The 54,727-nt window shown below is 72.3% G+C and carries 52 protein-coding genes, 1 tRNA gene and 2 pseudogenes (1 of these 55 cut by a window edge); 28 read left to right on the top strand and 27 right to left on the bottom strand.

Going from position 1 to position 54,727, the window contains the following annotated elements:
* A protein-coding gene (locus OO68_RS27635; protein ID WP_033311881.1) for a DUF3090 domain-containing protein crosses the window boundary here: on the bottom strand, nucleotides 1–304 show its 5' portion. It extends 284 nt beyond the left edge of the window; 304 of the gene's 588 nt are visible here — the first part of the coding sequence; the start codon lies at nucleotides 302–304; its stop codon lies beyond the left edge, outside the window.
* Between the two features lie 78 nt (nucleotides 305–382).
* Entirely contained in the window at nucleotides 383–1,069 is a 687-nt protein-coding gene (locus OO68_RS27630; RefSeq protein ID WP_033311880.1) for a histidine phosphatase family protein, read from the bottom strand.
* 61 nt (nucleotides 1,070–1,130) lie between these two features.
* Here OO68_RS27630 and OO68_RS27625 point away from each other — a divergent pair, with 61 nt between their 5' ends.
* Nucleotides 1,131–2,126 (top strand): magnesium and cobalt transport protein CorA, encoded by a 996-nt coding sequence (locus tag OO68_RS27625; RefSeq protein ID WP_033311879.1) that lies wholly within the window; start codon nucleotides 1,131–1,133, stop codon nucleotides 2,124–2,126.
* A 10-nt stretch (nucleotides 2,127–2,136) separates the two neighbouring features.
* Here OO68_RS27625 and OO68_RS27620 read toward each other — a convergent pair whose 3' ends face one another.
* Nucleotides 2,137–2,925: a hypothetical protein gene (locus OO68_RS27620; protein ID WP_033311878.1), complete on the bottom strand. Its 789-nt coding sequence runs from the start codon at nucleotides 2,923–2,925 to the stop codon at nucleotides 2,137–2,139.
* A gap of 253 nt (nucleotides 2,926–3,178) precedes the next feature.
* Nucleotides 3,179–4,234: an LLM class F420-dependent oxidoreductase gene (locus OO68_RS27615; protein WP_033311877.1), complete on the bottom strand. Its 1,056-nt coding sequence runs from the start codon at nucleotides 4,232–4,234 to the stop codon at nucleotides 3,179–3,181.
* A 210-nt stretch (nucleotides 4,235–4,444) separates the two neighbouring features.
* Here OO68_RS27615 and OO68_RS27610 point away from each other — a divergent pair.
* From OO68_RS27610 to OO68_RS27600, 3 genes and pseudogenes are all read left to right on the top strand, one after another.
* Nucleotides 4,445–5,545: pseudogene (locus OO68_RS27610) on the top strand (pectate lyase family protein); the annotation flags it as partial.
* 112 nt (nucleotides 5,546–5,657) lie between these two features.
* Nucleotides 5,658–6,644 carry an aldo/keto reductase gene (locus OO68_RS27605; protein ID WP_033311875.1) on the top strand — a complete coding sequence of 329 codons (987 nt, stop codon included), beginning with the start codon at nucleotides 5,658–5,660 and terminating at the stop codon, nucleotides 6,642–6,644.
* Nucleotides 6,641–8,977, top strand: a complete 2,337-nt coding sequence (locus OO68_RS27600) for a helix-hairpin-helix domain-containing protein (RefSeq protein WP_033311874.1) — start codon at nucleotides 6,641–6,643, stop codon at nucleotides 8,975–8,977. The genes OO68_RS27605 and OO68_RS27600 overlap by 4 nt, the downstream gene beginning before the upstream one ends.
* Before the next feature lie 63 nt (nucleotides 8,978–9,040).
* On the opposite strand, the gene OO68_RS27595 is transcribed toward OO68_RS27600, so the two are convergent.
* Nucleotides 9,041–9,751: a hypothetical protein gene (locus OO68_RS27595; RefSeq protein WP_033311873.1), complete on the bottom strand. Its 711-nt coding sequence runs from the start codon at nucleotides 9,749–9,751 to the stop codon at nucleotides 9,041–9,043.
* 47 nt (nucleotides 9,752–9,798) lie between these two features.
* Here OO68_RS27595 and OO68_RS27590 point away from each other — a divergent pair, with 47 nt between their 5' ends.
* A complete protein-coding gene (locus OO68_RS27590) occupies nucleotides 9,799–9,987 on the top strand; it encodes a DUF5703 family protein (protein WP_033311872.1) in 189 nt (62 codons plus the stop codon).
* A 78-nt stretch (nucleotides 9,988–10,065) separates the two neighbouring features.
* Here the strand turns inward: OO68_RS27590 and OO68_RS47195 are convergent, their stop codons facing one another.
* The 3 genes from OO68_RS47195 to OO68_RS27575 form a co-directional block, all read right to left on the bottom strand.
* A complete protein-coding gene (locus OO68_RS47195) occupies nucleotides 10,066–10,938 on the bottom strand; it encodes a chaplin (RefSeq protein ID WP_033311871.1) in 873 nt (290 codons plus the stop codon).
* A 131-nt stretch (nucleotides 10,939–11,069) separates the two neighbouring features.
* Nucleotides 11,070–11,303, bottom strand: a complete 234-nt coding sequence (chpH, locus tag OO68_RS27580) for a chaplin ChpH (RefSeq protein ID WP_033311870.1) — start codon at nucleotides 11,301–11,303, stop codon at nucleotides 11,070–11,072.
* Between the two features lie 149 nt (nucleotides 11,304–11,452).
* Nucleotides 11,453–12,778 (bottom strand): M20/M25/M40 family metallo-hydrolase, encoded by a 1,326-nt coding sequence (locus OO68_RS27575; protein WP_033311869.1) that lies wholly within the window; start codon nucleotides 12,776–12,778, stop codon nucleotides 11,453–11,455.
* A gap of 196 nt (nucleotides 12,779–12,974) precedes the next feature.
* Between OO68_RS27575 and OO68_RS27570 the strand changes: the two genes are divergently transcribed.
* Together OO68_RS27570 and OO68_RS27565 are read left to right on the top strand one after the other, a co-directional pair.
* Nucleotides 12,975–13,059 (top strand) — tRNA-Leu (locus OO68_RS27570).
* A gap of 63 nt (nucleotides 13,060–13,122) precedes the next feature.
* On the top strand, nucleotides 13,123–13,497 hold the full coding sequence (locus tag OO68_RS27565; RefSeq protein ID WP_033311868.1) for a YchJ family protein: 375 nt from the start codon (nucleotides 13,123–13,125) through the stop codon (nucleotides 13,495–13,497).
* On the opposite strand, the gene OO68_RS27560 is transcribed toward OO68_RS27565, so the two are convergent.
* Complete coding sequence (locus OO68_RS27560) at nucleotides 13,494–14,195, bottom strand: FadR/GntR family transcriptional regulator (protein ID WP_033311867.1); 702 nt, start codon at nucleotides 14,193–14,195, stop codon at nucleotides 13,494–13,496. The two genes, OO68_RS27565 and OO68_RS27560, sit on opposite strands and share 4 nt — an antisense overlap.
* Before the next feature lie 138 nt (nucleotides 14,196–14,333).
* Here OO68_RS27560 and OO68_RS27555 point away from each other — a divergent pair, with 138 nt between their 5' ends.
* From OO68_RS27555 to OO68_RS27540, 4 genes are read left to right on the top strand one after another with little or no spacing between them, the layout of a single operon-like run.
* Nucleotides 14,334–14,852 (top strand): gluconokinase, encoded by a 519-nt coding sequence (locus OO68_RS27555; RefSeq protein WP_033311866.1) that lies wholly within the window; start codon nucleotides 14,334–14,336, stop codon nucleotides 14,850–14,852.
* 54 nt (nucleotides 14,853–14,906) lie between these two features.
* Nucleotides 14,907–16,304, top strand: a complete 1,398-nt coding sequence (locus tag OO68_RS27550) for a GntP family permease (RefSeq protein ID WP_033311865.1) — start codon at nucleotides 14,907–14,909, stop codon at nucleotides 16,302–16,304.
* A 13-nt stretch (nucleotides 16,305–16,317) separates the two neighbouring features.
* On the top strand, nucleotides 16,318–17,082 hold the full coding sequence (locus tag OO68_RS27545; protein ID WP_033311864.1) for an SDR family oxidoreductase: 765 nt from the start codon (nucleotides 16,318–16,320) through the stop codon (nucleotides 17,080–17,082).
* Nucleotides 17,083–17,101: 19 nt separating this feature from the next.
* Complete coding sequence (locus OO68_RS27540; protein WP_033311863.1) at nucleotides 17,102–18,133, top strand: L-idonate 5-dehydrogenase; 1,032 nt, start codon at nucleotides 17,102–17,104, stop codon at nucleotides 18,131–18,133.
* Nucleotides 18,134–18,202: 69 nt separating this feature from the next.
* Here OO68_RS27540 and OO68_RS27535 read toward each other — a convergent pair whose 3' ends face one another.
* The 4 genes from OO68_RS27535 to OO68_RS27520 all read right to left on the bottom strand — a co-directional run bounded on the left by OO68_RS27535 (nucleotide 18,203) and on the right by OO68_RS27520 (nucleotide 22,166).
* The gene (locus OO68_RS27535) at nucleotides 18,203–18,826 is read right to left on the bottom strand and encodes a cytochrome b/b6 domain-containing protein (RefSeq protein WP_033311862.1); all 624 of its coding nucleotides are present in this window, start codon (nucleotides 18,824–18,826) and stop codon (nucleotides 18,203–18,205) included.
* Nucleotides 18,810–19,535, bottom strand: a complete 726-nt coding sequence (locus tag OO68_RS27530; protein WP_051814838.1) for a molybdopterin-dependent oxidoreductase — start codon at nucleotides 19,533–19,535, stop codon at nucleotides 18,810–18,812. Before OO68_RS27530 ends, OO68_RS27535 begins: the two co-directional genes overlap by 17 nt.
* Before the next feature lie 111 nt (nucleotides 19,536–19,646).
* Nucleotides 19,647–21,182, bottom strand: a complete 1,536-nt coding sequence (locus OO68_RS27525) for an APC family permease (protein WP_033311860.1) — start codon at nucleotides 21,180–21,182, stop codon at nucleotides 19,647–19,649.
* A gap of 33 nt (nucleotides 21,183–21,215) precedes the next feature.
* Nucleotides 21,216–22,166 (bottom strand): hypothetical protein, encoded by a 951-nt coding sequence (locus tag OO68_RS27520; protein ID WP_033311859.1) that lies wholly within the window; start codon nucleotides 22,164–22,166, stop codon nucleotides 21,216–21,218.
* A gap of 364 nt (nucleotides 22,167–22,530) precedes the next feature.
* Between OO68_RS27520 and OO68_RS27515 the strand changes: the two genes are divergently transcribed.
* Genes OO68_RS27515 through OO68_RS27500 form a run of 4 tightly spaced genes read left to right on the top strand, consistent with a single transcriptional unit; the run spans nucleotide 22,531 to nucleotide 24,763 of the window.
* Nucleotides 22,531–23,436 carry a DMT family transporter gene (locus OO68_RS27515; protein WP_033311858.1) on the top strand — a complete coding sequence of 302 codons (906 nt, stop codon included), beginning with the start codon at nucleotides 22,531–22,533 and terminating at the stop codon, nucleotides 23,434–23,436.
* A 46-nt stretch (nucleotides 23,437–23,482) separates the two neighbouring features.
* The gene (locus OO68_RS27510; RefSeq protein WP_033311857.1) at nucleotides 23,483–24,025 is read left to right on the top strand and encodes an NUDIX hydrolase; all 543 of its coding nucleotides are present in this window, start codon (nucleotides 23,483–23,485) and stop codon (nucleotides 24,023–24,025) included.
* A 10-nt stretch (nucleotides 24,026–24,035) separates the two neighbouring features.
* Nucleotides 24,036–24,428, top strand: coding sequence for a YidH family protein (locus tag OO68_RS27505; protein ID WP_033311856.1), 393 nt, complete (start codon nucleotides 24,036–24,038; stop codon nucleotides 24,426–24,428).
* Entirely contained in the window at nucleotides 24,425–24,763 is a 339-nt protein-coding gene (locus OO68_RS27500; RefSeq protein WP_106974432.1) for a DUF202 domain-containing protein, read from the top strand. The genes OO68_RS27505 and OO68_RS27500 overlap by 4 nt, the downstream gene beginning before the upstream one ends.
* A 10-nt stretch (nucleotides 24,764–24,773) precedes the next feature.
* Here OO68_RS27500 and OO68_RS27495 read toward each other — a convergent pair whose 3' ends face one another.
* Nucleotides 24,774–25,718: an NADP-dependent oxidoreductase gene (locus OO68_RS27495; RefSeq protein ID WP_033311854.1), complete on the bottom strand. Its 945-nt coding sequence runs from the start codon at nucleotides 25,716–25,718 to the stop codon at nucleotides 24,774–24,776.
* Nucleotides 25,719–25,916: 198 nt separating this feature from the next.
* On the opposite strand from OO68_RS27495, the gene OO68_RS27490 reads away from it, so the two are divergent.
* The 5 genes from OO68_RS27490 to OO68_RS27470 all read left to right on the top strand — a co-directional run bounded on the left by OO68_RS27490 (nucleotide 25,917) and on the right by OO68_RS27470 (nucleotide 31,663).
* On the top strand, nucleotides 25,917–26,951 hold the full coding sequence (locus tag OO68_RS27490; RefSeq protein ID WP_033311853.1) for a phosphotransferase family protein: 1,035 nt from the start codon (nucleotides 25,917–25,919) through the stop codon (nucleotides 26,949–26,951).
* Between the two features lie 5 nt (nucleotides 26,952–26,956).
* Nucleotides 26,957–28,171, top strand: coding sequence for an acyl-CoA dehydrogenase family protein (locus tag OO68_RS27485; RefSeq protein WP_033311852.1), 1,215 nt, complete (start codon nucleotides 26,957–26,959; stop codon nucleotides 28,169–28,171).
* A 324-nt stretch (nucleotides 28,172–28,495) separates the two neighbouring features.
* The gene (locus tag OO68_RS27480; protein WP_078625479.1) at nucleotides 28,496–30,112 is read left to right on the top strand and encodes a PP2C family protein-serine/threonine phosphatase; all 1,617 of its coding nucleotides are present in this window, start codon (nucleotides 28,496–28,498) and stop codon (nucleotides 30,110–30,112) included.
* Complete coding sequence (locus OO68_RS27475) at nucleotides 30,109–31,215, top strand: cobalamin B12-binding domain-containing protein (RefSeq protein ID WP_033311851.1); 1,107 nt, start codon at nucleotides 30,109–30,111, stop codon at nucleotides 31,213–31,215. The genes OO68_RS27480 and OO68_RS27475 overlap by 4 nt, the downstream gene beginning before the upstream one ends.
* 22 nt (nucleotides 31,216–31,237) lie before the next feature.
* Nucleotides 31,238–31,663: an STAS domain-containing protein gene (locus OO68_RS27470; protein WP_033311850.1), complete on the top strand. Its 426-nt coding sequence runs from the start codon at nucleotides 31,238–31,240 to the stop codon at nucleotides 31,661–31,663.
* Here the strand turns inward: OO68_RS27470 and OO68_RS27465 are convergent.
* The 3 genes and pseudogenes from OO68_RS27465 to OO68_RS27455 all read right to left on the bottom strand — a co-directional run bounded on the left by OO68_RS27465 (nucleotide 31,602) and on the right by OO68_RS27455 (nucleotide 34,657).
* Entirely contained in the window at nucleotides 31,602–32,195 is a 594-nt protein-coding gene (locus OO68_RS27465) for a TetR/AcrR family transcriptional regulator (protein ID WP_033311849.1), read from the bottom strand. The two genes, OO68_RS27470 and OO68_RS27465, sit on opposite strands and share 62 nt — an antisense overlap.
* A gap of 28 nt (nucleotides 32,196–32,223) precedes the next feature.
* A pseudogene (locus tag OO68_RS42470) lies at nucleotides 32,224–33,887 on the bottom strand (class I adenylate-forming enzyme family protein).
* Nucleotides 33,884–34,657, bottom strand: a complete 774-nt coding sequence (locus OO68_RS27455) for an SDR family oxidoreductase (RefSeq protein WP_033311848.1) — start codon at nucleotides 34,655–34,657, stop codon at nucleotides 33,884–33,886. Before OO68_RS27455 ends, OO68_RS42470 begins: the two are co-directional and overlap by 4 nt.
* Before the next feature lie 196 nt (nucleotides 34,658–34,853).
* On the opposite strand from OO68_RS27455, the gene OO68_RS27450 reads away from it, so the two are divergent.
* Together OO68_RS27450 and OO68_RS27445 are read left to right on the top strand one after the other, a co-directional pair.
* Nucleotides 34,854–36,083 (top strand): exo-beta-N-acetylmuramidase NamZ family protein, encoded by a 1,230-nt coding sequence (locus tag OO68_RS27450; protein ID WP_033311847.1) that lies wholly within the window; start codon nucleotides 34,854–34,856, stop codon nucleotides 36,081–36,083.
* Nucleotides 36,084–36,175: 92 nt separating this feature from the next.
* Nucleotides 36,176–37,492, top strand: a complete 1,317-nt coding sequence (locus OO68_RS27445; RefSeq protein ID WP_033311846.1) for a serine/threonine protein kinase — start codon at nucleotides 36,176–36,178, stop codon at nucleotides 37,490–37,492.
* Nucleotides 37,493–37,511: 19 nt separating this feature from the next.
* On the opposite strand, the gene OO68_RS27440 is transcribed toward OO68_RS27445, so the two are convergent.
* On the bottom strand, nucleotides 37,512–40,310 hold the full coding sequence (locus OO68_RS27440) for a penicillin acylase family protein (RefSeq protein WP_033311845.1): 2,799 nt from the start codon (nucleotides 40,308–40,310) through the stop codon (nucleotides 37,512–37,514).
* 264 nt (nucleotides 40,311–40,574) lie between these two features.
* Between OO68_RS27440 and OO68_RS27435 the strand changes: the two genes are divergently transcribed.
* Together OO68_RS27435 and OO68_RS27430 are read left to right on the top strand one after the other, a co-directional pair.
* On the top strand, nucleotides 40,575–41,177 hold the full coding sequence (locus OO68_RS27435) for a hypothetical protein (RefSeq protein WP_033311844.1): 603 nt from the start codon (nucleotides 40,575–40,577) through the stop codon (nucleotides 41,175–41,177).
* Between the two features lie 74 nt (nucleotides 41,178–41,251).
* Entirely contained in the window at nucleotides 41,252–42,001 is a 750-nt protein-coding gene (locus OO68_RS27430) for a 3-keto-5-aminohexanoate cleavage protein (protein ID WP_033311966.1), read from the top strand.
* A gap of 64 nt (nucleotides 42,002–42,065) precedes the next feature.
* On the opposite strand, the gene soxR is transcribed toward OO68_RS27430, so the two are convergent.
* Entirely contained in the window at nucleotides 42,066–42,533 is a 468-nt protein-coding gene (soxR, locus tag OO68_RS27425) for a redox-sensitive transcriptional activator SoxR (protein WP_033311843.1), read from the bottom strand.
* A gap of 109 nt (nucleotides 42,534–42,642) precedes the next feature.
* Between soxR and OO68_RS27420 the strand changes: the two genes are divergently transcribed.
* Nucleotides 42,643–43,104: a MaoC family dehydratase gene (locus OO68_RS27420; protein WP_033311842.1), complete on the top strand. Its 462-nt coding sequence runs from the start codon at nucleotides 42,643–42,645 to the stop codon at nucleotides 43,102–43,104.
* 7 nt (nucleotides 43,105–43,111) lie between these two features.
* Here the strand turns inward: OO68_RS27420 and OO68_RS27415 are convergent, their stop codons facing one another.
* The 3 genes from OO68_RS27415 to OO68_RS27405 all read right to left on the bottom strand — a co-directional run bounded on the left by OO68_RS27415 (nucleotide 43,112) and on the right by OO68_RS27405 (nucleotide 45,298).
* Complete coding sequence (locus OO68_RS27415; protein WP_033311841.1) at nucleotides 43,112–43,747, bottom strand: TetR/AcrR family transcriptional regulator; 636 nt, start codon at nucleotides 43,745–43,747, stop codon at nucleotides 43,112–43,114.
* Nucleotides 43,748–43,840: 93 nt separating this feature from the next.
* Nucleotides 43,841–44,086, bottom strand: coding sequence for a YiaA/YiaB family inner membrane protein (locus OO68_RS27410; protein WP_033311965.1), 246 nt, complete (start codon nucleotides 44,084–44,086; stop codon nucleotides 43,841–43,843).
* Between the two features lie 60 nt (nucleotides 44,087–44,146).
* A complete protein-coding gene (locus tag OO68_RS27405) occupies nucleotides 44,147–45,298 on the bottom strand; it encodes an acyl-CoA dehydrogenase family protein (protein WP_033311964.1) in 1,152 nt (383 codons plus the stop codon).
* Between the two features lie 67 nt (nucleotides 45,299–45,365).
* On the opposite strand from OO68_RS27405, the gene OO68_RS27400 reads away from it, so the two are divergent.
* From OO68_RS27400 to OO68_RS27390, 3 genes are all read left to right on the top strand, one after another.
* The gene (locus OO68_RS27400; RefSeq protein WP_209442624.1) at nucleotides 45,366–46,019 is read left to right on the top strand and encodes a TetR/AcrR family transcriptional regulator; all 654 of its coding nucleotides are present in this window, start codon (nucleotides 45,366–45,368) and stop codon (nucleotides 46,017–46,019) included.
* Nucleotides 46,020–46,062: 43 nt separating this feature from the next.
* Nucleotides 46,063–46,773 (top strand): ArsR/SmtB family transcription factor, encoded by a 711-nt coding sequence (locus OO68_RS27395; protein ID WP_033311839.1) that lies wholly within the window; start codon nucleotides 46,063–46,065, stop codon nucleotides 46,771–46,773.
* A 63-nt stretch (nucleotides 46,774–46,836) separates the two neighbouring features.
* A complete protein-coding gene (locus OO68_RS27390; RefSeq protein WP_033311838.1) occupies nucleotides 46,837–47,805 on the top strand; it encodes a DMT family transporter in 969 nt (322 codons plus the stop codon).
* Here the strand turns inward: OO68_RS27390 and OO68_RS27385 are convergent.
* The 5 genes from OO68_RS27385 to OO68_RS48810 form a co-directional block, all read right to left on the bottom strand.
* On the bottom strand, nucleotides 47,794–49,155 hold the full coding sequence (locus OO68_RS27385) for an MFS transporter (RefSeq protein WP_033311837.1): 1,362 nt from the start codon (nucleotides 49,153–49,155) through the stop codon (nucleotides 47,794–47,796). The genes OO68_RS27390 and OO68_RS27385 overlap by 12 nt on opposite strands.
* 193 nt (nucleotides 49,156–49,348) lie before the next feature.
* Nucleotides 49,349–50,431, bottom strand: coding sequence for a Zn-dependent alcohol dehydrogenase (locus OO68_RS27380; protein ID WP_033311836.1), 1,083 nt, complete (start codon nucleotides 50,429–50,431; stop codon nucleotides 49,349–49,351).
* Between the two features lie 22 nt (nucleotides 50,432–50,453).
* Nucleotides 50,454–51,842: an aldehyde dehydrogenase family protein gene (locus OO68_RS27375; RefSeq protein ID WP_033311835.1), complete on the bottom strand. Its 1,389-nt coding sequence runs from the start codon at nucleotides 51,840–51,842 to the stop codon at nucleotides 50,454–50,456.
* A 121-nt stretch (nucleotides 51,843–51,963) separates the two neighbouring features.
* Nucleotides 51,964–53,298, bottom strand: coding sequence for an ABC transporter ATP-binding protein (locus OO68_RS27370; protein ID WP_033311834.1), 1,335 nt, complete (start codon nucleotides 53,296–53,298; stop codon nucleotides 51,964–51,966).
* 170 nt (nucleotides 53,299–53,468) lie between these two features.
* Complete coding sequence (locus tag OO68_RS48810) at nucleotides 53,469–54,284, bottom strand: class F sortase (protein WP_500691365.1); 816 nt, start codon at nucleotides 54,282–54,284, stop codon at nucleotides 53,469–53,471.
* Nucleotides 54,285–54,727 lie beyond the last annotated feature (443 nt).

The following is a 54,727-nucleotide window of genomic DNA, read 5'->3' as shown; positions in this document are numbered from 1 at the left end:
CCCAGGCAAGGGCCATGGTGCCGACCCGGAACTCCTCCTCGATGGGGGTGTCCAGCGGGGCGGTGTCGGTGTCCGAGGGGGCGACGGCGGGGACGTGGGCACTGCCGCCGCTACGGCGTACGACCTCGTCGAGCAGCTCGTCCATGCGCTCGGCGAGGGCGGCGACCTGGGTCTTCTCCAAGGCCACGCTGGTCACCCGGGAGCCGGCGGAAGCCTGGAGGAAGAACGAACGGCGCCCGGGCAGTCCGACCGTACCGGCCACGAAACGCTCCGGATGGTCGTAGAGGAACACCTGACGGGACACGTCCTGTCTCCATTGGAATCGTGGGAACCGTGTGACCACGGCACTGCTGCGACCGCTTCACCCTACTGCGGCGAACGATCACGGTGCGCCCGCACCACCCCCGACTTCGGCCTCACCGGCCGGCGGCTCCTCGCGCGGCACGAGGGAGGTGAAGTCGCCGGTGTCACCGAGCCGGACGAGAAACGGCCGCAGTCGGGTGTAACGGATCGCGGTGATGGAACACGGTTCGACGGAAATCCGCTGGAAGAGGTCCAGGTGAAGTCCGAGGGCGTCCGCGATGAGCGACTTGATGATGTCGCCGTGCGAGCACATGAGGTAGACGGAGTCGGCGCCGTGGTCGCGCTCCACGCGCGCGTTCCACTCGCGGACGGCCTCTGCGGCGCGCGTCTGCATGGACCGCATGGACTCGCCGCCGGGGAAGGCCGCCGCGGAGGGGTGCGCCTGCACCACCTCCATCAGGGGCTCGTCCTTGAGCTCGGCGAGCTTGCGTCCGGACCAGTCGCCGTAGTGGCACTCGCCGATGCGCTCGTCGGTGTGCGGGCTCAGTTCCGGCCGGGCGTCGAGCAGCGGCCGGATCGTCTCCTGGCAGCGCTGGAGCGGACTGGTGACGACTTCGGCGAGGGGCAGTCCGGCCAGCCGCCCGGGGAGCGCGGCGGCCTGTGCGGCGCCGCGCTCGTCGAGGGCGACGCCGGGCGTCCAGCCGGCGAGCAGTCCCTCGGTGTTGGCGGTGGAGCGTCCGTGCCTGACCAGGATCAGCGTGGGCATGCGCTCCAGCGTAGGCGCACGCGCGCGTGTGGTGTCGTTCGAGTGACGGGAGACTCGCTTCGTGATCGTGGACTGTGCCATCTACCGCGAAGGACAGCGGACGGAAGGTCCCGAGGACCTCTCCGACGCCCTGGGTGAGGCCCGCACGGCGGGCGGGTTCGTGTGGATCGGGCTGCACGAACCGACGGAGGGCGAGTTCGACCATGTGACCCGGGAGTTCGGGCTGCATCCGCTGGCCGTCGAGGACGCCCTGAAGGCCCACCAGCGGCCCAAGCTGGAGGTGTACGACGACTCGCTCTTCGTGGTGCTCAAGCCGGTGGCGTACGAACCGCAGAGCGACACCGTCTCCTCCGGCGAGATCATGATCTTCCTGGGCGACTCGTTCGTGGTGACCGTCCGGCACGGCGAGGGCTCCCCCCTCAAGGCGGTGCGCCGGCGGCTGGAGCAGGAGCCGGAGCTGCTCGTCAAAGGCCCGACGGCCGTGCTGTACGCGGTCGCCGACGCCACCGTCGACCACTACCTGGACGTGGCGACCGAGTTGCAGACCGACCTGGAGGGGCTGGAGGCGGAGGTGTTCTCGCCGGACGGCGGGGGGTCCCGGAACACGGCGTCCCGGATCTACGACTTCAAGCGGCAGGTCCTGGAGTTCCGCCGGGCGACCGGGCCGCTGGCCCCGCCGATGAGCCGGCTGGCGGGCACGGCGCCGACGGGGGTGGCCGTGCCGTTCGTGGACGACCGGGCCCGGCCGTTCTTCCGCGACGTCAACGACCACCTCACGCGCGTGAACGAGTCCGTGGAGAACCTGGACCGGCTGGTGTCGGACATCCTCTCGGCGCATCTGGCGCAGATGAGCGTCCGGCAGAACGACGACATGCGCAAGATCTCCGCCTGGGCGGCCATGGCCGCGATCCCCACCATGCTGGCGGGGATCTACGGCATGAACTTCGAGCACATGCCGGAGCTGCGCTGGGTCTGGTCCTATCCGGCACTGCTGGTTCTGATGGCCGTCCTGGAGATCGGGGTCTTCCGGCTGTTCAAGCGCCGCGGGTGGCTGTAGCCGGGCGGGCTCAGGCGAACTCGGGTTCCGGAGAGGCGGGGCCGCCGAGGGCGTTGCGGCGCTCGGGCGTCGTCAGCGACACCATCCGGCGCCAGCCGCCCATGCGTTCGTAGGCGTACACCGCGTGGATGCCCGCCACGAGCACCGCCGACTTGGCCTTGGACCAGCCGAGGATGCGGCCCATGTGCGCCATCACGGCGAGGCTGACGTCCCGGTAGATCCGGATCTCGGCGAGTGCGCACTCGCGCAGGGTGCGCTGGATGGCCCGGCCGTGGCCCGCGTAGGCGAAGCGCAGCAGCTCCTCGTGGCAGTAGGCGAGGTGGTTGTCCTCGTCGCCCGAGATCTGCTTGACCGCGCGGCCGATGTCGGGGTGGTCGCCGAAGTGCTTGCGGAGCAGGTTCATCTGCTCGGAGGCGCGCTGTTCGGTGACTCTGCTGTGCGAGAGGTAGGTGACGATGTCCTGGACCGTGAGCCGCTCGTCGCGGTTCAGCCGGGCGTGGGCGAGGCCGATGCCGTTCTTCTCCAGGAGCATGGTGTAGTCGGTCTCCGGCGGGACCGGGACGGGGTCGATGCCGCGCTTCTTCATCAGGGCGTTGAAGATCCGGCCGTGCTTGTCCTCGTCGGAGCCGTGCCGGCTGATCTTGGGGGCGAGTTCACGCTCGGCCTCGGGCACGAGCTCGGCGATCCGGGCGTTCTCCCAGCCGCCCTGGGTCTCGCCGCTCGCGGCGACGGAGCAGAACAGGGCGAAGGACTCGTCGTTGTCGAGGATCTCCTGGAACAGACTCTTGGCCGAAAGCATCGTGGGCACCTCTCCCGCGCGCGTGGGCGTTCTGCGGCGTTCCGCAGGTTTCCGCGAAGAACGAGTCAAGTGCGGGGCGCAGGGTGCTGCAACAGGTGTGAGGGACAACTCCGCCGAATGGAGGACGACCGGGGCGGCGCGCCGGACCGGTGAGAGGCGGTCTGCCGTAACCGCCGGCGGCCCGGCGCGTTGTTCCGCGTGACGGCCGTGGCGGGGAAGACCCCCCGAGCCCCCACCACGGCCGCTGAAACCTCTAGGCGAGTCCGGCCCGCTCCAGGGCCTCCGTACCGGCCCGCAGGGACGCGAGCCGCTCGTCGAGCGTGAAGCCCGCCGGCGCGAGGGACAGGGTGGTGACCCCGGCCGCGGCGTAGGCCTTCATCCGGTCCGCGATCCGGTCCACGGAACCGAGCAGGGTCGTCTTGTCGATCAGGTCGTGCGGCACGGCGGCCGCGGCGCCCTGCTTGTCGCCGGAGAGGTACTTGCCCTGGATCTCGGCGGCCTCCTGCTCGTAGCCCATGCGCTGGGCGAGCTGGTTGTAGAAGTTCTGCTTGGGGCTGCCCATGCCGCCGACGTACAGCGCGGTGTAGGGGCGGAAGGTGTCGGCGAGCGTGGCCACGTCCTTGTCGTCGCCGACGGCGAGCGGCAGGGTCGGGCAGACGTCGAACCCGTCGAGGGTCTTGCCGGCCTTCTCGCGCCCGGCGCGCAGGTGCTTGATCGTGGTGTCCTCCAGGTGCTCGGCGGAGGGGAAGATCAGCAGGGCGCCGTCGGCGATCTCGCCGGTCTGCTCCAGGTTCTTCGGGCCGATCGCGGCGATGTACAGCGGGATGTGCTCGCGCTGCGGGTGCACGGTCAGCTTGATCGGCTTGCCCGGGCCGCCGGGCAGGGGCAGCGTCCAGTGCCGGCCCTCGTACGACAGGCGCTCGCGGGTCATGGCCTTGCGGACGATCTCGACGTACTCACGCGTGCGGGCCAGCGGCTTGTCGAACTTGACGCCGTACCACCCCTCGGAGACCTGCGGGCCGGAGACGCCGAGGCCGAGGCGGAAGCGGCCGCCGGAGAGGGAGTCGAGGGTGGCGGCGGTCATGGCCGTCATCGCGGGCTGGCGGGCCGGGATCTGGAAGATGGCGGAGCCGACGTCGATGCGCTCGGTCTGGGCGGCGACCCAGCTCAGTACGGTGGCGGCGTCGGAGCCGTAGGCCTCGGCGGCCCAGCAGACGGCGTATCCGAGGCGGTCGGCCTCCTGGGCGACGGCCAGGTTGTCCGCGTCCATTCCGGCACCCCAGTAGCCGAGGTTGATACCGAGCTGCATGCCGCATCCCCTTACTGATCAGTAACGTGCCTTGTGCGGAGACCTTAGCGCGGGGGCCGGGGCGAGGTACACGGCCACCGCCGGTCTGTCGTTTAGATGCTTGAACAGAAATCATGGACACGACCATTGACGCGTCCACGACCAGTCCTTACCTTTCGCGGGAAAGCGCTTTCCGTCCTCCACCTTCCGCAGTCGAACGGAGAGGCACCGATGAAGCGAGCACTTCCCCTGAGGCTCCACGCGACCCTGGCCACGATGGCCCTCGCCGCCGCGACCGGCACACTCGTGTCGATGCCCGAGGCCGCGGCGGCGACCGGCGGCGCCACCGGCTACGCGACCCAGAACGGCGGGACCACGGGCGGCGCCGGAGGCCAGACGATCCGGGCGACGACGGGAACCGCGATCCACCAGGCCCTCTGCGGCCGGGCGAGCACCAGCACCCCGATCACCATCGAGGTCACCGGGACCGTCAACCACGCCAACACCAAGAAGGTCTCCGGCGCCGGCTGCGACACCGCAGACGGCGTGATCGAGCTCAAGAAGGTCAGCAACGTGACCCTCGTGGGAGTCGGCAGCGGCGCCCTCTTCGACCAAGTGGGCATCCACATCCGCGAATCGAAGAACATCATCGTCCAGAACGTGACCGTCCGGAACGTCAGGAAGTCGGGCTCCCCCACGTCGAACGGCGGGGACGCCATCGGCATCGAGCGCAACGTCCGCAACGTCTGGATCGATCACACCACCCTGGAGGCGTCGGGCGGCGAGTCGGAGGGCTTCGACGGCCTGTTCGACCTCAAGGACAACACCCAGTACGTCACGCTGTCCTACAGCGTCCTGCGCAACTCCGGCCGCGGCGGCCTGGTCGGCAACAGCGAGAGCGACCGGTCGAACGGCTACATCACGTACCACCACAACCGGTACGAGAACATCGACTCCCGGGCCCCGCTGCTGCGCGGCGGCATCGCGCACATGTACAACAACCACTACGTGCGCCTCAACGACTCCGGCATCAACTCCCGGGCCGGCGCCCGCGCCAAGGTGGACAACAACTACTTCGAGGACTCCAAGGACGTCCTGGGCACCTTCTACACCGACCAGGCCGGCTACTGGCAGGTCGGCGGCAACATCTTCGACAACGTCACCTGGTCCGCCCCGGGCAGCGAGAACCGCCCGGCCGGCCCCGAACCGAAGTCGAACACCACGGTGTCCATCCCCTACTCCCACGCTCTCGACGCGGCAGGCTGCGTGCCGGCCATCGTGAGCCGGACGGCGGGTGCGAACAAGGGGCTTCAGGTGTCGGACGGCAGGTGCTGACCGAGGACGACGGGCCGCGGCCGGCTCGGGGCGACGGACCGGCCGCACCCGGAAATCCGTCGTCCACAGGCACCCACAGCACAGGTTCTGGCCAGTAATCTCGGCGTTCATGGAGCAGAGGCATCTCGGCCGCACCGGCCTTCGTGTGTCCCGGATCGGGCTCGGCACCCTGACCTGGGGGCGGGACACCGACGAGCACGACGCCGCGGACCTGATGAAGACGTTCTGGGAAGCGGGCGGGACCCTCGTCGACACCGCGGACGTGTACGGCGACGGGGACGCCGAGTACCTGCTCGGCAGGCTCATGGACGGCCTGGTGCCCCGCCGTGACCTGGTCATCTCGACCAAGGCAGGCAGCGTGCCGGACCCCGAGCGCCGCTTCGACTGCTCCCGCGGCCATCTGCTCTCCGCGCTGGACGGTTCGCTCTCCCGGCTCGGCACGGACTACGTCGACCTGTGGCACGTGCACGCGTTCGACCCGGACACCCCGCTGGAGGAGACCCTCCAGGCTCTCGACCTCGCGGTCTCCAGCGGGCGGGCCCGCTATGCCGCCGTGTCCAACTTCTGCGGCTGGCAGCTGGCCGGCGCCGCGACCTGGCAGCTGGCGGCCCCCGGAGCCCGGACCCGGCTGGCCGGTACGCAGCTGGAGTACTCCCTGCTGCAACGCGGTGTCGAACGCGAGGTGCTGCCGGCCGCGCTCGAACTGGGCATAGGTCTGCTGCCGTCCTCGCCGCTCGGGCGCGGGGTACTGACGGGGAAGTACCGGGGCGAGACGATGCCGCCGGACTCGCGCGGCGCTTCGGAGCACCTCGCGCCGTTCGTCGCGCCGTATCTCGACGACACGGCGAGCCGCATCGTGGACGCCGTGGCGACCGCGGCCGACGGGCTCGCGGTGACGCCGCTCCAGGTGGCCCTGGCGTGGGTCCGCGACCGGCCCGGGGTGGCCGCGCCGATCGTCGGCGCGCGCAACGCGCAGCAGCTCACGGCGGCGTTGTCAGTGGAGACCCTTAGTCTTCCTGACGAGATCTGCCGGGCGCTCGACGATGTGTCGGCGCCCGTGCACCGCTATCCCGATCACGACTGGAGCACGCTGTGAGCACGGAGCCCGAGACCACGGAGGACGCCGAGGCGGGGGCGCCGGGCGCCGGGAGCTCATCGGCCGGTGGGACCGGGAGCGGGACCGGGGATGATGAGACCGGCGCCGCGCGCCCGGCATCCGCGGAGGAAGCCCTGGCCGGCTCGGAGAACGCCCCGGCCGACACCGGGCAGGCTGCCTCAGAGGAGGGAACCCCAGCCGACACCGGGCAGGCGGCGGACGCCGAGGGCGGTGACGCCGGTACCCCGCAGGTGTCCGAGGCCGAGGCCGAGTTGCGGGCCCAGCAGGTCGAGCGGGAGCGCATCGAGCAGCGCAAGGCCGAGAAGAAGGCGCCGATCGCGAGCGGCACCAAGCTGAGCGGCAAGGCCGCCGATCTGCTGGCGGCCGTACGGGCCGTCGAGAGCGGCGAGAAGCCGTCGGCGACAGTGTTCGAAGAGCCGCCCCCCGCCCCCCGGCGCTCCGCTCCCGAGCCGGAGCGGCGACCGCGGCCGGTGGCGCCCGAGCCCGTCCCCGTGCCGGCGGGCCCCGCCCCGGAGGCGGTCCGGGCCGTGCGGCAGGTGCTCGGCGAGGGCGGCGCCCCGGAGGTGCTCGCGCCGCAGGCCGCCGCGGTTCTCGGCGAGGGCGCGGACGAACAGCTGCGCGCCGACCCCTGGCAGTTGCTGCGGATCGCCGGGGTGCGGCCCGAGCAGGCCGACGGTTTCGCCCGGGCCCTGCTCGGCGCCGAGTGCGGCCCGGACGACGCGCGGCGGGGCCGGGCCGTCACCGGCTGGCTCCTGGAGCAGGCGGCGCTGGCCGGGCACACCGTCCTGGAGATGCCCGCCCTCCTCGCGGCCCTCGCCCAGCGTGGTGTGCCGGAGCCCGACAGCGCCGTGCAGGACGCGATCGCCGAGGGTGAGGCCCTGGTCTTCCAGGACGCCCTGGAGAGCGAGGCCGGCTCCCCCGCCTCCGCCCCGGCGGACGGGGAAGGAGCGGAGGAGGACCAGGAGCGTCCGGTCCGTGTCCTGCTCGGCCTGGAGCGGTACGCGATGGCGGAGGAGAGCCTGGCCGACGGGCTGGCCCGGCTGGTCAACTCGACGCCCAAGCAGGACGGTTCGGCCGAGGAATGGGAGCGGGCCGCCGCCGCGGCCCAGGGCTCGGCGGCGGAGCTGATCCGCGCGGTCGCCGGTCAGGGCCTGGTGCTGCACACCGGCGGGGAGGCGTCGCTGGCCGAGCCCGCGGCCCTGCTGACCGCCGCGCGCTCGCTCGGCCTGCGGGCCTGGGCGGCCACGCACGGGCCGATCGGCCGCAACCGTTTCGCGGCTCTGCTGCGGCGCTCCGGCCAGGGGGCGGCCTGCCCCGGGGCGGACGCCCCGGGGCAGGCCGACGAGGTACCCGGCGACTCCCCCGTCGCCACCGTCTCCGGGCTGCTCGCCGGCCTCGAAGGGCCGGGCCGGGACCGGGACGGGGCCCTCGATCTCGATCTGCTGGTCGTGCTCGACGCGCCGCAGCTGGATGTCGAGACGGCGGCTCTGCTGACCGAGTCGCTGCCGGACGGGGCGCGGCTGGTGCTGGCCGGCGATCCGGCGGTGCTCTGGTCCGCGGGGCCGGGGCGGGTGTTTGCGGATCTGCTCGCGGCGCGCATCTGCCCCCAAGTGGCCTCGCGCCGGCCGGATCCAGGGCCGCTGGGCGAGCTGGTCTCCGGTATCGGCATCGGCGAGCTGAACCAGGTCGAGGCCCCTGGCAAGGAGGTCGTGATCGTGCCGGTGCGGGACGCGGGCGAGGCGGTGCACCGGACGGTGCAGCTCGTCGTGGACTCGGTGCCGCGCGCCATCGGGGTACCGGCCGAGGAGACCCAGGTGATCACCCCCGGGCACGGCGGGGCGGTCGGGACGCGTGCGCTCAACGCGGCGCTGAAGGAACGGCTCAATCCGGGCCCGGGCCGCTTCGGCGGCTTCGACCCCGGTGACCGGATCGTCCACTCCCCCGCCCCGGGGCGTGCGCTGCCGGGCCGTGTGGTGACGGCGGACGCCGAGGGGCTGCATCTGTCGTGCGGGGGCGAGACCGTCGTCGTACCGAAGGAACGGGTGGAGCAGTCCGTGCGGCACGGATGGGCGCTCACCGCGCACCAGGCCGTGGGGAGCCGGTGGCCCGCGGTGGTCGTGGTGCTGCCCGGCGATGCGGCGCAGGCTCTCAGCCGGCCGTGGGTGTACACGGCATTCGGGCGGGCCGACCGGCATCTGTCCGTAGTGCACGGCGTGGAGCAGGCGCTTCCCCGGGCGGTGGCCGAGGTTCCGGCGAAGCCGCGGACGACGCGGCTGCCGGTGCTGCTGGCGCCGCAGATCAGCGGCACGTGACGGGGGTGGTGGTCAGGGGCCCGAGCCCTTGACCACCACCCCCGTGGCTGTCGGCGTGCGCGCTCAGCGGCGGTCCGCGTCCAGCGGCTCCAGGTCCTCGTCCTCGTCGAGGACGCCGTCGAGCTCGTCCGCGAGTCCGTCCGTGTCCTCGTCATCCTCGTCATCGTCGTCGATCTCGTCGTCGAAGACGGCGCTGACGTCGAAGCGGCAGACCACCTGCTGCGGGTCAGCCTGCTCGAACGGTGCCTCCAGCCACTCGCCGGGCTCGGCCGGTTCGTCCGCCGCCGTCACCCAGAGCGTGGAGTCGCCCTCCTCCAGCCCGAACTCCTTGTGCCGGGAGGCGATCTCGTCGGGCTCGAACTCGCCGAAGAGCAGCCCGAGCGCGCCGTGCACCGTCCCGGAGGCCGGGGCGCCGTCCTCACCCTCCGCCGCCTCGATCCGCTGTGCCTGCGACAGCAGGCGCTGGGGTTCGGCGACGGCGTAGTCGCGGCGGATCAGCACGCTCAGCGCGTTCGGTTCCTCGGGGCCCGCGTACGGGGGCAGCGCGTCCTCCGCACCGGGGATCTCGAAGGGGGTGACCTCGTCGTAGCGGTCGTAGAGCAGTTCGTCGTACACCTCTGCGGCCGCGGCGAGCTGGTTGAACGCCTCGTAGACGGCCGGGTCGTCCTCTCCCGACCTGCGTTCGACCGCGGCCAGGTGGCGGTCGAGCGCGGTCTTGACCGCCTCGGCGGCGGCGCGTACCTCGGCAGCGGTGGACTGCGCAGCATCAGACATAGTGCAGACGCTATCCGTACCAGGCCCCAGCCCGCACAATAGATGCGATGCCGGAATACGAATTTGTCGACGTGTACGTACCTCGTGGGGTCTCCCGCAAGGAAACGGCACGTCTGCTGACGGACCACGCGGAGTACGGACACTGGGAGTTGTACCGTCTGAGCCTGCTGCGCGACGGCAGCCGCAGGGTGCGGTTGCGCCGGCGGATCATCCGCCAGGCGCGGGCCACGTGGTGAGCTGGGACGGGGCACGGGAAGAAGGCGCATGACGGAGCGGGCCCCGCATCGGCGGGGCCCGCTCCGTTTGCGGGGGTTTCAGGCGGAGGCGCGCGCCTTGCGGTAGAGGATCGCGCCCGCGAGCAGCGCGCCCGCGCCGGCCGGGAGGGCGAAGCCGAGCGGCAGGTCGCTGCCGGTGCTGGCGAGCTGGGATTCGCCGTCGGGCTGGGTGACGAACTGGGCGCCCGGCTTGTTGCCGTGCGAGGAGCCGCCCGGGGTCTCGCCACCGGCGGAGGGCGGGGTGCCCGGAGTGCCGGGGTGCCCGGGCTCGCCGGGATCGCCGGGATCGCCGGGATCGCCGGGGTTACCGGGGTTACCGGGGTTACCGGGCTCATCGGGGCTACCGGGCTCACCCGGCTTCCCGGGGGTCCCCGGGTCGCCGGGATTCCCCGGGTCGCCGGGGTTCCCCGGCTGGCCCGGCTGGCCCGGCTCGTGGCCGCCGGGCGGGGTGCCGTGCTGTCCGCCGCCGCCGTTGGAGCAGTCGTTGCCCGTGCTGGGGTTGCCGACGCCGATGACGTCGACGCTGTTGCCGCAGACGTTCACCGGCACGTGGACCGGCGCCTGGACGTGGTTGCCCGAGCCGACGCCGGGCGAGTCGGTGGCGTGCCCGCCCGCGTGGGAGCCGCCCTTGCCGCCGTGTTCGCCGTGTCCCCCCGACGACGATCCACCGCCCTGGTTGGCGCACGAGTTGCCCACCGACGGGTTGAGCACGCCGACGATGTTGACCGTGTTGCCGCACACGTTGACCGGTGCGTGCACCGGCGCCTGCACCGAGTTTCCGGACAGCACGCCGGGCGAGCCCGACGCCGAACCCTGGGCGCCCGAGTCGGCGTGCGCGGAGCCGCCCGCGGCGGCGATCACGCCGGTTGCGGCCGCCACGGTCATCAGACCCTTGCGGGTGACCTGTCGCATTTACTGAATACCTGCCTTCGACCTTGTCTCGAATTCTTCTCGAATTCCCCGAAAGAAGCGTTCGGTCCCGGAGCGCATGGCACGCGCTCCGGGACCGATGGCTTTGGACTCCCCTCAGCGAGGGGAAAGCATCACTTGTTGATGCAGGTGTTGCCGAAGGCGGGGTTCAGCAGCCCGATCACGGAGACCGTGTTGCCGCAGACGTTCACCGGGAGGTGAACGGGCACCTGGACAACGTTGCCGGACAGGACGCCCGGGGAGTGCACGGCGGCACCCTGAGCACCCGAGTCGGCGACGGCCAGGCCCGCGCCCGCGAGAACCAGCCCACCGGTGGCAGCCGCAGCAGCGACGACCTTCTTGATCATTATTCCTCCTAGTTGGCAAAGCGACCCATCTTGCGATCGCATTACCTGTAACGAGGCTGGAGTAATGAGGCTACGAGCTTATGGTCGCATTCACTCTTCCCAGTCGATTCCGTACGCGCGACCGAATACCGGCGTTTCGCAGGGATGGCTCAGGACAGGTCGATGAAGCGGTCGAGCACCCGCACGCCGAACTGCAGGCCCTCCACCGGCACCCGCTCGTCCACGCCGTGGAACATGCCGGCGAAGTCCAGCTCCGGCGGCAGCTTCAGCGGCACGAAGCCGAAGCCCCGGATGCCCAGGTCGTCGAAGGACTTCGCGTCCGTCCCGCCGGAGAGCATGTAGGGGATCGCCTTGGCGGTCGGGTCCTCGGCGAGCAGCGCGGACTGCATCGCCCCCACGAGCGCCCCGTCGAAGGTGGTCTCGACGGCCTTGTCGGCATGGACGTCCTCGCGGCGCACGTTCGGGCCGAGGATCCGGTCGAGGTCGGCGAGGAACTCCTCCTCGTGTCCGGGCAGGAACCGCCCGTCGACGTGGGCGGTCGCCTCGCCCGGGATGACGTTGACCTTGTAACCGGCACCGAGCTGGGTGGGGTTGGCCGTGTTGCTCAGGGTCGCGCCGATGAACTTCGCGATGCCGCCGAGCCTGACGAGGGTCGACTCCATGTCCTCCGGGTCGAGTTCGGTGCCGAGCGCGTCGCCGAGCTCGTCGAGGAAGGCGCGGGTGGTCTTGGTGACCCGCACCGGGAACTTGTGCCGCCCGAGCCGCGCGACGGCCTCCGACAGCTCGGTGATCGCGTTGTCCCGGTGGATCATCGACCCGTGCCCCGCGGTGCCGGCCACGGTGAGCTTCATCCAGTGCATGCCCTTCTCGGCCGTCTGGATCATGTAGAGCCGGCGCTGCTCGCTCACCGTGAACGAGAAGCCGCCCACCTCGCTGATCGCCTCGGTGACCCCCTCGAACAGATCGGGGTGGTTGCGCACGAGGTGCTTGGCGCCGTACGTGCCGCCCGCCTCCTCGTCGGCGAGGAAGGCGAGGACGATGTCGCGCGGGGGCTTGCGCCCGCTGCGGAGCCGGTCGCGGACGACCGCGAGGGTCATCGCGTCCATGTCCTTCATGTCCACGGCCCCGCGGCCCCACACACAGCCGTCGGCAACCTCACCGGAGAAGGGGTGGTGGGTCCAGTCGTCGGCGTTGGCCGGCACGACGTCGGTGTGGCCGTGGATGAGGAGCGCGGGCCGGGAGGGGTCCTCGCCCTCGATCCGGGCCACCGTGGAGGCGCGGCCCGGGTGGGACTCGAAGATCTGCGGTTCGAGCCCGACCTCGGCGAGCTTCTCGGCGACGTACTCGGCCGCCTTGCGCTCGCCCGGACCCGAGTGGTCGCCGTAGTTGCTGGTGTCGATCTGGATCAGCTCGCGGCAGAGGTCCACGACCTCGTCCTCGCCGGTGACGCTCCTGGCCGTGTCCGTCTCGCTCACGTGCTTCCTCCCGGTGTCACTGCTGGTGGGTCCCCCTCATCCTCCCTCTCCCCGGCCCGCACCCCAAGAGCGCTCCCGGCCCGTCACACGCCGTTCACGCCTCGCCGGGGTGCCACCGGGGGGTGATCGGCCACCCCGGAAAGCCTGGTAATGTTTACGTCGTCGCCGCGGGGAGAACCCACGCGACAGACACCTTGTCCGGGTGGCGGAATGGCAGACGCGCTAGCTTGAGGTGCTAGTGCCCTTTATCGGGCGTGGGGGTTCAAGTCCCCCCTCGGACACATGAGGCTGAGGGCCGTGACCGCGAGGTCACGGCCCTCAGGCGTTGTCGCGGAGAGGTGACCATGACCAGGCGTTCCTGCCCCTGCGGGCTCCCCCAGGCCTACGAGGCGTGCTGCGGCCGCTACCACTCCGGGGCCGCCGCCGCGCCGACCGCCGAGGCGCTGATGCGGTCGCGGTACTGCGCCTTCGTGCAGGGCGACGCCGGGTACCTGCTGCGGACCTGGCATCCGCGGACGCGGCCCGGGACGCTGGAGCTGGATCCGGGGATGCGGTGGACCGGGCTGGAGATCCTCGGGACGAGTGGCGGATCCGCGTTCCACTCCGCCGGGACCGTGGAGTTCCGGGCGTCGTACCGGGGCGGGTCCCTGCACGAGCTGAGCAGCTTCGAGCGGGTCGACGGGGCGTGGGTCTACGTCGACGGGGAGTTCCCCGCCTAGGGTGCCAGGATGTCGAGTTCCTGGAGGGCGCCGACCGTGATCTCGCGGGTCAGCTGCTCCGCCCGGGCGGCGTCGCCCGCGCGGACCGCCTCGGCGACCTGGACGTGCAGGGTGACGGCGGCGGGGTCGGGGTCCTCGAACATCACGTCGTGCTGCGTGCGGCCGGTCAGGACCTCCGCGACGACGTCGCCGAGGCGGGCGAACATCTCGTTGCCGGAGGCGGCCAGGATGACGCGGTGGAAGGCCACGTCGTGGAGGAGGTACCCCTCCAGTTTGTGACCGCGTGAGTGGGCGACCATGCCGAGGGCGCACTCGGTGAGCTCCGCGCACTGCTCGGACGTGGCGTGCCGGGCGGCGAGTCCTGCCGCGACGGGTTCGATCGCCGAGCGCAGCACCGTGAGGGACCGCAGCTGCCGGGGACGGTCGGCGCCGGCCAGACGCCAGCGGATGACCTGCGGGTCGTATACGTTCCATTCGGACTTCGGGCGGACCGTCACGCCGACGCGGCGGCGGGACTCGACCAGGTACATGGACTCCAGGACACGGACCGCCTCGCGCATCACGGAGCGCGACACGTCGAAACGCTGGGCGAGCTCGTCGGTGCGCAGGACGCTGCCCGGCGGGTACTCCCCCGCCGTGATCTCGGGGCCGAGGGTGTCCAGTACATGGCCGTGCAGGCCCCGGCCCGGTGTGCTCATGCACTCAGCGTACGGGGTAGATCACGGAGCTAAAAAGTCAGACTTATTGAGCACGAGCTCTTGAATTCGTCGTACCTAATGGGTTTCAGTTGCGTCGACATCACGTGTCGACCTCGGACAGCAGACAGTGAGGCAGCGATGAACACCCCCCATGTCGTCGTGGTCATGGGCGTAGCGGGCACCGGCAAGACCACCATCGGTCCCCTGCTCGCGGCCCGGCTCGGCGTTCCGTACGCCGAGGGCGACGACTTCCACCCGCCGGCCAACATCGCCAAGATGTCGGCCGGTACCCCGCTCACCGACGAGGACCGCCTGCCCTGGCTCGACGCCATCGGCGAGTGGGCGCACGGGCGGGCCGGGCTGGGCGGTGTGGTCAGCTGCTCGGCACTGAAGCGGTCGTACCGCGACCGGCTGCGGGCCGCCGCCCCGGGCGTGGTCTTCGTGCACCTCACGGGTGACCGCGCGCTGATCGAGGACCGGATGTCGCACCGGCGGGGGCACTTCATGCCCACGGCGCTGCTCGACTCCCAGTTCGCCACGCTCCAGCCCCTCGCGGCGGACGAGGCGGGGGCCGCAGTGGACGTCGCGGGCGGCCCGGAGGAGATCACCGAGCGGGCGGCGCACGCCCTGCGGGATCTCCCCGAGCCCGTCCAGTAGCCCCTGGCGGTTTCCCCTCCCCCTCCCCTTCTCCCCAACGCAAGGGAACCCACCGTGACCAGACTCAGTGTCGAGATGCTGGCAGCGGACGCACCCGAGCCGATCACCTCGGCCGGCCACGCTCAGCTGGGCATCGCCGTCCTGGCGGGCATCGCCGTCATCGTCCTGCTCATCACGAAGTTCAAGCTGCACGCCTTCCTGGCACTGACCATCGGGTCACTTACGCTCGGCGCGATCGCCGGGGCGCCGCTGGACAAGGTGCTCACCAGCTTCAGCGCCGGCCTCGGCACCACGGTCGCGGGCGTCGGTGTGCTGATCGCCCTCGGGGCGATCCTCGGCAAGATGCTCGCCGACTCCGGCGGCGCCGACCAGATCGTCGACACCATCCTCGACCGGGCCGGCGGGCGGTCGATGCCGTGGGCGATGGTGCTGATCGCCTCCGTGATCGGGCTGCCGCTGTTCTTCGAGGTCGGCATAGTGCTGCTGATCCCGGTCGTGCTGATGGTCGCCAAGCGCGGCAACTACTCGCTGATGCGCATCGGCATCCCGGCGCTCGCGGGCCTGTCCGTGATGCACGGCCTGGTGCCGCCGCACCCCGGCCCGCTGGTCGCGATCGACGCGGTCGGCGCCGACCTCGGCATCACCCTGGCGCTCGGTGTCCTCGTCGCCATCCCCACCGTGATCATCGCCGGCCCGGTGTTCTCGAAGTACGCGGCCCGCTGGGTCGACGTCCCCGCCCCCGAGAAGATGATCCCCCAGCGCGCCTCCGAGGAACTCGACAGGCGCCCCGGCTTCGGCGCCACGCTGTTCACGGTCCTGCTGCCGGTGATCCTCATGCTGGCCAAGGCGCTCGTCGACATCGTCGTCGACGACCCGGAGAACCTCGTCCAGCGCGTCTTCGACGTGATCGGTGCCCCGATGATCGCGCTGCTCGCCTCGGTGCTGGTCGGCATCTTCACGCTGCTGCGGCCCGCCGGGTTCTCCAAGGAGCGGATCTCGCCGCTGGTGGAGAAGAGCCTCATGCCCATCGCGGGCATCCTGCTGATCGTCGGCGCGGGCGGCGGCTTCAAGCAGACGCTGATCGACACCGGCGTGGGCCAGATGGTCCTGGACATCTCCGAGGACTGGGCGATCCCCGCGCTGCTGCTGGCGTGGCTGATCGCGGTGGTGATCCGCCTCGCGACCGGTTCGGCGACGGTGGCCACGGTCTCGGCCGCCGGTCTGGTCGCCCCGCTCGCGGCCGACATGTCGAGCACGCACGCGGCCCTCCTCGTCCTGGCCATCGGCGCCGGCTCGCTGTTCTTCAGCCATGTCAACGACGCCGGGTTCTGGATGGTGAAGGAGTACTTCGGGCTGAGCGTCGGCCAGAACATCAAGACCTGGTCCGTCATGGAGACGATCATCTCGGTGGTCGCCGGCGGCATCGTCCTGCTGTTGTCCCTCGTGATCTAGGAGTGCCGCGGCGATGACGGCTCATCCCCTCTTCGACATCGGCGGCCGCACGGCCCTGGTCACCGGCTCCAGCCGGGGCATCGGACTCGCGCTCGCGCGCGGTCTGGCGGAGGCCGGCTGCACGGTCGTCCTGAACGGACGCGACAAGGACCGGCTCGCCGAGGCCGCCGCCGGGCTGCCGGGCGACCGGGTGCACACGGCCGCGTTCGACGTGACGGACGGATCCTCGGTGGCCTCGGGGGTCGCCGCGGTGGAGGAGCGGGTGGGCCCGCTCGACATCCTCGTCAACAACGCGGGCATGCAACTGCGCGCCCCGCTGCTGGAGTTCACCGACTCCGACTGGCACCGGATCCTGGACACCAACCTGACCAGTGCCTTCCTGGTCGGCCGGGAGGCGGCGCGCCGGATGACGGAACGCGGCCACGGGAAGATCATCAACATCTGCTCGCTGCAGAGCGAGGTGGTACGGCCCGGGATTGCGCCGTACGCCGCCACCAAGGGCGCGCTGAAGATGCTCACCAAGGGCATGTGCGCCGACTGGGGTCCGAGCGGTGTGCAGGTCAACGGGCTCGGCCCGGGCTATATCGAGACCGAGCTGACCCGGCCGCTGGTGGAGGACGAGGAGTTCAGCTCCTGGGTGCGGCGGCGTACGCCGGCCGGGCGCTGGGGCCGTACGCAGGACCTGGTGGGCGGGTTGCTGTTCCTCGCCTCCCCCGCGGCGGACTTCGTCAGTGGGCAGGTGCTGTATGTCGACGGCGGTATGACGAGCGTGCTGTGACCTGCCGGGAGGCGCTGTGATGCTGGGGTGTGTGATCTACGGGCAGGGCGACCTGCGGGTGGCGGAGCTGCCGGTGCCGGAGCCCGGGCCGGGGCAGGCGCTGGTCGCCGTGCGGTACGGCGGGGTGTGCGGATCCGATCTGCACTACTGGCGGCACGGCGGGGTCGGTGACTTCCGGCTGCGGGAGCCGATGGTGCTCGGGCACGAGGTCGTCGGGACGGTCGTCGAGTACGGCCCCGGTGCCGCGGGCCCGGCTCCGGGCAGCGCCGTCGCCGTGCATCCGGCCACCCCCTGCGGAATCTGCCCGGAGTGCGCGGCCGGGCGGCGCAACGTCTGCCGGGACACGCGGTATCTCGGCAGTGCGGCTCGGTTTCCCCATGTACAGGGAGGTTTCGCGGCCCGGGTGATCGTGCCTGCGGAGCAGGTGCGGGCGCTGCCCGACGGTCTGGAGCTGCGGCGGGCCGCGCTGGCCGAGCCCCTGTCGGTCGCTCTGCACGCGGTGCGGCGGACCGGTGGGGTGGCCGGGCGGCATGTGCTGGTGACGGGCGCCGGGCCCATCGGGTGTCTGGTGGTCGCGGCGGCCAAGGCGGCCGGGGCCGCGCACGTCACCGTCTCGGATCTGCTGCCGGAGGCGCTCGCGTACGGGCGGATCGCCGGGGCCGGGACGGTCGTACGGGCCGATGATCCCGAGGATCGTGGGTGGCCGGACGAGGTCGATGTGGCCATCGAGGCGTCCGGGGTGGCCGCGGGTCTTGACACGTGCCTGCGGCGGGTGCGGCGGGGCGGGGTCGTCGTGCAACTGGGGATGCTTCCGGCGGGGCACAGTCCGTTCGCGGGGAACCTTGTGGTGAGCCGGGAGATCGAGCTGCGGGGGGCGTTCCGGTTCGACGGGGAGTTCGACGAGTCGTTGACGCTGCTGGCTGCGGAGCCGGTGTTCGACGGGCTGATCAGTGCGGTGGTTCCGGTGCGGGAGGCCGAGTCGGCTTTTGCCCTGGCCGCTGACCGGAGTCGGTCCTGCAAGGTGCTGCTGGATTTCGCCCCTTCGCCGTGACGGATCTGTAGTCGTGCGTCTGCGGGTGCGTCGTGGCTTGTCGCGCAGTTCCCCGCGCCCCTGATCGCTCTACTGGCGCCACAAAGGGTGCTCCCGGTCTGCCCACTCTCTGCTCACCCTCCCCGTGCGCATGCCCCTCCTGGATTCCGGGTCCGCCAGGGCCATGCCGATGTGGCCGGCCAGGACGATGCCGATGGTGAGGGCCAGCCAGTCGTGGACGAAGGTGGCGCTGGTGCGCCAGAGCAGGGGGGTGAGGTGGGTGAACCACATGATCAGGCCCGTGGCGAGCATGACCAGCGTGGCGCCGGCGATCCAGGACGCGTAGAGCTTCTGCCCGGCGTTGAACTTGGCCGCGGGGCGGGACGCGTGGCGTTTGTCGCGGTGCAGGGCGGCGCGCAGCCAGGTGCGGTCGTGCGGTCCGAAGCGGTTGAGGCGGCCGAGGTCGGCGCGGAAGGCCCGGGAGGCGAGGCCGGCCAGGACGGGGACGGGCAGGGCGAGGCCCGACCACTGGTGCAGGGTGACGACCAGGGCGCGGCGGCCGACGAGTTCGGCGAGCTGGGGGACGTAGAGGCAGGCCGCTGTGATGATGCAGATGCCCATCAGGGCGGCCGTGGTGCGGTGGATCCAGCGCTGGAGCGGGGTGAAGCGGCGGACGTCGGCCGTGGCCGGTGCTGTGTCAGCTCGTAGGGGCATCGTCGCGTCCGTTCGAGCGGCCCACCCAGGCGTCGACGTCGTAGCCGCGCTTCTCCCAGTAGCCCGGCCGGACCTCGTCGGTGACGGTGATGCCGGAGAGCCACTTGGCGGACTTGTAGAAGTACATGGGCGCCACGTAGAGGCGGACCGGGCCGCCGTGGGAGTGGCCGAGGTCCTTGTCCTGCATGCGCAGGGCGACCAGGACGTCCGCGCGGCGGGCCTGGGCGAGGGTGAGGCTCTCGGTGTACGTGCCGTCGAAGCAAGTGAAGCGGATGGCCTTGGCCGTGGGGCGGACCCGGGCGGCGTCCAGGATCCGGGACAGGCGTACGCCCTCGAAGGGGGTGTCGGGGACCCGCCAGCCCGTGACGCACTGGACGTCGCGGACCATGCGGGTCTGGGGCAGGGCCTTGAGGTCGTCGAGGGTGTAGGTCGTGGGGCGGTCGACCAGGCCGTCCACCGTGAGGCGGTAGCTGTCGGCGTTCTTGCGCGGGACCGACGAGGCGACCGAGTAGTAGCGGAAGCCGCCGCCGTTGGGGAGCAGACCGGTCAGGCCCGTGGGGTCCTTGTCGGCCGCTCCGCCGAGGAAGGCCTCCAGGCCGCGTTGCAGCGGGGGCGCGGCGACCACGCCCGCGGCGCCCAGGGCGAGGGTGCCGAGGAAGACGCGGCGGCCGATCGGGGTGCCCCGTTCTTCGGGGTGCTCGTCGTTCACACCCTGGGGTACGTCCTGGTTCACGTACTCATTCGAACACCCGCGGCCCCGGCAGGACAGGGATCGCGGGTGCTCGTCAGACTTCCGTAACCACTTCTTACGCGGGCCGCGTCAGGAGGAGGCCGCCTTGTCCAGCTGGAACGCCTCGTTGCCGAGGCCGATCCGGGCGTGCTTCTCGGGGGCGCGGGCGCGCAGCACCAGGCCGAGGACCACTCCGGCGAGCGCGGCGAGGCCGATGATGCCGGGCAGCACCCAGCTCAGTGACGAGTCGGGGCCCGCGCCGACCAGCACCTCGAAGTCCTTCACCGTGTAGCCGGCGATGACCAGCAGGGCGATGCCCGCCAGCGCGGACGTGACGAGCCGCCAGGCCTGGGTGCCGGCGGCGCCGCGGCGGACGAAGAAGACAACGACGGACAGGGACGCCGCCGCCATCAGCACGATCACGCCGAGGGCGCCGATGTTGCCGAACCAGGTGAACAGCTGGAGGACGGGCGCGGTCGGGTCGCCGGCCGGCTTGTCGTCGGTGATCGCGAAGGCGGCCACGACCACCACGGCCACGACCGTCTGGAGCAGCGAGCCGGTGCCCGGGGCGCCGCTGCTGCCGCTGGTGCGGCCGAAGGCGGCGGGCAGCAGGCCTTCGCGGCCCATGGCGAAGGCGTAGCGGGCGACGACGTTGTGGAAGCTGAGCAGCGCGGCGAACATGCCGGTGACGAACAGGACGTGCAGGACGTCCGTGAAGGTGCCGCCGAGGCGCGACTCGGTGAGGAAGAACAGCAGCCCGGCGCTCTGCTTCTGGGACGTGCCGACGATCGCGGAGGGGCCGGTGGCCACGGTGAGGGCCCAGCTGCTCAGCGCGAAGAAGACGGCGACCCCGCCCACGGCGAGGAACATCACGCGCGGCACCAGGACGTGCGGGCGGCTGGTCTCCTCGGCGTAGACCGGGGCCTGCTCGAAGCCGAGGAACGCGGCGATGCAGAAGCACAGCGCGGTGCCGACGCCCGCGCCGGTGAGGGTGTCGGGGTTGAAGGCGTGCAGCGACAGGCCTTCCTTGCCGGGGTCGGCGAGGGCAGCGACGTCGAAGATCACGACGAGGAGCACCTCGACGACCAGCAGCACGCCCAGCACGCGGGCGTTGACGTCGATCTTCAGCCAGCCCAGCAGCCCGACCGCGAGCGCGGCCACGAGCGCCGGTATCCACCAGGCGATCTCCACGTCGGCGTAGGTGGCGAGGAGCCCGGAGACCTCGAAGCCGAAGATGCCGTAGATGCCGACCTGGAGCGCGTTGTAGGCGACGAGGGCGACCAGGGCGGCGCCCGCGCCGGCGGTGCCGCCGAGGCCGCGGGAGATGTACGCGTAGAAGGCGCCCGCGTTGTGGACGTGGCGGCTCATCTCGGCGTATCCGATGCTGAAGAGGATCAGGACGACGCCGAGGACGACGAAGAGCAGCGGCTGGCCGACGATGCCCATCACCGCGAATGTAGTGGGCATGACACCCGCGACGACCATGAGCGGGGCGGTCGCGGCGAGGACGGAGAGCAGCAGGCCCCCGGTGCCGAGCCGGTCGGCGCGCAGGGCACGCTCCTCCCCTTTGAACGTACTGATGCCGCCGGAGGCGGTCGGGCTCGTTCTCGAACTGTCCGTGGTCATCGGGGGAGCGTCCTCACTCTTCGGGTCGGGGGGTCAGGCCGTGCCGAGCGCGCCGGCGCGGGCTGCGGCGAAGGCGGTGTTCGGGTCGCGGTCCGGGTACGACCAGGGCGCCGGGGTGGCGTGGCGGCCGATCCGGTGGAACAGGGCGGCGGCCTCGGCGCCCCGCCCCTCGCAGTACTTGGCGTGGGCGAGGAAGTTCAGGTCGATCAGCCGCCGCGGGTGTCCCTCCTGCTCCCACTCCAGCCACCAGTCGAAGGCGGCCTTCATGACCTGCCGGGCGCGGCGGCCCGTCCAGTGGCCGGAGGCGGCCGGGTCGGCGGGTTCGTGCCCCGCGGCGGCCAGCGCGCGGTAGCGCTCGGCGTGTGCGATGACCGGCAGGATCGCGAGCGGTGAGTCGGCGGGCGCCTGCTCTGCGGCCCAGTTGGCGAAGTCGTAGACCTCGTGCAGCGGGTCCGGGCCGGCCTCGGTACGGCGGGCGGCGAGCCGGGCGACCATCAGGTGGTGGGCGTGGTGGTGGTCGGCGTACCGGCCGCGGACCGCCTCGAAGGTGCGGACCACGTCCTGGTCGCCGCCGACCGCGCACTCCAGCATGAGCAGGCCGAGCCAGGGGGTGGGGTCGGCGGGGGCACGGGCCGCGGCCGCCTGGCAGGCCTCGCGGGCGCGGACCGGCTTGGCCTTGCCGTGCAGGGCCCGCCGGACCTGGGCGAGCGCGAGCAGCACGGCGGCGTCGGCTGACTCGGGTTCGGCGAGCAACCACTCCCGGGCCCACGCGGCACAGGAGGACTCCCGCGCGAGGACGGTGACGCGGTGACCGCGCCGGTCCCAGTCGTCCCCGGTGTGCACCAGCAGGGACCGGGCGTTCTGCCAGCGGCCCTGCACCAGTGCGGTGCGCGCGGCCATGAGGTCGGCGTCGTCGAGGGCCTCGTCGAAGGCCTGCGCGGCACGTCTGCGGCCACGGCCGAGGGGAGGCGGGGGTGGGGGCACCGCGGGACTTCCTCACGCGCTCTTCTGGTGTTTCGGCTCACGGCGGCAGAGGGAGCGCTTATGTGCGCATTGCCATGAACTGATCACACACAGCCAACCCCTCACCCATGGTCGTCGTCAAGGGCCGCCAGGGCGTTACACGCGTCAACTCCCGCCACTTGTGAGGATTTTGTGATCCGAGAGGCAGGAGAGACACCCGTGAGTAGCATCCGATTTTTCCGTTTCGCCCTTTGTGACGTACGTCATAGCGCGGGCTGCCACCGCCCCCGACGATGGCATGACGTACGGGCACGCCGGGCGCAGCCGGCCGGTACAGTCGGCCCCTACGCAACCGTGACCCGACCTGACGATCGAGGTACACCGCGTGTCGGTTCCAGTACTGGCGCTCGCCCTGGGCGCCGCCTGCTGTCTGGGCTTCGGCTTCGTCCTCCAGCAGAACGCGGCTCAGCGTGCCCCGCTGAGCGACTTCCTCTCCTTCCGTCTGCTGATCGACCTCGTGAAGGTGCCGCGCTGGCTCGGCGGCATCGCGCTGATGGTGGTCGGCATGGGGCTCGGCGCCGCCGCGCTGGGGCAGGGCGAGCTCTCGCTGGTGGAGCCGCTGCTGGCGACGAACCTGCTCTTCGCGCTCGCGCTGTCCCGCAAGCAGACCCGGCAGCCGCTGGGCCGCCAGGGCTGGGCGGGTCTGCTCCTGCTGGCCGGCGGCGTCACGGCGTTCATCGTGGCGGGCCGGCCGGAGGGCGGTGCCGCGACGGCCGATCCGGTGCGGCAGTGGGTGATCATCGGGGTCATGGTCGGGCTCGCCCTGCTGCTCACCGCGCACGGCAAGCGGTCCCGGCTCAGCTCGGGCCCGGTCCTGCTGGCGCTGGCCGCCGGACTGCTCTACGGCGTGCAGGACGCGCTGACCCGGGTCAGCGGGCAGAAGGTCTCCGAAGGCGGCCTCGCCGAGCTGCTCACCGGCTGGGAGCCGTACGCGGTCATCGCACTGGGCGTCACGGGGCTGGTCCTCGTGCAGAGCGCGTTCGAGACCGCGTCCCTGCGCAAGTCGCTGCCCGCCCTGACCGCGGCGCAGCCGCTCGCCGGGATCGTCTGCGGCGTCGGCTTCCTGGGCGACCGGCTGCGCACCGACGCCATGGCCCTGGGCTGGGAGGCCGGTGGTCTGCTCGCCGTGGTCGCCGGGATCGTGCTGCTGGGGCTGCACCCGGCGATGCCGCAGGGGGCACCGGAGCGGGCCCGGGTGGCCGCACCCGCGGTGAGCCCGGCCTCGCCCTGACGGGCCCTGCCCCGGCGGTGCCCGCGCACCCTGCTTGGATGAGGGCATGAGCGCCGCCGACGAGATCCTCGACATCGTGGACGAGCACGACCAGGTCATCGGGCAGTTGCCCCGCGGAGAGGTCTACGCCCGGGGGCTGCGCCACCGCTGCGTGTTCATCCAGGCCCGGGACGCCGAGGGCCGCATCTTCGTGCACCGGCGCACCCCCACCAAGCTGGTCTTCCCCTCCCTCTACGACATGTTCGTCGGCGGGGTCGTCGGCACGGGCGAGTCCTACGCCTCGGCCGCCCTGCGCGAGGCCGAGGAGGAACTGGGCGTGAGCGGCCTGCCGCAGCCGCGGCACCTCTTCACGTTCCTCTACGACGACGGCTCGGGCCAGAGCTGGTGGTCGGCGGTCCACGAGGTGCGCTGCGAGCTGCCCGTGCGGCCGCAAGCCGAAGAGGTGGCCTGGTACGACTTCCTGCCCGAGGCCGAGATCGAGCGGCGCCTCGGCGACTGGGAGTGGGTGCCGGACGGCCTGGCGGCGTACGAACGGCTCCAGGCGTTCCGGTCGGACGGCCCGGACGGAGCCGGACAGGACGCCGGGTAGGGTCGCGCACGTGATCGAGTTCGTACGGAACGTCCGGTTGTGGTTCGTGCCGGCGGAGGTCCGGGAGGACGGCGAGACGCCCGACTACCGGTTCTCGCTGGCCAACGAACGCACCTTCCTGGCCTGGCTGCGCACCGCGCTCGCACTGATCGGCGGCGGGTTCGCCGTGGACCAGTTCCTGCCGGACCTGCGCTGGGCCTGGCGGGTCGGGCTGGCGCTCGCGCTGCTCGGCGCGGGCGTGCTGTGCTCGCTGCGGGCCGTCAACCACTGGGTGCGCTGCGAGCGGGCCATGCGCCGGGGCGAGGACCTGCCGGTGTCCCGCTTCCCGGCGCTGCTGAGCCTCGTCGTCGCGGTCGTGGCCGTCGCCATGGTCCTGGTGGTGCTCGTCGGGTGGGAGGGGTGAACGCGTCGCCTGCCGTCCGGCGGCAGGACCCCGACCGCGACCCCGGACTGCAGCCCGAACGGACCCGGCTCGCGTGGCGGCGTACGACGCTGTCGGGCACGGTCGTCGCCGTGCTCGCGGTGAAGACCGTGCTGCACGGCGGGGCGTCGGCGGCCGGGGTCACGGCGGGCGCGCTGTGCTGTGTGCTCTGGCTGGGCTTCCTGAGCGTCGCCCACCGGCGCATCCGCACCCTCGCGGCCACCCCGAGCCCGGTGGCCTTCGCACCCCGGCACGCGGCGGCCGCGGTGCTGTGCACGGTGGCGATGGCGGTGTGCGGGGCCGCCCTCGTGCTGTAGGCACCGCTCCTCACTCGCCGTCGGTCTCCCAGTCCACCGTCACGACGATCTTGCCGCGAGTGCGGCCCTCCTGGTTCAGCCGGTGCGCGTCCGCCGCCCGCTCCAGGGGGAACGTCGCGTCGACGTGCACGCTCACCACGCCCTGCTCCGCCAGGTCGGCCAGCCGCTGGAGGTCCTGCGGGTCGGGGCGGACGAAGTAGTAGCGGCCGCCGTAGTTGACGACGTCGTTGTCGGCGATCGACACCAGACGGCCCTCGGGGGCCAGCAGGTTCGCCGACACCTTCAGCGCGTCCCCGCCGACGGTGTCGAACACGGCGTCCACGCCCTCCGGGGCCAGCCCGCGCACCCGCTCGCCCAGGCCCTCGCCGTACACCACCGGCTCCCCGCCGAGGCCCCGCACGAAGTCGTGGTTGGATTCGCTCGCCGTACCGATCACCCGGGCACCGAGGTGGACGCCGAGCTGCACGGCGATCGATCCGACGCCCCCGGCCGCGGCGTGCACCAGGACGGTCTCGCCCCGCTTCACCTGGAGCACGTTGATCAGCACCTGGTAGGCGGTGAGCCCCACCAGCGGCAGCCCGGCCGCCTCCTCGAAGGAGAGGTTGCGCGGCTTGCGTGCGAGGGTGCGCAGGGGCGCGGCCACGTACTCGGCGAAGGTGCCGCGGGAGAGGAAGTCCTCGCGCACGTACCCGATGATTTCGTCGCCGGCGGAGAACTCCGAGACGGCCACGCCGGGCCGCACCACGACGCCCGAGACGTCCCAGCCGGGCACCACGGGGAAGACGGGGGCGAGGATCCCGTCGAGGTATCCCTCGCGGGCCTTCCAGTCGACGGGGTTCACGGCCGCCGCCCGCACCTTCACCAGCACCGCGTCCGGGCCGACCTTCGGATCGCGGACCTCCCCGAACGCCAGTACCTCGGGTCCGCCGTACCGTGAGTAGCTGATGGCCTTCATGGGTCCGACCTTCCGGGCTCGCCGCACGGCCCGCAAGCCGGATGACCTGAACGAACCGGCCGAAACCTCCCCGGCGCCGCGCAGCAGACGCCGTCGGCCTATCGTGGCTCCGATCACGTTTCGGTCCCGCTCTGGACGACATACCGACCGGTCGGCATCATGAGTCGGGAACTGTCCACCCCGCCCGAGGAGCGACGCATGAGCCCCGACCATCCGCCCGGACTGGATCTCGACCGGTTGCGCGGCCTGCTCGACCGCGAGCGGCCAGGCCTGGTGAACGGCCCGCTGTCCGGCCGGCTGATCGAGGGCGGACGGTCGAACCTCACCTACGCGGTCTCCGACGGCAGCTCCCGGTGGGTCGTCAGACGGCCCCCGCTCGGCCACGTCCTGGCCACCGCGCACGACATGAAGCGCGAACACCGGGTGATCAGCGCGCTGCACCCGACCGCCGTGCCGGTCCCGGAGCCGGTGCTGCTGTGCGAGGACGAGGAGGTGCTCGGGTCGCCGTTCTACGTCATGGAGTTCGTCGACGGCACCCCCTACCGCACCGCCGACCAGCTCGTCCCGCTCGGTCCGGAGCGGACCCGGGGCGCGGTGCTGAACCTCGTCGACACGCTGGTGGAGCTGCACGCGGTCGACCCGGGCGAGGTGGGGCTCGCGGACTTCGGCCGGCCCGAGGGCTTCCTGGACCGGCAGCTGCGGCGCTGGGGCAAGCAGCTGGACGCCTCGCGCAACCGCGACCTGGACGGCATCGACGAGCTGCACGCGGCCCTCGGGCGCGAGCTGCCCGGCTCCCCCGCCCCGGCCGTCGTCCACGGCGACTACCGGCTGGACAACGTGCTGATCGGCGAGGACGACTCGATCCGGGCGATCCTCGACTGGGAGATGTCGACGCTGGGCGACCCGCTCACCGACCTCGGCCTGCTGGTGATGTACAGCATGCCGCTCGGCATGCCCGAGTCCCCCGTCTCCACGACCGCCGAGGCGCCCGGCCATCCGGCGCCGTCGGAACTGATCGAGCGGTACGCGGCGCGCTCGGGGCGCGACGTCTCCGCGGTCTCCTGGTACACGGCGTTCGCCTGGTTCAAGCTCGCCGTGATCCTCGAAGGCATCCACTACCGCTACACGCTGGGCCAGACGGTCGGGCGCGGCTTCGACCGCATCGGCGACCTCGTGCCGGTCTTCGTCCGGCACGGACTGACCACGCTCCACGAAGGCCTCCAGGAGGGCTGATCCAGATGGACTTCGCTTTCGACGCGCGCACCGAAGAGCTGCGCGCCAAGCTCCTCGCCTTCATGGACGAGTACGTCTACCCGGCCGAGCCGGTCGCGCACGAGCAGCGCGAGCGGCTCGCCTCTCCGTGGGAGAACCCGCCCGTGGTGGAAGAGCTGAAGGCCGAGGCCCGCAGGCAGGGCCTGTGGAACCTCTTCCTGCCGGACTCCGAGTACGGCGCCGGGCTCACCAACCTCCAGTACGCGCCGCTCGCCGAGATCATGGGCCGCTCCCCGCAGCTGGCGCCGACGGTGACGAACTGCGCGGCACCCGACACCGGGAACATGGAGGTGCTCACCCAGTTCGGCGACGAGCAGCAGCGCAAGCAGTGGCTGGAGCCGCTGCTGGCCGGCGAGATCCGCTCGGCGTTCGCGATGACCGAGCCGGACGTGGCCTCCTCGGACGCCACCAACATCACCACGCACATCGAGCGGGACGGCGACGAGTACGTCATCACGGGCCGCAAGTGGTACATCTCCGGGGCGATGCACCCCGACTGCAAGATCTTCATCGTGATGGGCAAGACCGACCCGGAGGGGGAGGACATCCGCCGCCAGCAGTCGATGGTGCTGGTGCCGCACGACACCCCGGGCGTCACCATCAAGCGGGCCATGCAGGTGTTCGGGTACGAGGACCACTACCACGGCGGTCACGCCGAGGTGGTCTTCGACCACGCGCGCGTGCCGGTGGCGAACCTGGTCGGTGAGGAGGGCGGCGGTTTCGCCATCGCGCAGGCGCGGCTCGGCCCCGGCCGGATCCACCACTGCATGCGGCTGATCGGCATGGCCGAGCGGGCGATCGAGCTGATGTGCCGGCGGGCCGTGTCCCGGAACGCCTTCGGGAAGTCGCTGGCGCAGCAGGGCGTCGTCCACAACTGGATCGCGGACGCGCGGGTGACGGTGGAGCAGCTGCGGCTGCTGGTGCTGAAGACCGCGTGGCTGATGGACACGGTGGGGAACCGGGGCGCGCACACCGAGATCCAGTCGATCAAGATCGCCACACCCCGGGCGGTGGTGGACATCCTCGACCGGGCGATCCAGCTGCACGGCGCCGGCGGGGTGAGCCAGGACTTCCCACTGGCGGAGCTGTACGCCGGGGCTCGGACGCTGATGATCGCGGACGGGCCGGACGAGGTGCACCAGCGGTCGCTGGCACGGCGGGAGTTGAAGCGGTACCTGTGACGCGGGTGCGGGCGGTGGGGGTGCTCTCCCGGGTGTTTTCCCGGGTGTTCTGCCCAGCCGCCACCCCCCGGCCGCCCGCGCGTCCCGGTGGGCGGGCGGCGGCCGCCGGGGGTTGTGGACGGGATGTGAAACTTCGCACTGTCTCGTGACCGGCCGTCGGGGTAGGGAGGCCGTTTCCGGGCGGTGACCGGGCCGGGGACCGTCCTTCGCCGTACCCCGGGCGAGGCCGGTGGTTGCACCGCACACCCGGTCTGCGGGACGGTGCACCGAGAACAGTTCCGTCTTCGCAAAGTGAGGTGTGGGTCACGCGTAGGGGCCCCGTACATGACTTCTTCCCCGGCCAGGCCCCGCACCGGTGCGGTGAGCACCGTGAGCGTCGCCTCCGCCCCCTGCCCGGTGGTGGTCCTGGACGCGGACGGGCACATCGCGGAGCTCAACGACGCGGCCGCTGCCCTGGTGCCCGCCGCCCGCCCCGGGCAGCCGCTGTCCTCCCCCGCCTGGCTCGCCGCCGCGGACCGGACCCGTCCCGTCCCGGTCAGCGGGGAGGTGGGCGACCGGTGGTTCTCGGCGCAGCCGTCCGTCCTGGCGGACGGCCGCACGGTCTGGTGGCTGCTGGACGAGACCGCCCACCGCTCCACGGCGGCGGAGCTGGCGGCCGAGCGCGGCCGCACCCGGTTCCTCACCGAGGCCTCCACCGCGCTGCTGGCCTCGCTGAACCTCGAACGCTGCATGGAGGTCACGGCGCGCCTGGCCGCGGAGCATCTGGCGGACGCCGCGCTGGTCATCTCGCCGACCGCGGCGAGGACCCTGCCGGTGGTCGCGTGCGACCACCGGCGTGAACTCAGCCGCAGCACCGTGGCCGAGGCGCCGGATTCCGTGCCGGGTCTCGCCGAGGCGCTGCGGGGCTTCCCGCCGGTGCCCTCGCGGTGGATCGACCCCGCGACGGCCCCGGATTGGCTCGTCCCGGCGGGCTTCGGCGAGGTCGGCTCGCTGGTGATCACGCCGCTCCCGGGTCTCGGCGTACCGGCCGGGGCGCTGGTCCTGTTGCGCCGGGCGCAGCAGGACGCGTTCACCGAGGCGGAGGAGTCGCTGGCCGGGCTGTTCGCCGCCCGGGCCGGCGCGGCGATGTCGGCGGCCCGTCTCTACGCGGAGCAGAACTCGATCTCCGAGACCCTCATGCGGGAACTCCTGCCGCCCACGCTCCGGCAGACGGAGGGCGTGGAGTTCGCGGGCGGCTACCGGGCCAGCGGGGACACCGAGCGCATCGGCGGCGACTTCTACGACGTCCACCCGCCCACCGAGGACTCCCCCGAGACCCTCGTCGTGCTCGGGGACGTGGCCGGCAAGGGACTGGAGGCCGCGGTCCTCACGGGCAAGATCCGCAACACACTGCACGCCCTGCTGCCGATGGCCGACGACCACGCCAGGATGCTGCGTCTCGTGAACAACGCCATGCGCACCAGCCACCACACCCGTTTCGCCACGCTCGTGATGGCCTCGGTCCGCCGGGAGGAGCGCGAGGTGGCGCTGCGGCTCACGTCCGCCGGGCACCCCGCGCCGCTGATCATCCGGCGGGACGGGACGGTGGAGGAGGCCGACACGGGCGGCACCCTGATCGGCGTGCTGCCCACCATCACCTCCCGGACCGCTCGGGTCCGGCTGGCGCCGGGGGAAACCTGCCTGCTGTTCACCGACGGTGTCACCGAGGCCAGGGGCGGTCCGCTGGGCGACACCATGTTCGGAGACGAGCGCCTCAAGCGGGCGGCGGCCGAGTGCGCCGGCATGCCGGCGGAGGCGGTCGTGGAGCGCGTCCAGATGGTCACCTCGCAGTGGATCGGCGGCGGACGCCACGACGACATCGCCGTGCTGGCCATCACCGCACCCCGGGGTGCCCACCTCAGTGCGGTGGACGGGGCGACCCGGGGCAGGTACACGGCATGACCACACGCACCACCGGCCTCGACGACGCGCCGGGCCGCCACGGTGTCGGCGCCCGCCTTTCCGCACCGCACGACGAGGGCGCCTCCGCTCCCTGGGCGGACCGGCTCTGGACCGCTGTGCGGGCCGGGGACGAGTACGCGGCCGTCGACGTCGTCACCGACGCCCTGGCCGCGGGTCTCGATCCCGAGTCGGTGCTGCTGGACGTGATCGGCGCCGTGCAGCACAAGGTCGGCATCGAGTGGGCGGCCAACCGCATGAGCGTGGCCGAGGAGCACGCCGCCACCGCCATCAACGACCGGGTCATCGCCGTCCTGCCGGCCCGGCGTCCGGCGGCCGGCCGGGGCCGGATCACGGTCGCCTGCGTGGACCAGGAGTGGCACGCCCTGCCCGCGCGCCTGGTGTCCGAGACGCTGCGGCTGCGCGGCTGGCAGGTGGACTACCTCGGCGCCCAGGTCCCCACCGCCCATCTGATCGGCCACGTCCACCGCACCGGGCCGGACGCGGTGTGCCTGTCCGGCTCGCTGCCCACCCGGCTGCCTCTCGCGCACAGCGCGATCACCGCCGTCCAGGCGGCCGGCACCCCGGTCATGGCCGGTGGCCTCGCCTTCGGTGCCGACGGCCGCTACGCCCGCCTGCTGGGGGCCGACGCCTGGGCACCCGACGCACGCGCCGCCGGGGACCGGCTCGCGGCCGGTCCGCCGGCCCGGCCGGTCCCCGCCCATCAGGCGATCGACGATCTGCCGCACCTGGGCGACCAGGAGTACACGCTGGTCGCCGGGTCCTCCACCCGGCTGGTGCGGGACACCTTTGAGCGCCTGGAGCGGCACATTCCCGCGATGCGGGACTACAGCGACGAGCAGCGCGAGCGCACCGCCGAGGACATCGCCCACGTCGTCGGTTTCCTCACGGCCGCCCTGTACGTGGACGCCGACGACGTCTTCACCGGCTTCCTCGTGTGGACCGCCGAGGTGCTCACCGCCCGCCGGGTGCCGGCGCGCTCGCTGCTGCCGTGCCTGGACCTGCTGGAGGAGCAGCTGCACGACTTCCCGCGCGCCCGCCGGATCCTCGGCGCCGGGCGTACCGCGCTCGCTGCCCGCCCCTGACCCCGAGACGCTGGACGAACCCGTGACCCCCTCCTTCGGCACCGGCCCGCACGCCGTGCGGCTGGCCCTCACCGGCGATCTGGACTACGACACCTGCGGGGAACTGCTCCAGCGGGTACGGACGGCTCTCGACGGCGGCGGCGGTGTCGAAGAACTGCACCTGGACTGCGGAGGGCTGGGGACGGTCGACTCCATGGGTCTGTCGACCCTGCTCCAGATCCACCGCTCCACGGGCCGGGAGGGCATCGCCTTCCGCCTGGACGACATCGGCCCGGCCCTGCGGCGACTGCTCGAACTCACCGGCACCTACGAGCACCTGACGACTCCCCGGCAGTCCGAGCCGCCCGGAACCCCCGGGCCGCCCGTTGCCGAGGAGGGGGCGGCCGCTACGGGCGCAGGGCGCGCAGCAGCAGATCGGCCAGGTGGTCCGCGACCTGCTGGGGCGTGAGGGGGCCGTCGGGGCGGTACCACGTCGACAGGTGGTGGACCGAGCCGAAGTGGTAGTCGACCACGAGGTCCGCCGGAGTCGCGCGGGAGAAGACCCCCGCCTCCTGGCCCTCCTCCACCAGCGCGCGGAACCGCTCGTGGTAGCGGCGGCGTTCGGCGCGGACCTGCTTGTCCTTCTCGGGGCTGAGGTGGTGCATCGAACGCCAGAAGATCATGGCGTCGTCGAGGTTCTCGATGGTCGTCACCACGACGTCGGCGGCGGCGTGCCGCAGCCGCTTCTCGACCGGCTCGTCGGCACCGGCCACGGCGTCCAGCCGCTCCTGCTGGATGCGCAGCACGCGCGCGTACACCTCGTGCAGCAGGTCGTCCTTGGATCCGAAGTAGTGGTACAGCGCTCCCTTGGTGACGCCGGCCGCCTCGACGATCTCCTGCACCGAGGTGCGGTCGTAGCCCTGCTCGGCGAAGAGCCGGGTGGCGGCGGCGAGGAGCCGCTGAGGCACGGGCGTGCCGTCCGAGTCCGTGGTCCTGGGCACTGCCGCCACCTGCCTTTCCGTTCTGTTGTCAGTCGCCTTGCGTCCGGGAACGAAGTTCCCGACGGAGGATCTTCCCACTGGCCGTTTTCGGCAAGTCCGGCAGGATCTCCACCTGACGCGGATACTTGTAGGCGGCCAGTCTCTCCTTGCAGTAGGCGGCGAGTGCATCCGGGTCCGTGTCGGCGTCCGGACGCAGGCTGATGTAGGCCTTGACCGTCTCCCCGCGATACCCGTCGGGCACCCCCACGACGGCGGCCTCGCGCACCGCCGGGTGCGTGTAGAGGACGTCCTCGACCTCGCGGGGCCACACCTTGAAGCCGGAGGCGTTGATCATGTCCTTCTTGCGGTCGACGACGTAGAGCCAGCCCTGCTCGTCCATGAAGCCGATGTCGCCGGTGCGCAGTTCGGCGCCGGGGAACGTGGCGGCGGTGGCGTCGGGGCGGCGCCAGTAGCCGGGCACGACCTGGGGGCCGGCGACGACGATCTCGCCCTGCTCGCCGAAGGGCACCTCCGCGCCGGCGTCGTCGACGATCCGGACGACCGTGTCGGGGCCGGGCAGTCCCACGGCGAGGGTCCCGGACGCGGGGTCGACCGGCGCCTGAAGGTGGGGCGGCACCGAGGCGCAGGGCGCGGTGCACTCGGTCAGCCCGTAGCCGTTGCGAATGTACGGCCCGAAACCCGCCCGGAACTTCTCCACCAGGGCGGGCGGCAGCGGGGCGCCGCCCGAGGAGATCACCCGGAAGGAGGAGAAGTGGTCACGGGTGACGGAGGGGTGAGCCGCCAGCGCCATGAAGGCCGTGGACGGACCGACGGTGTAGTGCGGGCGGTGCTCGGCGAACGCGTCCAGCACGACGCCCGGCTCGAAGCGGTACGCCAGCACGAGCGTGCCCGCGCTGTTCAGGCAGGCTCCGAGCTGGCAGACCATGCCCGTGATGTGGAACAGCGGCGCCAGCGCGAAGTACACCGGCCGCTCGGGCAGTCCGAGCCCGGTCCGCTGGCGCTCGGCGTTGTACATGATGTTGCCGTGCGTGTTGGTGGCGCCCTTGGGCGTGCCGCTCGTGCCCGAGGTGTAGCTGATCAGCGCGATGTCGGAGGGGCCGGGGTCCCGGTCCTCGGGCGCCTGGTGCCCGGCCCGCGCGACGGCTGTCAGGTCGTCGGCGTCCGGGGCCTGCGGCAGGCGTTCGAAGGTGAGCAGGCGGGCGTCGCCGCGGCTCTGGAAGTCCAGCTCGCATCCGGTGAGCACGATCCGCACGGGCGAGTCCGCCGCCGTTGCGCGCAGGTACGACTCCCAGGCCCGGTCCGAGCAGATGAGCGCGGTGACCTCGCCGTCCCGCAGGACGTGGGCCACCTCGCCCGACTTGTACATCGGGTTGACGGGCACGACGACCGCGCCCGCCTTCCACGCGCCCAGCAGGCGAGCACGAAGTGCGGGGAGTTCTGCAGCAGCACCGCGACCCGGTCGCCGCGCCGCAGACCCCGGGCCGCGAGGTGCCCGGCCACGGAGTCGCTGAGCTCGTCGGCCTCCCGGTAGGTCAGCCGGCCGTCGAAGTAGGCCAGGAAGTCACTGCCGGGCGTCTCGGCCGCGGCCCTGCGCAGGGCGTGCACGAGGGAGTCCGCGGGGCTGATCGCGCCCTTCTGCGCGTCGCTGAGCAGGCCGAGCCAGGGCTTGGCCGCGTAACGGGACTCGGTCACCGGGCCTCCTCCCACTGCTGCTGGATGCGGTTCATGCCGGACAGCCACCGGTCGGGGTCACCGGCGCGGGCCTGGTGGTACGCGGCGACCTCGGGGTGCGGCAGGATCAGGAAGCGGTCCTCCTCGATGCCCTGGAGCAGGGCGTCCGCGACGGTCTCCGGCTCGATGGCGGTCGGCCGGAGCACCAGGTCGCCCGCGGTGCCGGTGGCGGCGAGCATGTCGGTGCGCACGCCCTGCGGGCAGATGGCGTGGACCTTCACGCCCCGGTGCCGGTAGGTCAGCGACAGCCACTCGGCGAAGGCGAGCGCGCCGTGCTTGGTGACGGCGTAGGGCGCCGCCCCGATCATGGTGAGCAGCCCGGCGGCGGACACGGTGGAGACGAACCGGCCGCTGCCGCGCTCCAGCCAGGCGGGCAGCAGTATCTGCGCGGCCCGCACATGGGCCATGACGTTCACGTCCCAGGACCGGGCCCACGCCCGCTCGTCCAGCGGCTGTCCGGGCTCGATGCCGTCGGCTGCGACACCGGCGTTGGCGCAGTAGACGTCGACGGTGCCGCCGAGTGCGTCGCGGGCGTCGCCGATGATCGCCGAGGCGTCGCCGGGCACGGCGATCCCACCGGCCTCGTCCGCGACCTGTTTGGCCCGCTCGGCGTCGAGGTCGTTGACGACGACCCGGGCCCCTTCGGCGGCGAACCGCCGGGCGAGCGCGGCCCCGATCCCGCCGCCGGCTCCCGTGACAACGACTCCGGCCCCTTGAAAGGCTCCCACCATCGGTCTCCTCAGTCGCGGCTCTGCAATGGCGCCAGACTAACCGGTCGGTATGTACCAGGGAAGGGGTGCCCGCGACGCCCCTGCAAGCGGCGCGGGGAAGGGCGCGACAAGCCAGAGGCGACCCGCAGCCTCCCCACGACCCGCGGTAGCGCATACCGTGCCCATGCCGACCGTCCCCGCTCAAGGAGGTCACCGTATGCGCCCTTCCAGACGGACGTTACTCACAGCGGCCACTGCGGCAGCCGCGTCACTCACCCCCACCGCAGCCGAAGCCCGGGGTCACCGGCGAACCGGCTTCGAGAACCTGGCCGCGTCCGGTTACGAGCCCCTGCGCGGCCAGCGCATCGGCATCGTCACCAACCCCACCGGCATCACCCGCGACGCCCGCCACATCGTCGACGTCATGCACGCGGACACCCGAGTGGACCTGAGGGCCGTCTTCGGCCCCGAGCACGGCTTCCGCGGCACCGCCCAGGCCGGCGGCTCCGAGGGCCGCTACGACGACCCGGCGACCGGCCTGCCCGTCTACGACACATATCTCAAGAGCGGCCGGCCGCTCGCCGACGTCTTCACCGCGTCCGGCGTCGACACGGTCGTCTTCGACATCCAGGACGTCGGCGCCCGCTTCTACACGTACATCTGGACGCTGTACGACTGCATGGAGGCCGCACAGCTCGCCGGCAAGCGGTTCGTGGTCCTGGACCGGCCCAACCCGGCGACCGGGCGGGCGGCCCTCGGCCCGGTCCTGCACAAGGAGTTCGCCACGTTCGTCGGGCGGCAGCCCATCGCCCAGGCCCACGGGATGACCGTCGCCGAGCTGGCGCGGCTGTTCAACGGGGAGTTCCTGACCGAGCCCGTGCCGCTGGAGACCGTGCCGATGTCGGGCTGGAAGCGGTCGGACTTCTACGACGCCTCCGGGCTGCCCTGGGTGCCGCCGAGCCCCAACATGCCGACGCCGGACACGGCCCTGGTGTACTCGGGGACGTGCCTGTTCGAGGGCACGAACCTGTCGGAGGGGCGGGGCACGACCCGGCCGTTCGAACTGCTCGGCGCGGAGGGCGTCGACCGGCGCTGGGCGGCCGCAGCGAACGAACTCGCCCTGCCCGGGGTCCGGTTCAGGGAGGCCTATTTCGCGCCCACGTTCTCGAAGTTCCAGGGGAAGACGGTCGGCGGTGTCCAGGTGCACGTGCACGACCGGGCCGCCTTCGACCCCGTGCGGACGGGGATCGCCCTGCTCGTCACCGCCAAGCGGGTCTGGAGCGGTTTCGCCTGGCGTCCGGACCACTGGATCGACAAGCTCACCGGTTCCACGCGCGTGCGCACGATGATCGACGCGGGTGCGGACACCGACGAGGTGGTGGCCGGCTGGCAGGAGGACCTGGCGGCGTTCCGGAGGATGCGGCGGAAGTACCTCCGCTACCGCTGAGCCGAATGCGCCCGTGACGTATGGCCAAGCTCGCCCGTTGGCAGGACGATGCGCCCACATCGTGGCGTCACCCGGGGACCAGGGGGCCTGTCATGGCGGATCCGGCGATGAGCGTGACTCCCTACTGGGAGGTGGCCTTCGACGCGGACGGGGACCCGGAGGGCCGCCGGCGCGACCGGCTGCTCGCCGGGGTGACCGAGCGGGGCGTGCGCGACCTGATCGTCTTCGCGCACGGCTGGAACACCGACCGCTCGGGTGCGACCCGCCTGTACGACCGCTTCTTCGCGCCCGTGCCGCGGCTGGCCCCGGCGGCCCGGATCGGCTACGTCGGCGTGCTGTGGCCGGCGATGCGGTTCTCCGACGAGCCGATCCCGGACTTCCCCAGGGCCGTGGCGGCCGAGCCGCCGAGGCGCCCGGTGCTGGACAAGGACACACGGCACGCCCTGCTGGACACCTTTCCGGGCCGGGCGATCCTGGTCGACCAGATCGCCCGGCTGCTGGAGCAGCAGCCGCCGGAGGAGGCCGAGCTGGAGGAGTTCGGGCGGCTGGTGCGGACGCTGGTGGAGGTGGTGGCGCCCGGGCCGCAGGCGCTGTTCGCCGCCGACACGGTGGCGGAGGGCGTGCCGCAGAGTGAGCCGGAGATGTTCGCCGGGTCATCGGCGGCGGCCTGTGAGGAGTTCGCGCGGGCGCTGGCGGAGCTGGAGGCGTCCGGGCCGCGGCAGGGGTTCGGCATCCCCAACCCCTGGGACGGTGCGCACGAACTGCTGCGGCAGGCCACGTACTACGCGATGAAGCGGCGCGCGGGGACCGTCGGGGAGCGCGGGCTCGGCCGGGTCGTCGGGCAGCTCGCTCAGGCGGCGCCCGGCGTGCGGGTGCACCTGGTCGGGCACAGCTTCGGCGCGCGGCTGGTGTCGTTCGCGCTGCGGGGCCTGCCCGAGGGCGTGCGCACGGTGAAGTCGGTGACGCTGCTCCAAGGCGCTTTCTCGCACTACGCGTTCGCGGCCCGGCTGCCGCACGACGCCCGGGCGGGAGGGGTGCTCCAGGGGCAGCAGAACCGCGTCGACGGGCCCCTGGTGTGCTGCCACTCCCGGCACGACGCGGCCCTGGGGACGATGTATCCGCTGGCCTCGCGGATGGCGGGCGACAGCCGGTCGGCCGCGGAGCCGGTCGTGGGGCGGGTCCTGGGCGCCAAGTGGGGCGCGATGGGGTACGACGGCGTACAGGCGGTGCCGGGCACGCGCGCTCACACCCTCGCCCGGGCCCTGGAGACGAAGCTGCCCGCCTCGGGGTGCGTGAACGTCGACGCGGCGGCGGTGGTCAGACGCGGCGGGCCGCCGGCCGGTGCGCACAGCGACATCCTGCACCCGGAACTGGCCCGGCTGGTCCTGGCGGCGGGCCGGGTTCGCTGACCCGCCGCCAGGCAGGGCGTCACCGGTGTGAGGTGAACTCCACGACCTGCTGATAGGTCGGCCGGTTCTGCCAGCTGATCTTGCCGTGCTTGATGCCGCCGAGGGTGCGGTGGTTGATCGAGTCGGCGCACCACTGGTCGCCCGCCGCGCAGACGTCGTCGCCGGGGTAGACCTGGGCGGCCGTCTTGCCGGCCGCCGCCTTCAGGGTGCTGACGAGGGTGTCCCGGCAGGCGGCGAGGCTGCCGTCGCCGCAGTACGTGCGGGCCAGCGGTCCCTTGACCTGCTCGCCGAGGACCGCGCGGATGTCCTTGTCGACGTAGCTCCACCAGCCGTACTGGAAGGAGCTTCCCGCGTGCGATCCGGTCGGGCCGTGGGCGGCCGACGGGGACTCGTCGACGGGCAGGTTGGCGGTCACGGCCTCGTAGAGCCCGGTGCCGAGGCCGGGTTCGAACTCGGCCTTGACCAGCAGGGGCCACCAGGCGTCGAGGATGCGGATCGCGTCGGCGTCGGCGTACTTCTTCGAGCCGGCGGCGGTCTCCGTGCGCTTGCCCCCCGCGGCGGTCCAGGCCTGGAGTTTGCTCACGGCTGCCGCGACGGCGGGGTCGGTGACGGGTGAGCTGTTGACGACCTTCAGGAGCCTGGGCAGGACGTCCTCGGCCCGGAGGTCCGCCAGCCCGGCGTCGGCCATGGCTTTCACCAGGGCGGCCCGGGTCACCCCGCCCTGCTGGACGAGCTTCTTCACCCGGTCCTCAAGGAGGTTGCCGCGGTGCACGGAGCCGTTGCCCCAGGGGGCGGTCGTGTAGTCCCTGGCCTGCTTGTTGTTCCAGGAGACGTAGTAGTCCTGGTCGACGGAGTTCGGGTGGGCGGAGGGCGGGGTGTAGTCGGCCGTGTTGGTCGCCGGGTCCCAGCCGCGCCACTCGTACGCCGGCCGCGCCCACGCCGGGAACTCGGCGTCGACACCGCTCGCGCGGACCGGGTTGTCGCCGCTGTTGTAGTAGGCGGTGTGCTCGGAGTCGGCGTAGAACCAGTTGAAGGTGTAGTTGATGTGCTGCACGGCCTTCTGGAAGGTGTCCGGGCCCTTGACGTAGTCCGGGTCGTTCAGCATCTGGAAGCCGATGATGGAGTCGGCCTCGTGCAGGAAGGACGAGCGCAGGGTGGTGTAGGCGACCTTCTTGCCGCCGACCGTCGCGCGGTACTCGACGGGGCCGTACTTCGTGCGCCAGACGCGCATGGTGTACGAGCCCGCCGCGGTGCCGTCGGCGGCCGTGGGCTTCCAGGCGTTCTTCTGCTCGACCTTCTCCATCGGCGTGCAGGTGCCTCGGTACAGGTAGTGGTAGTCGTCCTGGCACAGTTCGACGGCGTAGGAGTCGATGATGTCCTGGCCGGAGGTCGTGGCGCTCCACGCGTAGTCCTGGCCGCGGCCGAGTTCGACGTACATGCTCAGGCCGGCGAAGGAGGCGCCGCGGGCGCTGATGCCCGGGCCCTGGATCTCCTGGAGCAGCAGCAGCTGGGGTGCGAAGTAGCCGGTCTGCGGGCCGAACACGGCGACGGGGTGGCCGCTCGCGGTGTGCTTGCCGCTGACGACGAGGGCGTTGGACATGCCGCGCTTGGCGGACGAAGTGGCGGTCTTCGCGGCTTCGCCGGACGCGCCGGTCGCACCGGCCGTGGCGGCGCTGCCGGTGCGGTCGTACACGAGCGGCTCCATCTTCACCGAGCCCGCGTCGGGCAGGGCCGTACCCTGCGGGTCGGCGGGCTTGGTCCCGGACGGGAAGCTGCCGGCGTGCTGGGTGAGAACGGCCTCCGGGTCGTTGCGCATCCGGAAGGATTCCCAGACCTTGGTGCCCTCGGCGACGCCGTACTTCTCCTGGGCGGCCATGAGCGAGAGGGCGTTGTTCACCTCGCCGCCTCCGCCCGAGCCGAACAGCGCGCCGATGACGGAGGCCAGCGCGACCAGGTCGGTGATCTTGAAGTGCTCGATGGTTCCCGCGTTGGTGACTGAGTCCTTGTGCCCGGTGAGTACGTACTCACCGGGGAAGGTGCGCCCGCGGTCGGAGGCGTCGATGTAGGCGTTGATGCCGTCGAGGTAGGCCTTGACGTCGGCGAGGGCCTGGCGTCCGCGCTCGCCGTTGGTGGCGACGGCGTTGTCGATCTGCGCCTGCAGATCGGCCTCGGTGTACGGGGCGTGCCGCCAGAACTGCTGTTCCAGGCCCTGGTTGGAGGGGGCACCGCCCGCGAAGGAGGTCAGCTGTCCGCGTCCGACGTGCCGGAAGACGTCCATCAGCCACAGCCGGTCCTGGGCCGCCGCGTAGCCGGCGCCGAACTCCGTGCCGTACCGGGTCGTACCGGTGATGTGCGGCACACCGGTCTTCTTGTCCCGGACGATCGTCACGTCACTGCGTCCGGCGGGTTTGAGGCTGGAGGCGACCTGGTCGGCGGGGACCCCGAAGGAGGCGTCGTTGAAGAAGGTGTTGATCTTGTCGTTGGTGAGGCCGGGGTAGCCCTTGGCGAGGTTGGCGTAGGGCCCGAGCTGATCCTCGGCGTGCTCGGGCTGGGCACCGAAGGCCTGGTTGAGGAGGATCTGGGCCAGGGTGGCGTTGCCGTTCTGGCCGGGCGGGAGGATGTCCGAACACTGGTTGCCGCAGTGGTCGTTCGCCGCGGCGTCGGCCTGCGCGGTCGCTGTTTCCGAGGCGGCAGCCGGGGCAAGCGGCGACAAGAGACCTGCGATCAGGGCGCATACCGATGCTGTCTTCAGGAACCCGGGGATTCCGCTGGGAGTTCTCATTCTGTCGAGAACGGTGCGTGGGGCACGCCGTGGCATGGGGGGCTCCTCCCGACGGGGGTGGGCCGGATGTTACCGCCGGTATCCCCCGGCTTGAAGATGAACAAGCGTCACTTTTTGAAGTCGGCACAACAGACACACGGACCACGGCAGTCGACTCGCGAGCCTCTCGGGGCCGCTTATGGAGGCCATTTGAAATCGGATGGAGCCGATTCGCTTGTCGATACGTCTATTCGGCGACGTCCGTTCGACGACGCCGAAGTGACCGGATTACAGGTGCAGGTGTGACGGAGGTGCAGGACGATGGCCGGTTTCCGGAGTCTGGCGAGACAGGTCCGCGATCCGCGGTGCGATCTGGCCTTGCGGCGCTATTCGCTGCGTAAGTGCCTTGAGAGGTTCGCCCCTTACGGACACAGGGCGACCTGGGACCATCTGTGCTCCCGGGCAGGGTTCGGTCCCGAGGACCGCTCCCCCGATCCGGTGCGGCTCGTGGCCGCACTGGACGAACTGGAGGAGGCGCGGGCGGTCTGGCTGGCCTACGAGGTCGAGTTCGCCGAGCGCCGCAAGAAGGAGAAGCACGACGGGCTGCGCAGGCCGGGCAGTGTGGACGACTGGCACCGGCTGACCTGGGGCGGGTTCGGTGTGGCGTGGTGCGACGATCCGGCGGTCCATCCCCGTGAACCGCTGGCCGAGGTGCTGCGCCGGCTGATCGCCGCGCTGGAGCGCGAACCGGGCTCGGCCTGCCCGGTGTGCGGCGGTGAGCAGCTCATGTGGAGGTACGACCTGGACCACGAACCCTCGTCCGGTCCGGTCTGCACGGACTGCGGGATCCTGGTGCCGCGCCCCGTGCTCACGCCCGAGTCCCTGGCGTACGCCCGGCGGGCGAGGCTGTTGGTGTCGGCTTGACGAATGCGGGTGCGCGGGGGTGCGCCGGGGATGCCGCACCCCCACTGTCGGTGGTGACTGGCACCATCGACGTCATGATGCAGGTCTGCCTGAACGGTTCGCGGACGGCCGCTGACGGTGCGGCCGTGCCGCTGACACCCGAGTCGATGGCCGGCTCGGCCGCCGGGGCCGTGGCCGCCGGGGCGCGGGACATCCACGTCCATCCCAAGACACCGTGCGGGCAGGACACGTTGTCGCCGCGGGTGCTCGCGACGACGCTGTCGGCGATCCGGGCGCGGGTGCCGGTGCCGGTCGGCGTGACCACGGGCGCGTGGGCGGAGCCGGACCCCGCCGCCCGGCTGGAGCGGATACGCGCGTGGACGGTGCTGCCCGACCACGCCTCGGTCAACTGGCACGAGCCGGGGGCGGAGGAGACGGCCGCGCTGCTCATGGAGCGTGGCGTGGGCGTGGAGGCCGGCATCTGGTCCGGGACGGACGGCGCGGAGCGGTTCGCCGCCTCGTCGCTCGGGCCGAAGGTGCTGAGGGTTCTGGCGGAGGTGACGGACACGGATCCGGCGGGCTCCGTCTCCTCCGCGCGGGCGCTGCTGTCCGCCCTCGGGGACGCCCACGGACGGCCCGTCCTGCTGCACGGCGAGGACGGCGGCGCCTGGCCGGTGCTGCGGCTCGCCGGCCGGCTCGGCCTGGCCACACGGGTCGGCCTGGAGGACGTCCTGCTTCTGCCGGACGGGGAACGGGCAGGGTCCAACGGGGAACTGGTCGCCGCGGGCCTGGCGGAGTACGGGGCCGGCCGGCCGGGGACCGAGGGGTGCCGGCCCGGCGCATGAGCCGAGGGCTCGATGACGCCGCAGGCCGTCTGCCGCCCTGCGGGGACGGGGCGCCGGGCAGCGGCTACCCGCGACCGCCCCGCTCGACCATCAGGCGCGAGCCCGTGAGGCGTTCGCCGAAGACGTCGTCCGGGTTGGACAGGACGCAGTTGTCCAGGGAGAGGCAGCCGCAGCCGATGCAGTCGGTGAGGTGGTCCCTCAGGCGGTTCAGCTGCTTGATGCGTTCTTCCAGTTCGGCGCGCCAGACCTCGGAGAGGTGCGCCCAGTCCTCCCGGGTGGGGGTGCGCTCCTCGGGGAGTTCGGCGAGTGCGTCGCGGATCGTCGCCAGGGGGATGCCGACCCGTTGCGCGGCCCGGATGAAGGCGACCCGGCGAAGTGTGTCGCGCGCGTAGCGGCGCTGGTTGCCCGTGGTCCGGCGACTGCTGATCAGGCCCTTGGACTCGTAGAAGTGCAGGGCCGAGACGGCGGCGCCGCTGCGCGCCGCGAGCTGGCCGACCGTGAGCTCATGGATCTTCTCTGGGATCTGGGGCACCCCTCGAACCCTACCGAGTCCGTTGACACAGCCCGCACGGCCGACCATGCTAAGCAGTCGCTTAGACAGTGAGCGCGCAGACCCCCTGCACACGAGAGGCCTGGAAGACATGGCAGAGCCGAGGATCTTCACGTCCGTCGACGACCTGAAGTCGGCGGTGGGCGAGCAACTGGGGTACACCGACTGGCTCGACATCGACCAGAAGCGGATCGACCTCTTCGCGGAGGCCACCGGTGACCACCAGTGGATCCACGTCGACCCGGAGAAGGCCGCCGCGGGCCCCTTCGGCACCACCATCGCGCACGGCTACCTGACCCTGTCGCTGCTGCCCCTCTTCGGACCGCAGCTGATCGCCGTCGAGGGCGTGAAGATGGGTGTCAACTACGGCACGAACAAGGTGCGTTTCCCCGCCCCGGTCCCCGTCGGCTCCCGGCTGCGCGCCACCGCGGCGATCAGTGCCGTCGAGGAGGTGCCGGGCGGCGTCCAGGTGGCCGTCGCCTTCAGCGTCGAGCGCGAGGGCGGCGACAAGCCGGTCTGCGTCGCCGAGTCCGTGGCGCGCTACTACCTCTGAGGCGGGATCAGGCCGTCGGCCCCTGAGCTCCGACCATGCGCAGCACGAGGTCGGCGTACAGCTCACCGACCTGCTCCGGCGTCCGGGGGCCGTCGACGTTGAACCACCGCGCCACGTCGATGCAGAGCGACAGCACGGCCAGCGTCGTGCCGTGCACGTCGACGACGTCGAACTCGCCCGACCGCGCGCCCTCCTCGATGATCCCGCGTACCTCGCCGTCGACCTGGCGGCGCAGCGCGAGGATCTCGGCGCGGGCGTCGGGGCCGAGCGATTCGAGTTCGTACTGCACGACCCGCGCGGTGGTCCGCCCGCCCGCGTGCCAGCGGACGAAGGAGCTCACCGCGTCGGCGAGACGTTCGGTGGCGCTGCCCTCGCGGCGGGACGCCGTCCGCAGGATCTCCAGGGCCTTCTCGTGCCCGATCCTGCTGATGCGGTGCAGCAGCTCTTCCTTGGTCTTGTAGTGGATGTAGAGCGCGGCCGGGCTCATTCCGGCGCGGCCCGCGATGTCGCGGGTCGTCGTGGCGTGGTAGCCGCGCTCGGCGAAGGCCTCCACCGCGGCGATCAGCAGCCGCCGCGCCGCGTCGGGCGTGACCTCGCCCCACGCCTGCGCCTCGCCGCCGGCCGTCTCCTCCGCCGTACTCATCGCTCGCCCCTCTCCACTGGCAGGAGGAACACCATACCGCCGAAGGTGAGCGAGCGCTTAGTGTGGTCGCTCAGCACATTCCGAAGAGGTGGGTCAGCGCTTCTCGAAAGGGGCGTACGAGGGGGCCGCACCCTCCTGCCGGTCCCGGATCACCTTGGCCAGGGTGAAGGAGGACGTGACCAGGTACAGGACGGCGATGGCGAGGAAGGCCCGTACCCAGGCATCGGCACTCAGCTGGTAGATGCCGATCGCGGTGGCCGCCATGGCGACGGCGAAGGAGGCGACGGCCTGGCCGTAGAAGGCGGCCGTGTTCTGCTGCTTGCCCGGTGTGTCACTCATGGGGGACAGCATCGGCGGACGTGGCCCGCGCCACATCCGCCGAAGTACTCAGACACGTACTCAGAACGCCGAAACGCCGGTCAGGGCCCGCCCGATGACCAGCTTCTGGATCTGGCTCGTGCCCTCGTAGAGGGTCATCACACGGGCGTCCCGCAGCAGTTTGCCCGCCGGGTACTCGTCGATGTAGCCGTAGCCGCCGAAGACCTGGAGCGCGTTGTTGGCGGCGCGGACGGCGGCCTCCGAGGCGAACAGCTTGGCCTTGGACGACTCGACGGCGAACGGCTGCCCCCGGTCGATCAGGTCGGCGACCCGCCAGGTCAGCAGACGGGCGGCGTCCACGTCGAGGGCGATCTCGCTGAGCAGTTCCTGGACCAGCTGGTGGTGGGCGATGGTTTTGCCGAACTGCTCGCGCTCCCCCGCGTAGCGCACGGCCGCGTCGAGGGCGGCCTGGGCGATGCCGACGCAGCCCGCGGCGACCGACATCCGGCCCTTGGCGAGAGCCGACATGGCGATGGAGAAGCCCTTGCCCTCCTCCCCGAGCAGCGCCGAGGCCGGCACGCGCACGCCCTCCAGGACGAGCTCGGCGGTGGCCTGGCCGCGCAGCCCGAGCTTGCCGTGGATCGTGCGGCGGGTCAGGCCGGGCGTGTCGGCCGGGACGAGGAAGGCGGAGACGCCCTTGTGGCCCGGGGCGTCCGTGGAGCGGGCGAAGAGCAGGACGACGTCGGCCCAGGTGCCGTTGGTGATGAACGTCTTGGTGCCGTCGATGACGTAGTCGTCGCCGTCCCGTACGGCCCGGGTCGCCAGGTTGCCGGCGTCCGAGCCCGTGCCCGGCTCGGTCAGGCCGAAGCAGCCGACCGACTCGCCGGAGGTCAGGCCGGGCAGCCAGCGCCGCTTCTGCTCCTCGCTCCCCCAGGCGGCGACGGTCTTGGCGACCAGCCCGAGGGAGACGGAGACGATGCCGCGCACGGACGAGTCACCCCGGCCCAGTTCCTCCGTGACCAGGCAGTACGCGAGGTGGTCGCCGCCGGAGCCGCCATACTCCTCGTCGATCGTCAGGCCCAGGAAGCCGACCTCGCCGAGCTTCTTCACGATTCCCCGGTCGACCTCTTCGGCGCGGTCCCAGGCGACGACGTGCGGGGTGATCTCGCGCTCCGTGAAGTCCCGCGCGAGCCGCCGGACCGCGCTCTGCTCGTCGCTGAGCCCCAGATTCACCACAGGTCACCCCATTGAAAGCCGTACATTTAAATTAGCACTGCTAGTTTCCGTGTCCAGCCCTACTATGTGCGCCATGGCCCGACCGCGCAAGCCCTTGCTCAGCACCGACCGGATCGTCGAGACGGCCCGCGCGCTCGTGGACGCGGAGGGCCTGGCCGCCGTCTCCACGCGGCGGCTCGCCGCCGAACTGGGGGTCAGCGGGCCCTCGCTGTACAACCACTTCCGCACCAAGGACGAGATCCTGGAGGCGGTCGCCGACTCGGTGAGCGGCCAGGTGGACCTGTCGATGTTCCAGGACGGCCGGGACTGGCGGACCGCGCTGCACGACTGGGCCGTCTCCTACCGGACCGCCCTGCGCGACCACCCGAACATCGTCCCGGTGCTGGCCCGCGGCCCCGGCCGCCGCCCGGCCGGACTGCGCCTCGCGGACGCCGTCTACGGCGCGATGGTCGCCGCGGGCTGGCCGCCCGCGCAGGCCACATCCATCGGCGCGCTGATGCGCTACTTCGTCATGGGCTCCGCCCTCGGCTCCTTCGCCGGGGGGTTCGTGGACGACGCGAGCGCCTACGACCCCGCCGACTATCCCCACCTCCAGCAGGCCCACCGCCTCGCCGAGCAGCAGGAGAAGATCGACGAGCGCGCTTTCGAGACCGGTCTGACGGCTCTGCTGGACGGGCTGGCGCGGCAGTACGAGCAGGTGCGGCACCCGGCGCGGTGACGCTTCGGCGACCCCCGAACCGTCCGTGTCCCATGCTGGGGACATGACGACGAGGGACCCCCGCGCCACGGCCCTGGCCCGGTTCGCCGCGCTGTTCGCGGACGAGACCCGGGCCGCCTGCCTGCTGGCGCTGCTCGACGGCCGGGCCTGGACCGCCGGCGAGCTGGCACGGCACGCTGGGGTGGCCGCCTCGACGCTGAGCGAGCACCTGGGCCGTCTCGTCGCGGGCGGGCTGCTCACCGAGGAGCGGCAGGGCCGGCACCGCTACGTCCGGCTGGCCGACGCCCGGATCGCCCAGCTATTGGAGGACCTCGCCGCCCAGGTCGCGCCGGGCACCGCCGTACGGCCGCGCACCCTGCGGGAGTCGAACGCCGGGTCGGCGATGGCCCGGGGCCGCACCTGCTACGACCATCTCGCCGGGCGGCTCGGCATCGCGGTCACCGACGCGCTGACGGCCCGCGGGCTGCTGGAGCAGGAGACGGGGTTCGCGCTCACCGACGCGGGGATGGAGTGGTTCGTCTCGGCCGGCATCGCCCTCGACCGGCGCAGCCGCCGGCCGCTCGCCCGGGCCTGTCTCGACTGGACCGGACGCCGGCCCCATCTCGCGGGCGTCGCGGGCGCTGCGCTGTGCCGGCACGCCCTGGACACGGGCTGGTGCGTGCGCATCGGCTCGGAGCGGGCCGTGAAGGTGACGGCGGCCGGGGAACGCGCCCTCTTCGACCTGCTGGGGGTGGAGGCGGCGGCACTGCGGTAGCCGCGCCGCCGTCCGAAAACCGCGAGCTTCCCGGCCCCTCCCCCTCCTAGCCTCTGGAGCATGATGTCGAACACCTCCCCGTCCCGTCCCGCCCGCCGTGCGGAGCTGCTCGCCGCCGGCGCTGCGGCGGTCACCGTCGTGCTGTGGGCGTCCGCCTTCGTCTCGATCCGCAGCGCCGGTGACGCGTACTCACCGGGCGCGCTGGCGCTCGGGCGGCTGCTGGCCGGGGCGCTGACGCTGGGGGTGATCTGCCTGCTGCGGCGGGAGGGGGTGCCGCCGCGCCCGGCCTGGCGGGGAATCGCGATATCGGGGCTGCTGTGGTTCGGCTTCTACATGGTCGCCCTCAACTGGGGCGAGCAGCAGGTCGACGCGGGGACGGCCGCCCTGGTCGTGAACACCGGGCCGATCCTGATCGCGCTGCTCGGTGCGCGGCTGCTCGGCGACCCGATGCCGCCGCGGCTGCTGGCGGGGATGGCCGTGTCGTTCGCCGGTGCCGTGACGGTGGGCCTGTCGATGTCGGGCGAGGGCGGGTCCTCGGTGCTCGGGGTGGTGCTGTGCCTGCTGGCGGCCGTCGCGTACGCCGGTGGCGTCGTGGCGCAGAAGCCGGCGCTGGGCTCGGCGAGCCCGTTGCAGGTGACGACGTTCGGGTGCCTGGTCGGCGCGGTGCTGTGCCTGCCGTTCGCGGGGCAGCTCGTCCAGGAGGCCGGTGACGCCCCGGCCTCCGCGACGCTGAACATGCTCTACCTGGGCGTCTTCCCGACCGCCCTCGCCTTCACGACGTGGGCGTACGCGCTGTCCCGGACGACCGCGAGCAGGATGGGCGCCACGACGTACGCGGCGCCCGCCCTGGTCGTCCTGATGTCGTGGCTGTTCCTCGGCGAGGTGCCGGGGCTGCTCACGCTGGTGGGCGGGGTGCTGTGCCTGGCCGGGGTGGCGGTGTCCCGGTCGCGGTCGGGGGCCGCGGCCCGGGTCGCGGCTCCGGGAGCGGTTCCGGAGCCGCGGCCCGAGCAGGCCGGGGACTCAGCTCGCTGACCCGGACGTCGTCTCGGGCTCGGCCGGCGCCTCTGCCGCACGGGCCCGGTCCGCGAGGATCTTGATCGACACGAGTGCGATCACCGAGAGCACGATGATGTACCCGGACACGGCCATCGACGTGCCCGTCGCCTCCAGGAGCAGCACCATCATGAAGGGCGCGAGCCCGCCGCCCGCGACGGCCGCGATCTGGTAGCCGAGGGAGGCGCCGGTGTAGCGCATCTCGGGCGTGAACAGCTCGGCGAACAGGGCGGCCTGGGGGCCGTACATGATGCTCAGGAAGCAGCTGGCGACGAACGTGCCGACCGCGAGCCACAGCAGCGAGCCGGTGTCGATCAGCAGGAAGAGCGGTACGGCCCACAGTGCGATGCCGGCCGCGCCGATCGCGTAGATCCGGATGCGTCCGAACTTGTCGGAGAGCGCGGCGGCAGCCGGGATCAGCACCAGCTGGGTGAGGCTGATGCACAGCGAGACCATGAGGACGGCGCTCTTCTTCATGCCGAGTTCGCGGGTCGTGTAGTCGAGCACGCCGGTGATGATGATGTAGAAGGTCGCCGTGTTCACGGCGAAGGAACCGCCGGCGAGGAGCACCGTACCGAGGTGGCCGCGCAGGATCGTGCGCAGCGGAGAGGACTGCTCGACCTTCTCCTTCTCGGCCAGCTTCTTCTCCGCCTCCCGGAATTCGGGGGTCTCCTCGACGCGAGTGTGTATGTACCAGGCGAGCACGAGGACGAACAGGCCGACCAGAAACGGCACACGCCAGGCCCAGGCCGCGAACTCGGAGTCGGTGGTGAACGCGCCGGCCAGCAGGAACACCGTGTTGGCGGTCACCACGCCGATGGGGACGCCGAGTTGGACGAAGCTGCCGTATATGCCGCGCTTGCCCTCGGGGGCGTACTCGGTGGCCATCAGCATCGCGCCGCCCCACTGGGCGCCTACGGCGATGCCCTGGAGCACGCGGAAGAGGACCAGCAGGATCGGGGCGGCGACGCCGATCGTCTCGTAGGTCGGGAGCAGGCCGATGCCGGTGGTGGCGATGCCCATGAGGGTGAGCGCGAGGACCAGCATGGGCTTGCGGCCCCGCTTGTCGCCGAGCTGGCCCGCGACGATGCCGCCGATGGGCCGGGCGAGGAAGCCGACAGCGAAGGTGGCGAACGAGGCGAGGACGCCTGCCGTGGTGCTGCCTGCGGGGAAGTAGAGGTCGCCGAGTACGAGGGCGGCGGCGATGCCGAAGACGAAGTAGTCGTACCACTCGACGGCCGAGGCGAGCGCCGCCGCGGTGGCCACGCGACGGCGGTTGCCGACGGCGGGCGTGGTCGTGGCGGGCTGAGCGGAAGGTGCCGTGTCCATGCGGTGCACGCTCCGGGGGTGCTGGGGACGGAACGGGGGGTGGCTCGAGTTCCGGGGAACGTACTGACCGGACGGTATGTACGTCAACGGGTCGCGCACCAGGACTTTTACCTGTACTTGGCATCGACCGCGGGCCCGGGCATGCCGAAGGCCCCGGCCTCGCGGGAGGCCGGGGTACCGGACGATTCGGGCCTTAGAAGACGACCAGGGCCCGGCCGCCCTTGCCCGCCAGCATGTTCTCGAAGGCCGCCGGGATGCCGTCCAGTGAGATGCGTTCCGTCACCAGCGCGCTCAGGTCGAGGCGGCCCGCCCGGACGTGTCCGGCCAGGACGGGGAGGTCCCGGGCCGGGTCGCAGTTGCCGTAGACACAGCCGGAGAGGGTGCGGCCCCAGTGGAAGATCTCCAGGGCGTTGAAGGTGACCTGCTGGTCCTTGCCACCGATGCCGACGACCGTGGTGCGGCCGCCACGGCGGGTGGAGTCCCAGGCCGTGCGGATGGTCACCGCGCGGCCGGCGCACTCCACGGCGACGTCGACGCCCTGCTTGCCGGTGAGGCCGCGGATCTCGCGGGCTGTGGTGTCGGAGGCGACGACGTAGCCGGTGGCGCCGGCCGCCCTGGCCAGCTCCTCCTTCTCGGCGGACACGTCCACCGCGACGATCTTCGAGGCGCCCGCGATCCGGGCGGCCTGGAGGGCGGCGAGGCCCACTCCCCCGACGCCGAACACCGCGACGGTCTCGCCCTGCCGGACCCGGGCCGAGTGGTGGACGGCGCCGTAGCCGGTGAGGACGGCGCAGCCGAGCAGGGCCGCGTCCGTGAGCGGGACGCCGTCGGGGACGGGCAGCACGCAGGAGGCGGAGACGACCGTCTCCTCGGCGAACGCGGCGACGTTCAGGCCGGGGTGGAGGTCGGTGCCGTCGGCGGTGCGGGCGTAGACGTCGGCGGCGCCGCTGAGGGCGTTGGCGCACAGCCACACCTCGCCGAGCGAGCAGGCGTGGCAGGCGCCGCAGGAGGGGGCCCAGTTGAGGACGACGCCGTCACCGGGTGAGACGTGGTCGACGCCCTCCCCGACGGAGACGACCGTGCCGGCCCCCTCGTGCCCGAGGACGGCCGGGACGGGCACGCGCATGGTGCCGTCGGACAGGGACAGGTCGGAGTGGCAGACCCCGGCGGCGGCGAGCCGGACGCGGACCTGGCCGGGTCCGGGGCCGGGCAGGTCGATGCCGGTGATCTCCAGCGGGGAGCCGATGGCGGGCAGGACGGCGGCGCGGACAGCCATGACGGAAGGGACTCCCCTGTTTCTAGAACTGGAGGGACTTGGTCTGGAGGTACTCGGCCAGTCCGTGCACGCCGAGTTCGCGGCCCACACCGGACTGCTTGTAGCCGCCGAAGGGGGCGAGGGGATTGAAGCGGCCGCCGTTGATGTCGACCTGTCCGGTCTCCATGCGGCGTGCGAAGGCCACCGCCTCGGCCTCGTCGCCGGCCCAGACGGCGCCGGCGAGCCCGTACACCGTGCCGTTGGCGATGCGCAGGGCATCTTCCTCGTCCTCGTACCTCAGGATCGACAGGACAGGGCCGAAGATCTCCTCCTGCGCGATGGTCATGTCCTCGGTGACGTCCGCGAAGACGGTCGGGGCAATGAAGTAGCCCTGGTCGCTGGGGGCTTCGGGGCCGCCCGCGACCAGGCGGGCGCCTTCCGCCACGCCCTTCTCGATGTAGCCGCGGACCCGGTCCCGCTGCTTGGCGTTGACGACCGGGCCGATGCGCTCGCCGTACTTGGCGGCGGCGGCAGCGGCGAGCCCGACGGCTTCGTCGTACTGGTCGCGGTGGACCAGCATCCGTGTCCAGGCGCTGCATGTCTGCCCGGAGTTGGACATGACGTTGGCGACCCCGACGTTGACCGCCTTGGCCAGGTCGGCGCTCGGGAGGATGACGTTGGCGGACTTGCCGCCGAGTTCGAGGGCGACCTTCTTGACCTGCCCGGCGGCGATCGCGGCGATCTGCCGGCCCACGGCGGTGGAGCCGGTGAAGGAGACCAGGTCGACACCGGGGTGTTCGGCGAGGGCTTGCCCCGCGACCGGGCCGAGGCCGGTGACCAGGTTGAAGACGCCCGCCGGGATTCCGGCTTCGTGCACCGCGTCGGCGAACAGCCGGGCGACCAGGGGGGTGTCCTCGGCGGGCTTCACCACGACCGTGCAGCCGGCCGCGAGGGCCGGGGCGACCTTGGCGACGATCTGGTGCAGCGGGTAGTTCCAGGGCGTGATCGCGGCCACGACACCGACCGGCTCGTGGTGCACGACCGAGTTGCCGGTCTTCTCCTCGAAGGCGTACACGGCCGCCAGCTCGGCGTACGAGCCCGCCACCGCGACCGGCACGCCCGCGTGGACGGCCTGCGAGAACTTCAGCGGGGAGCCGAGTTCGGCCGTGACGGTCTCGGCGATCTCGTCCGCGCGGGTCACGAGCACGTCCCGCAGGGCGGCCAGGCGCGCCGCGCGCTCGGCGGGCGGGGTCGTGGCCCAGCCCGGCAGGGCGGCGCGGGCGGCCCGTACGGCGGCGTCGACGTCCTCGGCGGTGCCCGCCGGGACCGTGCCGATGACCTGCTCGTCGACCGGGTTCACGACCTCGATCACGTCCTGGCCGGCGGCGGGGCGCCAGGCGCCGTCGATGTACATGCCGTCGTGTGCCTTCATCGCGCTTCCTCCGGGGCGGGGCGTCGTCGTCCGACACATAAACTAGCGACGATAGTTTTCTGGCGCCAGACACCACCGGTCATCAGAGCACGCGGACGGCCGCGTCCGGCTGTGCCGCTCCTCACTCCCCCAGGTCGGGCAGGCGGTCCGGGTGCGGACAGATCCGGTCGCCGTGCTGGTCGAAGACGAAGAGGTGGGCGAGGTCCACGAGGAGCGGTACCTGCATGCCGTGCCGGAGGGCCAGGTCCGGGGTGGTGCGGACGATGAGGTCGCCGGGCAGGCGTGCTTCGGCGGTCGTGGGGGCGGGGGCCTCCGGGTGGTCCAGGGCGATCACGGGTCCGGCCCGCCCGGCCCCGGACCGCTCCCGGAGCCTCGTGAGGACCGAGCCGTCGCGGCGGCGCCGCCGCGCGGGGCGGCCGGGCCGGGGGCGCGGGGCTTCGAGGTCGGGGACGACCGCGGGGCTGGAGCCGGTGTTGAAGTGGACCAGGATCTCGTGCCCCTGGAACTCCACGTGCTCGACCAGGCCGGTGATCGGCACCTCGCCGGGGCGGGCCGCGCTGTGCTTCGCGATCCTGACGGCCTCCGAGCGCAGGCCCACGATGACCTCGCGCCCTTGCTGGACCCGCAGCAACTGGTGGTCCAGGGAGAGCGGTTCGGGCAGGCGGAGGAACTGCTTGCCGAGGCTGATGGTCATCGCCCCGTCGAGCGGTGCCCGCACCAGGCCGCGCAGCAGGTTGATGCGCGGGGTGCCGATGAAGGCGGCGACGAAGACGTTGCGGGGCAGCGCGTAGACCGCGCGCGGGCTGTCGACCTGTTGGAGGACGCCGCCGCGCAGCACGGCGACCCGGTCGCCGAGCGACATGGCCTCGGCCTGGTCGTGGGTGACGTAGATCGTGGTGACGCCCAGTTCCTGGGTGAGGCGGGATATCTCGGCCCGCAGATGGGTGCGGAGCTTGGCGTCGAGGTTGGACAGCGGCTCGTCCATGAGGAAGGCGGAGGGATGGCGGGCGATGGCCCGGCCCATCGCCACGCGCTGGCGTTCGCCGCCGGAGAGCTGGCCGGGCAGGCGGTCCAAGAGGTCCTCGATGCCGAGCATGCGGGCGGTGGCGTCGACGCGGGGGCGGGGGTCCGTGCCCGGGGCCTCGATGCGCAGCGGGAAGCCGATGTTGGCGCGGCTGGTCATGTTCGGGTAGAGGGCGAAGTTCTGGAAGACCATCGCCATGTCCCGGCCGGACGGCGGCAGGTCGTTGGCGTACTCGCCGTCGAGCAGCAGTCTGCCCTCGTCGATCTCCTCCAGCCCGGCGATCATTCTGAGCACGGTGGACTTGCCGCAGCCGGACGGCCCGAGCAGCACGAGGAACTCGCCGGGCGAGATGTCCAGCGACAGCCGGTCCACCACGCGGGGGCCGCGCGGGTAGGCCTTGCTCACGTCGTGCAGGGAGATGGCGCGTGTCATGAGGTGCCCCCGAGGGGTCTTCAGGGCGCTGGTGCTCCGCGGTCGAAAGCCCCGTGCGGGTCGTACGGGGCTGTGGGTCACGGAAGTTAACGGAATGTGTGCGGGCTGGGGAAGGCACCGGACAAGATCGGGGGCTTCCGTCCATCTGGTGAGAAGGCGGACGGCCCGGTTCAGCGGATGCCGGTGAGGTGGGCGAAGACGACCACGTTGCCGGAGTAGCCCTTCCTGCGGTCGTAGCTGCCGCCGCAGGTGATCAGACGCAGCTCGGGGCGGCCCCGGGCGCCGTACACCTCCTGGCTGGGGAAGTCCGCCTTCTCGTACGACTTGATCTTGTCGACCGTGTAGACGGCGATGCGCCCGTCGGCGCGGCGGGCCTTGACGATCCGGCCCCGCTCCAGCTCGGTCAGCCCCGCGAAGACGGCGGGCCCACTGTCCGTGTCCAGATGCCCCACGGCCACGGCGGTGCCCTGCTCGCCGGGTGAGGCGCCGTGCCGGTACCAGCCGACGAGCTTGGGGTCGTCGTCCGGCGGCGCGGTGAGGCGGCGGTCGCGGTCGAGGCCGAGGTCCATGACCGGGGCGTCGAGGCGGAGGTAGGGGATGAGGAGCCGGGTGGCCCGGGAACGGGGCAGGGGGCGCAGACCGGCCGGGCGATGGGGCTTCCGGACGGCGGGGGCGCGGGCGGCGGGCTTGGGAGGGGCGGGGCGCGGGGTGGCGGCCGCGGGACGGTTGTGCGGCGGCGCGACGGGGGCGCCGTTGCGGGGCCCTGGGGCGGAGGTATCGGGGGTGGTGCGGGGGCCGTTGCTGGCGGGGCGGTTGGTGGCGGGGCCCCGGGGGCGGGGCGTGGCCGAGGGGGGCGCCGGTGTCCGGGGCGGGCCGGTGCGCGGGCCGGGGGTGGTGGAGTGGGCCGGGGGGAGGGCGGCGGTGCCGGTGCGGGCGCCGGGGGCTCCCGGCGAGGCGGCCGCGTCGGGGCCGGAGGAGTGGGGCAGGGCAGCGATGCCCATGCCGGAGCCGGCCGGGTGGGCGGCCGGCGTGAAGTCCCGCGGGAGGGCCGTGACGGTTGAGCCGGGCTCTTCGCCCCGGTCCCAGCAGACCCCGGCCACGAGCAGCACCGAGACGGCCACCACGACCGTCCGGGTCAGCCGGTAGGCGCGGGTCCGGTACCAGGGCCTGCGGCCTCGCCCGGACCACCCGCCGGGGACGCCGGCGGCCGCCGCGTACCGCCCGCCCGGGACGGCGCCGGAACCCCGCCGGGCGACGGGGGCCGCGGCGGACCTGTCCCCAGGCCGGGTCCCCGGCGCCGTGGCAGCTCTGACCTCACGCCGCCCCGACGCCACACGAGCGGAACCGGCACCACCACTCCCTCGCCCCACAGCAGCGCCGACAGACCCCGAGCCGGCGACGGCACCCCGCCACGCCCCCGAACCCGCCC

Origin of the sequence: Streptomyces iakyrus (genome assembly GCF_000717055.1) — a bacterium.
GTDB classification, from domain to species: domain Bacteria; phylum Actinomycetota; class Actinomycetes; order Streptomycetales; family Streptomycetaceae; genus Streptomyces; species Streptomyces iakyrus.
The sequence above is the reverse complement of the archived record's forward strand: the minus strand, read 5'-3'. Positions and strand labels throughout refer to the sequence as shown.

What these genes read in the sequence shown, in the direction of transcription:
- OO68_RS27630 (WP_033311880.1), bottom strand. Translation starts at nt 1,069, where the DNA reads ATGCCCACGCTGATCCTGGTCAGGCACGGACGCTCCACCGCCAACACC.
- OO68_RS27620 (WP_033311878.1), bottom strand. Translation starts at nt 2,925, where the DNA reads ATGCTTTCGGCCAAGAGTCTGTTCCAGGAGATCCTCGACAACGACGAG.
- OO68_RS27615 (WP_033311877.1), bottom strand. Translation starts at nt 4,234, where the DNA reads ATGCAGCTCGGTATCAACCTCGGCTACTGGGGTGCCGGAATGGACGCG.
- OO68_RS27605 (WP_033311875.1), top strand. Translation starts at nt 5,658, where the DNA reads ATGGAGCAGAGGCATCTCGGCCGCACCGGCCTTCGTGTGTCCCGGATC.
- OO68_RS27595 (WP_033311873.1), bottom strand. Translation starts at nt 9,751, where the DNA reads ATGTCTGATGCTGCGCAGTCCACCGCTGCCGAGGTACGCGCCGCCGCC.
- OO68_RS27590 (WP_033311872.1), top strand. Translation starts at nt 9,799, where the DNA reads ATGCCGGAATACGAATTTGTCGACGTGTACGTACCTCGTGGGGTCTCC.
- OO68_RS47195 (WP_033311871.1), bottom strand. Translation starts at nt 10,938, where the DNA reads ATGCGACAGGTCACCCGCAAGGGTCTGATGACCGTGGCGGCCGCAACC.
- chpH (WP_033311870.1), bottom strand. Translation starts at nt 11,303, where the DNA reads ATGATCAAGAAGGTCGTCGCTGCTGCGGCTGCCACCGGTGGGCTGGTT.
- OO68_RS27565 (WP_033311868.1), top strand. Translation starts at nt 13,123, where the DNA reads ATGACCAGGCGTTCCTGCCCCTGCGGGCTCCCCCAGGCCTACGAGGCG.
- OO68_RS27560 (WP_033311867.1), bottom strand. Translation starts at nt 14,195, where the DNA reads ATGAGCACACCGGGCCGGGGCCTGCACGGCCATGTACTGGACACCCTC.
- OO68_RS27555 (WP_033311866.1), top strand. Translation starts at nt 14,334, where the DNA reads ATGAACACCCCCCATGTCGTCGTGGTCATGGGCGTAGCGGGCACCGGC.
- OO68_RS27545 (WP_033311864.1), top strand. Translation starts at nt 16,318, where the DNA reads ATGACGGCTCATCCCCTCTTCGACATCGGCGGCCGCACGGCCCTGGTC.
- OO68_RS27540 (WP_033311863.1), top strand. Translation starts at nt 17,102, where the DNA reads ATGCTGGGGTGTGTGATCTACGGGCAGGGCGACCTGCGGGTGGCGGAG.
- OO68_RS27535 (WP_033311862.1), bottom strand. Translation starts at nt 18,826, where the DNA reads ATGCCCCTACGAGCTGACACAGCACCGGCCACGGCCGACGTCCGCCGC.
- OO68_RS27525 (WP_033311860.1), bottom strand. Translation starts at nt 21,182, where the DNA reads ATGACCACGGACAGTTCGAGAACGAGCCCGACCGCCTCCGGCGGCATC.
- OO68_RS27510 (WP_033311857.1), top strand. Translation starts at nt 23,483, where the DNA reads ATGAGCGCCGCCGACGAGATCCTCGACATCGTGGACGAGCACGACCAG.
- OO68_RS27495 (WP_033311854.1), bottom strand. Translation starts at nt 25,718, where the DNA reads ATGAAGGCCATCAGCTACTCACGGTACGGCGGACCCGAGGTACTGGCG.
- OO68_RS27490 (WP_033311853.1), top strand. Translation starts at nt 25,917, where the DNA reads ATGAGCCCCGACCATCCGCCCGGACTGGATCTCGACCGGTTGCGCGGC.
- OO68_RS27485 (WP_033311852.1), top strand. Translation starts at nt 26,957, where the DNA reads ATGGACTTCGCTTTCGACGCGCGCACCGAAGAGCTGCGCGCCAAGCTC.
- OO68_RS27480 (WP_078625479.1), top strand. Translation starts at nt 28,496, where the DNA reads ATGACTTCTTCCCCGGCCAGGCCCCGCACCGGTGCGGTGAGCACCGTG.
- OO68_RS27475 (WP_033311851.1), top strand. Translation starts at nt 30,109, where the DNA reads ATGACCACACGCACCACCGGCCTCGACGACGCGCCGGGCCGCCACGGT.
- OO68_RS27455 (WP_033311848.1), bottom strand. Translation starts at nt 34,657, where the DNA reads ATGGTGGGAGCCTTTCAAGGGGCCGGAGTCGTTGTCACGGGAGCCGGC.
- OO68_RS27450 (WP_033311847.1), top strand. Translation starts at nt 34,854, where the DNA reads ATGCGCCCTTCCAGACGGACGTTACTCACAGCGGCCACTGCGGCAGCC.
- OO68_RS27445 (WP_033311846.1), top strand. Translation starts at nt 36,176, where the DNA reads ATGGCGGATCCGGCGATGAGCGTGACTCCCTACTGGGAGGTGGCCTTC.
- OO68_RS27440 (WP_033311845.1), bottom strand. Translation starts at nt 40,310, where the DNA reads ATGCCACGGCGTGCCCCACGCACCGTTCTCGACAGAATGAGAACTCCC.
- OO68_RS27435 (WP_033311844.1), top strand. Translation starts at nt 40,575, where the DNA reads ATGGCCGGTTTCCGGAGTCTGGCGAGACAGGTCCGCGATCCGCGGTGC.
- OO68_RS27430 (WP_033311966.1), top strand. Translation starts at nt 41,252, where the DNA reads ATGATGCAGGTCTGCCTGAACGGTTCGCGGACGGCCGCTGACGGTGCG.
- OO68_RS27420 (WP_033311842.1), top strand. Translation starts at nt 42,643, where the DNA reads ATGGCAGAGCCGAGGATCTTCACGTCCGTCGACGACCTGAAGTCGGCG.
- OO68_RS27415 (WP_033311841.1), bottom strand. Translation starts at nt 43,747, where the DNA reads ATGAGTACGGCGGAGGAGACGGCCGGCGGCGAGGCGCAGGCGTGGGGC.
- OO68_RS27410 (WP_033311965.1), bottom strand. Translation starts at nt 44,086, where the DNA reads ATGAGTGACACACCGGGCAAGCAGCAGAACACGGCCGCCTTCTACGGC.
- OO68_RS27400 (WP_209442624.1), top strand. Translation starts at nt 45,366, where the DNA reads ATGTGCGCCATGGCCCGACCGCGCAAGCCCTTGCTCAGCACCGACCGG.
- OO68_RS27395 (WP_033311839.1), top strand. Translation starts at nt 46,063, where the DNA reads ATGACGACGAGGGACCCCCGCGCCACGGCCCTGGCCCGGTTCGCCGCG.
- OO68_RS27390 (WP_033311838.1), top strand. Translation starts at nt 46,837, where the DNA reads ATGTCGAACACCTCCCCGTCCCGTCCCGCCCGCCGTGCGGAGCTGCTC.
- OO68_RS27385 (WP_033311837.1), bottom strand. Translation starts at nt 49,155, where the DNA reads ATGGACACGGCACCTTCCGCTCAGCCCGCCACGACCACGCCCGCCGTC.
- OO68_RS27380 (WP_033311836.1), bottom strand. Translation starts at nt 50,431, where the DNA reads ATGGCTGTCCGCGCCGCCGTCCTGCCCGCCATCGGCTCCCCGCTGGAG.
- OO68_RS27375 (WP_033311835.1), bottom strand. Translation starts at nt 51,842, where the DNA reads ATGAAGGCACACGACGGCATGTACATCGACGGCGCCTGGCGCCCCGCC.
- OO68_RS27370 (WP_033311834.1), bottom strand. Translation starts at nt 53,298, where the DNA reads ATGACACGCGCCATCTCCCTGCACGACGTGAGCAAGGCCTACCCGCGC.